Source organism: Henriciella algicola (assembly GCF_003576245.1).
Taxonomy (GTDB): domain Bacteria; phylum Pseudomonadota; class Alphaproteobacteria; order Caulobacterales; family Hyphomonadaceae; genus Henriciella; species Henriciella algicola.
Map to the genome: position 1 here is coordinate 225043 of NZ_QWGA01000006.1, position 52038 is coordinate 277080.

The window sequence follows — 52038 nt, forward strand, 5'->3', positions numbered from 1 at the left end:
CCCGCCGGGATGGCAAGGTCGTTCACTATTCGCTGGTCGATGCACGCGTTCATGCGCTGGTCGACGCAATCTGCACGGTGATGCTCGGCTCTAAAGCGGACCCGGACGTCCGCTTCGAGGCTGAGCCCGAAGGAGAAAAATGATGAGGAAACCCGACGTAAAAGGCTTCTTTGACGAGGCCACGAACACGATCAGCTATGTGGTCTGGGACAAGGCAACAAAGCAGGCAGCCATCGTCGACTCGCTGCTCGACTTCGACCAGGCATCCGGCCGCACAAAGACGGATTCGGCGGACGTCATGATCGCATTCGTGAAGGAAGCCGGCCTCACCGTCGACTGGATCATCGACACCCATGTCCACGCCGACCACCTGACCGCCGCGCCTTACATCAAGAGCCAGCTAGGCGGGCGCACCGGCATCGGTGAGCACATCGCCACGGTTCAGAAAGTCTTCGGTGAGATCTTCAATGAAGGCCAAGAATTCCACACCGATGGCAGCCAGTTCGACCATCTGTTCAAGGATGGTGAGACCTACAAGATCGGCAATATCGACGCCCGCGCCATCCACACGCCGGGCCACACCCCCGCCTGCATGAGCCACCTGATCGGTGACGCGCTCTTCGTCGGCGATACGATTTTCATGCCTGACTTCGGCACCGCGCGCTGTGACTTCCCGGGCGGAGACGCCGGCACGCTCTACGACTCGATTCAGAAGCTCTTTGCCCTGCCCGGCGATACGCGCGTCTTCCTCTGCCACGACTACAAGGCTCCCGGCCGCGATGAGTATGTGTGGGAGACGACGATCGCCGAGGAGAAGGCGCACAACAAACACGTCCATACGGGCATCTCGAAAGAAGAGTTTGTAAAGATGCGCATCGAGCGCGATGCCACACTCGCCATGCCAAAACTCATCCTGCCATCGGTGCAAATCAATATGCGCGCTGGCGAAATGCCGCCCGCCGAGGAGAATGGCAAACGCTACATGAAGATCCCGATCAACGCGCTCTAACCCCTTAAGGACGCCGAACATGGCATTCCGAGCCGCCAGATATTTCCCCATACTCGAATGGGGCCGCGACTACCGCCGCGACACGCTGATCAACGATCTGATTGCGGCGGTGATCGTGACGATCATGCTGATCCCGCAATCGCTGGCCTATGCGATGCTGGCGGGCCTTCCGCCTCAGGTCGGGCTCTACGCGTCCATCCTGCCGCTGGTCGCCTATGCCATCTTCGGCACCAGCCGGACGCTGGCCGTCGGCCCCGTGGCGATCCTCTCCCTGATGACGGCGGCCGCCGCCAGCAAGATCGCACCACAAGGCAGCGAGGCCTATATACAGGCCGCGCTGATCCTCGCTTTCCTGTCAGGGGCGATCCTTCTGGTGCTCGGCCTGTTGCGCGCCGGGTTTCTGGCCAACTTCCTCAGCCACCCTGTCGTCTCCGGCTTCATCACGGCCTCGGGCATCATTATCGCGGCGTCCCAGCTGAAACACATTCTCGGCATCAATGCAGGCGGCGGAAACCTGCTGGAGATCGTCACATCCCTCATTGCCAATGTGGGCGAAACGAACGCGCCGACCTTCATCATCGGCGCCGCCTCGCTCATCTTCCTGTTTGGCTCGCGCAAATTCCTGAAGCCTGCCCTGATCAAACTTGGCCTGCCGGAAAAAGCCGCAGCCATCATTACGCGCACCGGACCGGTCTTCGCCGTAGTCGCGAGCATCCTCGCCGTCGCATTCTTTCAGCTTGATGAGGACGGTGTCCGCATCCTCGGAGAGGTGCCGCGCAATCTGCCTGAAATCGGCCTTCCGGCTTTTGACCGCGAAATCTGGATGCAGCTTTTAGGTTCTGCAGCTCTGATCAGCCTGATCGGTTTCGTGGAGTCGGTCTCGGTGGCCCAGACGCTCGCCGCCAAGCGCCGTCAGCGCGTGGACCCGGATCAGGAACTGGTCGGCCTCGGCGTTTCCAGCCTCGCAGCAGGCATCTCGAGTGGCTACCCGGTCACGGGTGGTCTCGCCCGCTCTGCCGTGAACTTTGACGCAGGCGCTGAAACCCCGGCCGCAGGCGCTTTCACCGCTGTCGGCATCGGCCTCGCGACCCTCTTTTTGACGCCTTATCTCTTCTTCCTGCCGCAAGCAGTACTGGCCGCGACCATCATCGTCGCCGTCCTGTCGCTCGTCGACTTCAAGGCGCTCCGCCAGGTCTGGTCCTATTCAAAGTCTGATTTCAGCGCGATGGCCGCGACCATCCTCGTCACGCTATTCGCTGGTGTGGAGCTTGGCGTGACCACAGGCGTCGGCCTCTCGCTCTTCCTTCATCTCTACAATACCAGCCGCCCGCACTTTGCCCTCGTCGGACAGGTCCCGGGCACCCACCACTTCCGCAATGTGAACCGCCACCGCGTGGTCATCTCCGACACGGTCCTCACCATCCGGATCGATGAGAGCCTCTATTTCGCGAATGCCCGCTTTCTTGAGGACACCGCCTATTGCGTGGTCAGCAACAGGCCGGACCTCAAACACCTCGTTCTCATGTGCTCAGCCGTGAACCGGATCGACGCGAGCGGTCTGGAAAGCCTCGAAGCCATCAATCTCCGGCTTCGGGATGCAGGCATCAAACTCCACCTCTCAGAGGTCAAAGGCCCCGTCATGGACCGGCTGCAACGCTCGCATTTCCTCGATGAGCTGAGCGGCAATGTCTATCTCAACACCTATGACGCCATGGAGGATTTAGACCTCGACTGCGTACAGGCCGCCTTTAGCAAGGACGCCAAGACCACCAGCCCCGAAGCCATCCCCTGCCCCTCCCTCACACTTGCAGGACTGGAGCGGGTCTAGAAATCAACTCGCTCGAAAGCTGTCCGTTTCGACCTTGTAAACGCTTGTGTGGAGCTGCGGATCGTCGCAAGCTTTCAGCGAGTCCAATGCGAATGCCGAGATAACGTCGCCGGACTAGGTGTGGGGGACATGCAGACACCAGAGCAGACAGACGCGCTACGGATTGAGCTTGAGCAGGCGCGCCTTCTACGTGCGAATGTCGTTCGCTCGTGCCTGTTTGTTGAAGCGGTAATCATCTATCTGACGATTATGATCGTCGCCTTCGGCAAGACCGAGTTTGCGGCGCTTTGGTTCTGTGTTGCCTCGGCAATGGTGGCCGTCACCTATGGGCATGCCAGGCTAAATCCGCGCGGCGCGCTCACGGCAAACAACTACAGACGATACTTGCGCGGTCATATTGTGGTCTGCTCACTGACCGGTTTGATCTGGGCGGCCTTTGCCTGTCTGCAGGTCGATGGGAACGACCTCTTATCGCTCTTTGTCGCCAGCAATATGGTCTTTGCGATAACCGTTGGCGGCATGCTCCCGGGCTCGGAATACAGGCCAGGCTTCATCGCGCTCGCAAGCTGTACGATCCTGCCCTTCGCCGCCTACTGGATTTACGCCCTGGATGGCGGCACGCAAATGGCCGCGATTGGCATCATTCTATACTATCTCTTCGGTATCATGGTCAGCGGCCAGACCGACCGTGACACGCGTGACGGCATTATCGCCCGCCGCAATCAGGCGCTGACCGACCAGCTTGTCGAGCGTAACAAGCAGATTGAGAAAGCCAGCGAGGAGCGCACCCGCTTCCTGGCGGCAACCAGTCATGACCTGTCGCAACCGCTACACGCACAGGGCTTCTTCATCGAAACCCTCCGCAACGAACTGACAAACGGGCGCCAGAAGGAGCTTCTCGATCAGATTGACGCAACCCGGCAAGGGTTGAGCGACCTGTTGCGCGGCATCGTCGATATCACGCGGATCGATAGCGGCGCGGTCGTGCCAGACGTGCAGCCGGTGGATGTCTCGGCCATACTCTCACCGCTGCTGCAGCAGTTTGCGACGCAAGCCGAAATCGAAGGCCTGAGCTTTGAAACTGAAACGCCTCAGGTTTTCGCGAAAACTGACCCTGTGCTGCTCAGCCGGATCATCGCCAATCTGCTGTCGAATGCACTCCGTTACACACCGGTGCCCGGCAAGGTTATCCTGAGGCTCGAAACTGCCGAGAATAGACCGGTCATCGAGATTGCGGATACGGGGCCAGGGATACCGAAGGATCTGCAAGACAGTGTCTTCGAAGAATATGTGCGGCTCACCCCCACTGGCCAGTCGGCGAAGCCCGGCCTCGGCCTCGGGCTTTCCATCGTCAAGCGCTTGGCCTCCCTCCTCGATATTGAGTTGAGGCTCGACTCTGCGTCCGGACAGGGGACACGCTGGTTGCTCGCCCTGCCCGAAGCGCATGCAGCGGCCGTTATCCCTCATGAGCGACCGCAAAAGCCCGCATCTTTTGACGCTGCCCCGTTTTGCGTCGTCATCGACGATATGAAACCCGTAAGAGACGGAATGAACGCGCTCCTGACCAGTTGGGGCTGCCGGACTTACACCGCCGCGAATGGGCTGCAAGCGGCCAAGCTACTCAGCGCGAGCGCGCAATCACCCGACATCCTGCTCGTCGACCGGCGTCTCGGCGCCGGGCTTGACGACGGCGTTGAGGTGATCAGGCAATTGCGGGATCTGGCAGGACAGCAAACACCTGCCATTCTCATGACCGGTGACATCGCGAACATAGAAGATGAGGTTTCAGGGCTTGGCATACAGGTCATGCTGAAACCCGTGGCACCCGACGATCTGCGCAACATGCTGCGCAAACTGCTCATCAGCTCAGACAAACAGTTCGCCTGAGCTGCAGACTGCGGAATGGGTTAGATGAGGCCCAGTTGTTGAGCGCGCTGCACACATTCGGTGCGCCGGCTGACGCCCAACTCAACGAAGATGTATTTCAGATGCGTCTTGACGGTGTTTTCGCTGATCGACAGCGCACGCGCGATCTCGCTGTTCTGCCCGCCTCCACATAGCAGTTTCAGCACTTCTATCTGGCGGTCACCGAGCTTGGGAAGATCTGGGAACCTGTCGATATCGGTATCCGCCATACCGGCACCCGAAGAGGCCTCGCTGAAATCCTTAAAACCGAACGAGTGGGCGCGCACATAATCGACAGCATTGCTCAAGGCGCGGCTGCCCTGAGATTTGTGAATGAAACCATTCGCGCCAACAGCCTGCATCTCGGCGATGGGCGGTGCGGAATTGATGCCCGACAACATAAGCACCGGGATGCGCGAGCCCTGCCTGCGGATCGTATCGACGAAGGCGAGGCCGTTCATCTCGCTCATGATGAGGTCGCAGATGATTAAATCGAACTTGGCCCCACGCGACAGACTATCCAGAATGGATGAGGCTTCCGTAACAGTATCGACCGTGAAGCTCGGAAAATCGCGCTGCACGATGAGCGCGAGCCCCTGCAAGAACAGGTCGTGATCGTCGATGATCGCGATGGTGCCTGCGCGCTCTGCCAAACCGGTAAACCCTCGCCTCTGAAGCGACTGCGCTACGTCGAACTGTAATCAGTATTACAGTTTCTAGTATATCTGCATTTAAAGGTCAGCAAGAATTGAGCCAGATGCGTCAAAACGCTCTGTTATTGAACTTTACGCTGAATTCGACCCTCTGACATTTCGAAGTATAGCGCTCGGCTGCTTGGCACCGGCGGTAGCGAAGAAGCTTTAGTGCCTCACGTCTTGCAGGTGATCGGCGTCAGAAACTCGGTCCGGTCACGAAGGACCGATTGATCTTCGCAACGGCATCCTGAAGCTTTGGAGCAAGTTGTCCGCGCATCTCCTCGACAGAGAAACGTACCGATGGACAGCATGCATTGAGCGCTGCGATGACGCGATTGTTCACGTCACGTATCGGCACCGAAATCGAGCGCACGCCAGGCTCAAGCTCTTCATCAACGAGTGAGTAGCCAAGCTGCCGGGTCTCCATGAGTATTTCGCGGAGGCGCACCTTGGAAACGACGGTATTGGACTGAAACTGCTTGAGGTTCACCCGCGCCAGATACTGCTCCTGCACCTCTTCGCTCTCATAGGCGAGCAGGACGCGTCCCGTAGACACCGCATAGGCAGGCAATCTTTTGCCCACATTGTAGCTGACGGCCATGACCTGATCAGGCGTGGACCGCGCCAGATACGTAACATCGTCACCTGTCAGAACGGCAGTGAAGATCGACTCCTGCGTCGACTGGCTGAGCTCGTTCATGATCGGCTGGACGACTTCCAGCATGCCAACTGAGGACAGGGCTGAATAACCGAGCTGCAGGACTTTCGGGCGGAGCGAAAAAACACGGTCTGTTTTCTCTGCGTAACCCTCACGAACCAGCGTCAGCAGAATGCGGCGCGCAGAAGCACTCGTCATGCCTGTCGCTTTCGCCACCTCGCTCAAAGTCATTCTCGGCGTGTAGCGTGTAAATGCGCAGATGACGTCGAGGCCTCGCGCCAATGTCGCAACATAGTCGCGATCATTATCATCAATTTGATCGTTTATATTATCTGTCACGAGTCCCTCTCTCGCAAATATAGCTAGCTGGTTTCGCGCTTCGTTCAATTCCCTCGATTGATCGGTCGAAAGGCAACAGCAGCTTATCCTGACATTTTTTCTACCATAATTTCAGGATAATTCATGTCAGCGCTTCCAGTCGGAGCCGCTGGCCGGCAAAGGATCGGGGGCGCAGAGCTGCGCCCCCAACCAGATTGGTTAATCCAACTCGCCCTAGAACTCGACGTTCACACCGGCAAACAGGAACCGGCCAAGTGCGTCATAGGCTTGCGGGAAGGTGTTCCCGTTACCGAATGAACCACCAGCCGAACCGACATTGGTGCTGACCGGCGGGTTCTTGTCGAACACATTGTTCACGCCGACACGGAAGCCGATATTCTCGCGAATGGTCGTGCGCAGGAAGAGGTCGAGATAGTTCCGCTCATCCAGCGTCGTGTTGACGTTGGTCTGCGTTGCTCCAACCAGATCAACCGCACCGATATGACGCCACGTTGCCGTCAGCGATGCATCGCCCCAAGGCATATTCCAGGTCACCGGAATATTGTGACGGTATTCTGGCTTGGACGTACCGCAGGAGGCGTTGGTCGAGGCGAAGTAACCCGCGCACTCGATGACGCCGAGACCTGGCAGTGGCTCCTTGTCCAGCTTGTCGAGGAAGGTAGCCAGATAGCTGACGTCGACAGAGCCATACTCGCCAATGTCAAAGCCATAGCTGGCCGCAACGTCGATACCGGAGGTTTCAAGCGAACCGGTGTTCACATTGGTTGCGATAACGAACGCATCCTGGCTTGCCCACAGCTCGCCATTGCTGCCGCGATTGATTAGACCGCAGAAGAAGGCATCGCCCGTGGTGAGACACTGATTGATCGACTGCTCTTCCGGCACACTGCCGATAAAGTCTTCGACCGTGATGTCGAAATAGTCGATCGAAACCGTCAGCCCCGGCACGAAAGCTGGCGTTGCAACCACACCGATCGTGAACGTGTCGGACTTCTCCACCTCGAGGTCCGGGTTACCGCCACTGATGTTGCGGAACTGACCTGCCGGATTATCGGCGATATTGCCATACTGGGCAGCGGTGACGCCGGTACGTGCACACTGCTCGAGTGTTGCGGCAGGGTTTGCACCCGCACATGGATCATAGAGGCCGTTGGCGCCTGTCGGCAGGGTGAACTCAAACGGCGACTGCGGTGCGAACAGCTCCAGAGGGTTTGGCGAGCGGGTCGCGCGCTGGAACTGGGCCCGGAAGCGGTAATCAGAAACCGGCGCATAGGTCAGGCCTGCTGCGTAGGTACTCTGTTCGCCCGTCGTCTCGTAATAGTCAGAGAAGCGATAAGCGCCCGTGACCGATAGCTCATCGATACCAGGACGGTTCTCGACAATCGGTACCTGAACTTCGGTGAAGAACTCATACACGCTGACACCGCCGGCAACATCTGCGCGTGCCGTGCCGAGCTTGCCGTCGCGGGTAAGCGCATCATTGGTCTGCGTCAGATACTCATCGCGATATTCTGCACCGAACACCGTCTGCACACCGGTCTCGGCCCATGGCATGACGATGCCGTAATCGGTGAGGTCGCCAGTAATGACGGCGCTGAAGACTTCCTGGGTAACTTCACCTTCGCGGAAGCCCGGCGCCTGGATGTAATCAAGCGCTTCTTGCGTCACGCCGCCAAGCGAGAAGATGTCATAGGGCACACAATTGGTGTCGGTGCCGTCGATCGCGACCTGACAGGCAGGGGCGCCCGTCGCTGGGTCGATCCGAACCTCAAGCGCGTCGGCAACGCGGTCGAGATTGAAGAAGTTGGCCGCCTTGTCGCTGTACTGAACCTGCGAGTACTGCGCGTAGACGTCATAGGACCAGACATTGTCGAGGTCGCCGCGGAAACCGCCGAGGACGCGGAAAGACGTGTGCTCGGTTTCGTTCTGGCGACCGCCACCTTCCACATTGCGACGTCCAATCTGGAGCGGCGCGTTGCGGTCGGCGATATTGGCCGCCGTCGGGCTGTAACCATTGTTCAGACAGATGACCTGAACCTGCTCAGCCGAGAGGAGCGGGTTGTCACAGTTGATTGTGCTCGTCTGGAAGAAGTTGCCCGCTGGGGCAATCTGAGCGGTCGTCACGTCATTGGTGAACGCGAAAGACCCGTACGCCTCAATCTTGTCGCTGATATCGTAGCGAGCCAGCGCGCCGAAGGAATAGCGCTCGTTCGGGCGGATGAAGTGATTGAGGGGAGCGAAGTTGTAGGTATCGGTCGCCGGATTGTAGTCACGGATGCCGCCATTCTCATCAAGCGTGAAGGAGAATGGAACCGCGCCGCCACCAAAGCTGGTGAACTGGCCCGGGAAGGTCGTGCCCGAACCGCTACACGTGAAATTTCCATTGCTGAAACCGAGCGCACAGGCGCTGCTGATGCGATCCCCCTGCAGCACTTCATTCTGCTTCTTGTAATTGAAGTAGCTGGTGATGTTGCCGCGGCCATTGTCGCCGTTCAGACCGAAGATGAGGTTCACATCGATCGATTCGCCGTCCGACGTGGAATCTGGAACGGGCTGGTTGAACTGACGGAGCGTGCTTTCCAGGCGGCCGCTGCTATTGGCCGTCTGATAGGTACCGACCTGAACGTCAGCCATAAGGCCTTCATAGTCGTCCTTCATGATGAAGTTGACGACACCGGCCACAGCGTCAGCGCCATAAACTGCCGATGCACCGCCGGTCAGAACTTCGACACGCTCTACGAGCATGGACGGGATCTGGTTGAGGTCTGCGGGTGCAGACACTGGCGAGCCATATGGCAGACGGCGGCCATCGACGAGGACGAGCGTGCGCTCCGCGCCGAGGCCGCGCAGGTCGACATTTGCCGTACCAGCCGCTTCGTTGGCGCGACCGGCACCCTCTGAAGGGTTGATCTGTGGCAGCGTGTTCAGCATGTCTTCGACGCGAACGGTACCGCGCGCCTGGATCTGGTCTGCGCCGACCGTGGTGACCGGACTAGGCGATGTCAGGTTCGGATTGCTGATCCGCGAGCCAGTGACAACGATGGTTTCTTCAACCCGGCTGTCCTCTTCCACGGCCTCAACGCGCTCGACGTCATCGGCGCCCTGCGCGACGGCCGCGAGCGGCGCGGCAGCAATCAAGGCCACCAGAGGCGCCTTCGCAGCCCCCCGAAGCAGCGCACGCGTCACTCCGCCGCCCTGCTTACTATTCCATACATACACTTTAGACATGAAAACCCCCTTCTGGCTCACGTTATTGTACGTATTCCGAACTTTTTTCGAATAACGCACTTTGATGGTGCCCCCTTTTGAGGTTCGTGCAGCCCCGGAAGTCAACAACTAAATTTTGAAATTGTAGGCAAACACGGAGTAATTTGCGCTCACTGAGGCGCGATGATCACAGTTTTGTCAGCCGCGCACACACAATGGGCATGTCACAGGAAATGCGCGCTCAGCGAATATTTTTGAATTTATTTTCGGATATCGTATTTTCTGGTTGACATATTCCGTACTCGAACCTGTACAGTTCGCAGAGCTGAAGGGGCATGGGAGTCGCTTCGCCATTGACCGCGAACCGGGAGGATACGAAGATGATCAACAGGAAACTGGCAAGGGCCGTGAGCGCTGGTGCCATAATGAGCGCACTAACGGGCGCTGCGTTCGCAGACACGTTCAGCGTCCAGCTGTCCGATCAGGCCGTCACAGAAGCTCATGATGGCCGGGTCATCCTGATCATCACGCCGGATGGGGAAACCGAGCCTCGCTTTCAGGTGAAGCAGTCATACGACGCGCCCCAGATCTTTGGCGTCAATGTTGACGGTCTCGCCCCGGGAGAAAGCGTCGAGATCGCGCCCGGCATTCTCGGCTTTCCAGCGAGAGACATGAAAGACGTCCCTGCGGGCGACTATTATGTACAGGCTGTTCTGCACAAGTATGACACGTTCAATCTCTCAAATGGCAAGACGGTGAAGCTGCCAGCCGCCAGGGGGGCGGGACAGAACTGGCGCCTCGAGCCGGGCAATGTCATCAGCGCGCCGCAAAAGGTTACCTTCGACCCGCAGGGCGCAAACGAAATCAGCATCACACTGGACAATGTCCTGCCAGAAATCGCTGAGCCCGAAGACACCAAGTACATCCGTTACATCAAGGTTCGCAGCGAGAAGCTGTCTGAGTTCTGGGGCACCGACGTCTACATCAATGGCCACGTGCTCGTGCCTGAAGGCTTCGACGAGAACCCTGACGCGAAGTACCCGCTCGCCATCTTCCACGGGCATTTCCCGGCTGAATTTGGTGGCTTCAGAACCACCCCGCCAGACACGGATCTCGAATGCGAATATAGCGAGCGCTTTGATGAGCCTTGTTACAACCGGATCGAGCAGCAGGAAGCCTACGACTTCTACAAGCAGTGGACGTCGGATGACTTCCCGCGCATGCTGATCGTCGAGATCGACCACTCAAACCCATACTATGATGACAGCTATGCGGTGAATTCGGCCAATATCGGCCCGTATGGCGATGCGATCACCTATGAATTCGTCCCTGCACTGGAAGAGCAGTTCCGCGGCATCGGCGAAGGCTGGTCACGCTTTGTCTATGGCGGCTCCACTGGCGGCTGGGAAGCACTGGCCGTTCAGGTCAAATACCCCGACGAATACAATGGCGCATTCGCGGCCTGCCCCGACCCGATCGATTTCCGTCAGTTCATGCTGACCGACATCTACGAGGAAGATAACGCCTACTATTACACCGGGCCATTTACCCGCGTAGAGAAACCGGGCAAGCGCAATTACCTCGGACAGGTGCCATACACGGTCGAGATGGAAAACCGCTGGGAACTGGTTCTCGGCGACAAGACCCGTTCCGGCGCCCAGTGGGATGTCTGGGAAGCTGTATTCTCGCCGAACGGCGAAGACGGCTACCCGCAGCGCATATGGAACAAGCTGACCGGCGAGATCAATCACACGGTGGCTGAGTACTGGCGTGAGAACTACGACCTTCGCTACATTCTGGAACGCGACTGGGCCGAACTCGGGCCGAAGCTTCAGGGCAAGATCCATATCTACACAGGCGATATGGATAACTTCTACCTGAACAATGCGACCTACCTGATGGAAGACTTCCTCGTGAAGGCCGACCCGCCCTACCAAGGCGAAGTCACCTATGGCGACCGCGATGAGCATTGCTGGAACGGTGATCCAGACCTGCCAAACGCTGTCTCACGCCTGCGCTACAATACGATGTACGTACCCAAGATCCTGGAACGGATCGAAGCAGCTGCGCCGGAAGGCGCCGACCTCACAAGCTGGCGGTACTAGGCATCGTCAGGCCCCGGGCATTCCTCCAGATGCCCGGGGCCTTTCTTTTTTTCTGCAATAAAGACCAGAAGGAGCGCCGCATGCGCCGCACGAACCTATTTCTCGCAGCCTGCACCTCAGCCCTCATGACCGGCCTGAGTGTTCCGACCGCCGCCATGGCATCACCGGCAACAGAGGTTGAACAGGACGACCGTCAATCGGCGCGGGCTTTGCTGGAAGACATTCTCAAACTGCGCACCGCAAAGGGCTATGGCCAGACAAAGGCTCAGGCCGAACTGCTGGCTGACAGACTTCGGGCGGCAGGCTTCACTGACGATCAGATCGACATTCCGACGATGACCATCGATGGCGAAGAGGTCGCCAGCTTTCTCGTGCGATATCCCGGCAAGACTGGCAGCGAGCTCTCGCCGATTGCACTCATCGCACACATGGATGTCGTCGACGCGTCGACCGAGAACTGGGCAACGGATCCTTATCAGCCGGTTGAGAAGGATGGGTATCTCTATGCAAGGGGCGCCGTCGATAACAAGGCTGGTATTGCGCTTCTGGTCAGCACATTCATCCGCCTCAAACAGGAAGGCTTCGAGCCTGAGCGCGACCTTGTCATTGCCTTCTCCGGAGACGAGGAGACAGGTATGCAAACGACGCGGAAACTCACCCAGCACCCTTGGGTGAATGGCGCGGAATATGCGCTGAACTCCGATGCTGGCGTCGGTTCTGTTGACAGCGAGGGCCTTAACCCGAGCTATTCGATCCAGTCTGCCGAAAAGACCTATGCGACTTTCCACCTGACGGCCCGCAATGAAGGCGGCCACAGTTCGGCGCCCCGCGCCGACAACGCGCTGTTTGATATCGCGGACGTTATCGACGCTGTGCGATCATTGAGCTTCCCCATCGGCTTCAACGACATCACACGTCAAATGGCGCGTGATCTCGCCGAGAGCGAAGGCGGTAGATTCGCAGCCGCAATTGAAACGCTGATCGAGAACCCAGGTGACAAAGCCGCGCGCGAGACGATTGAGGCTCACGAGGCGGGAACACACTTTCTTTACACAACCTGCGTCCCGACAATGCTATCTGCAGGCACCGCAGAAAACGCGCTACCTCAAAAGGCGGAGCTGACGGTCAATTGCCGCATCCTTCCCGGCACGTCGGTGCAGAGCGTGCAGGACGCAATTTCAGACGCCGTAGCCAATCCAGACATCTCCATCGACCTTGTGGGCGAGCCGCTGGAAAGCCCGGTTTCACCAATCAACGAGGAGCTGTTCGCTTCGATACGATCCGCTGTACACGCCATCTATCCAGATGCACCGGTCAAACCGTCCATGTCCTCAGGCGGAACTGACGGCAAAGAGTTTCGTGCCGCCGGCATCCCGACCTATGGCGCCGGAGCGATCACTCTGGTGCGTCCTGACGACTACCGCGCACACGGTATTGATGAGCGTCTCCCGCTAGAGAGTTATTACGATCAGCTCACTTTCTGGGACGTACTGCTCAAGGATCTCGCAGGGGAGGACGACCAGTGAGCCACCGCAATTCATCCGCACTGAACAGACGCGGCTTCATCATGGCAGCAACCGGCACGGCATTGTCCGCGCCCCTGCTCGCGCGGCCAGGCTTTGCTCAAATCAAGACCAACCCGCAGATCAAGCGCGCAGCTCCCATTACACCCGAAGAACGTCAGGCGCGGCTTGCCAAGATCCAGGAGCTGATGCGCCAGCAAGGCATTGGCGCCACGATTGTCGAAGCTGGCTCGTCCCTATTTTACTTCACTGGCATCAACTGGTGGCGCAGTGAACGACTGACTGCGGCCCTCATCCCTGCAGAGGGTCAGGTCTGCATCGTGACACCAGAATTCGAAGAGCCCTCCATTGAGGAAATGCTTGTCGTCCCCGGCGAAGTCCGCATCTGGAACGAGCACGAGAATCCACACGCCCTCGTAGCCAGATGGATCAAGGAACAAGCACTTGGCAATCGCCCCGTCGCCATTGAGGACACGGTCCGTTTCTTCGCGGTCAACGGCCTGAAGAAGGAAAGTCCCGGTATCGAACTTGTCTCAGCCGAACCGATTGTGACAGCCTGCCGGATGATCAAATCGGATACTGAGCTCGCCCTTCTTCAGGAAGCTGCAGACATCGTCGACACTGCATACCGTAGCATTGATGGAAAAATCGAGCTCGGCATGGATGGCAAGGATGTCTTCGCGCTGATGAGCGCTGCGATCACCGAATTGGGCGGAACGTCTCCGTCGGGCGGCGTACAGATCAATGAGGGATCGGCGCTGCCCCACGGATCCAAGATCCGCGAAACCGTCCGGCCCGGCTCCGTCATCCTCATGGATTGCGGCTGCACCGTAGATGGCTATTTCGCCGACATCTCTCGAACGGCAGTCTATGGAGACCCGACCAAGCGCCAGAGGGAAGTCTACCGTCAGGTCCGCCTCGGACAGGAAGCAGCCATGGAGGCCGCCCGACCCGGCGCGACGGCGGGCGCCGTCGATGATGCTGTGCGCGCACTTTACGAAAGCATGGGCTATGGCCCGGGCTATGGCGTGCCCGGCCTGCCTCACCGGACCGGCCATGGCATCGGCCTCGACATTCATGAGCCCGTAAACCTCGTTCACGGCGAGCAGACTGTCCTGTCGCCGGGCATGTGCTTTTCGAACGAACCTGGCCTCTACATCCCCGGCTCTTTCGGCGTCCGCATCGAGGATTGTTTCTACACCTCTGAAAGCGGCCCGGTCTATTTCACTCAGCCTCCAAATTCTCTGGACGCCCCATTTGGCTAAACAACTTCAGGAGCCTTTCATGCGCAAACTTATCTACGGCCTCTCTGCTGCAGCGATCCTCGCTGGCAGCCCCGCCACAGCTCAGGAACCTGCACAGGGCGAAGTCAGCATGTCGCCCGAAATGCCTGAAATTCTGACCCTGCGCGAGCGCGCCGCCATTGAAGACGCATGGCTTGGCGAGCGTCTCGACACCGTCGTACCGGCACTTATGCGCGAGAACGAGATCGATATGTGGGTGCTCGTCGCCCGCGAGTACCTCGAAGATCCCGTCGTCGACACGATGCTCAATTCAACCAGCCTGCACGCACGCCGCCGCACCATCCTCGTTTTCCACGATCCGGGTGAAGGCCAAGACGTAGAACGCCTGACGGTCAGCCGCTATGGTCTGGGCGGATTCTTCGAGTCGGCCTGGAATCCAGAAGAGCAAGGTCACGACCAATGGGCTCGCTTCGCTGAGATCGTCGCAGAGCGTGACCCACAGAAGATCGCGCTCAATATCTCGTCGGTAAACGCTTTCGCAGATGGCCTCACAAGCAGCCAATATACGGATCTCGCCGAGGCCCTCGACCCGAAGTATCGCGAGCGCATCGTTTCAGGGTTCGATCTTTCGATTGGCTGGCTTGAAACCCGTATTCCGGCAGAGATGGAGTATTATGGCCATATCGTCCGCGTTGCACACAGCATCATCGGCGAAGCCTTCTCCACCAAGGTCATTACGCCGGGCGTGACCACGACGGACGATGTCGTCTGGTTCACTCGCCAGAAAACCGCTGACCTCGGCATTGATTCCTGGTTTCATAATTCCGTGCACATCTTCCGCGAAGGCGAAGAAGAAGAGCTCATGGGCGACGCCGTCATCGAGGAAGGTGACCTCCTCTGGATCGACCTTGGCATCGTTTATATGGGCCTCAGCACTGATACACAGCACCTCGCCTACGTCCTGAAAGATGGCGAAACTGATGCGCCAGAGGGCATCAAGGCCGGCCTGCGTGCCAGCAACGATGTCCAGGACGCGCTGACCTCGTCGTTCGAGACAGGGCTGACTGGCAACGAAATCCTCGAGATCGCACGCAAGAAAGCCATTGATGCCGGCCTTGAGCCGAGCATCTACAGCCACCCGATTGGCTATCACGGTCATGGCGCAGGCACCTCGATCGGTTTCTGGGACAATCAGGGCCCGACCGAGAAGGGCGAGTACCGTCTTCGTGCCAATACCGCCTGGTCGATCGAGCTCTACGCCAAGGAAGCGGTTCCTGAATGGGGCGGCCAGGAAATCACCTTCCGTACCGAAGAAGACGCGTTCTTCGATGGCGAGACCGTCACCTATATCGACGGTCGTCAGATCAAGCTTCACCTGATTGGCGACACTGAAGAGTAGCGCTTACAGGTTCATCCTGCACCTGGATGAAACCCGCTGGCCGGAGGCGTGCCTGCCCTGAGAAGGCACGCCTCCGGTCGGCAATTTTGACTCCCTACGGACCTGTAGGGACGCGACCGAGCCTGCGCGTGGGCGGTGACAAATTGTCATCCGCTGCACCTCATCGCTTGGACCCGCGCCCATGGCCATGCAATGCAATGCTTCGATCGCCAGCGATTGAAGGGATTGCAGACCACGGCCGACCTTCGTTCCCTACCCAGACCTGAGACAAGGTCCCCCCTGCCTGGCGCGGAGCGTTGATGATGCGCCCCGGGTCCTCGCATGCCAGTGAACCAGACATAATCGGCGCCAAAAAACCTGAGCGCCAGTCGGGGCAGTCGGCCCCGTCGGACCGTTTCAGGACCGGCGCCTGGTGGACCGTTCTCCTGCTCAGCATCTTCTACGTCATCTCCTATATCGACCGCGTCATTCCCAGCCTGCTGGTGACTCCGCTCAAACAAGGCTTCGACATCAGCGACCTCGAGTTCGGCTTGCTGTTCGGAGGGGCGTTCGCCGTCTTCTACGGACTGCTCGGTCTGCCCATTGCCCGCGCTGTCGATCGGGGCAATCGCAAACACCTGATCTTTGCAGGCGTGTTGATCTGGAGTGCCTGTACCTTCGCATCGGGACTGGCGACAGGCTTCTGGATGTTGGTATTGATGCGAATTGGCCTCGCTGTCGGCGAGGCTGTGCTTTCGCCCGCTGCTTACTCCATGATTGGCGACCTCTTTCCGCCCGAGCGCCGCTCGTTGCCGTCAGCCATTTATGCCGCGGCAGGGAATATGGGGACTTATGGCGCGTACATAGCCGGCGCCGGGATCTTTGCTGCCGTTTCCACGCCGCCCGTCGCCTCATTCTTCAGCCTGAATGGCATCGATACATGGCAGATCGTATTCTTCATTGTCGGCCTGCCGGGCATTCTCGTCGCCCTCATCTTTTTCGCAACGACGTCTGAACCCAGCCGAAGCAATAATGCCGGAACATCTGATCAAAACCTCAAGGCTGCCCTGCACTTCTTCGCCCGACGAGCGCGGCTCTTCGGCGGCCTGTTTATTGGGGCGAGCTTCATTACCGTAATCATTTTCGCCTACGGGGCCTGGGCGCCTGAATTCTTGCACCGGACCTTTGGTTGGTCGGTCGAGAAGGCTGCCGTCAGCTATGGAACGACGGGCGTTATCTCAAGCGCGCTCGGCACGCTGTTCTTCAACCGGCTATCGGAGGCCCTCACCCGAAAGGGACGACGCGATGGTATCGTTCTCGCGGCTATTAGCGCTTCAACACTCGGTTGCATCGCAGCCAGCCTTGCCGCCCTGATGCCGAGCGCGACGTTGTCAGTCGCCGCGATGGGTGTGATGATCTTCTGTCTTTCGGGATGCAGCAATGTGATCGTGATCTCAAACCAGTTCACCGTCCCATCACACTTTCGCGCGACCGCCATCGCCATCATGTTCATGTGCACGATACTGATCGGTCTCGGCGTCGGGCCGCCGCTGGTTGCCTGGCTTGCTGGCGTCTTCTTCACCGGGCCCACAGGAATTGGACCCGCACTGGCCCTTGTTTCCATCGGCATGCTGATACCGTCCGTCGCCTGCTTGTTATGGGCAAGAGGCGTCTACACGACAGAAGCTCAGTCTTCTTAGGGCGCGGCGCGTTAGACGGCCCGAAATCTAGACCGACTCCCAGCTCGCTTTCTTGCGGTAGATCGTGGACGGGTTGATCTCCAGCCGCTTTGCGGCAGCCACGATGTTACCCCGCGAGAGCGCGATGGCACGCTCGATCGCCTTCTTCTCCGTCAGCCAGAGCGGTTCGCATCCATAATCCTCGGGCGGAGGCGCGGCTGGCTGATTGCGGGAGGCATTCTCTGGAAGCGCGGCACCGGTGTGCGAAGCGGTAATTGGCGTGCGCGCGGGCAACATATCGACCGTCACCTCACCGCCAGTCTGCATCACTGCAATCTGGCGGATCAGATTCTCCAGCTCGCGCACATTGCCAGGCCAGGTATGGGATACCAGCCACTCCTGCGCCTCGCGCGAAAACCCGGTAAACGTCTTGGCCTCTTCGCGCCCGAAACGCTCCAGCAGGCTTTCAGCAAGAAGCAGAACGTCGCCGCCACGTTCGGCAAGCGGTGGCAGCGCGACCGGGATGACGTGCAGGCGATAGTAGAGATCCTCGCGGAGCTGTCCGTCCTGAATAGCCTGAAGCGGATCCCTGTTCGTCGCCGCAATGATGCGAATATCGGCCTTGCAGAGCGTGCTTTCGCCGACCCGGGAGAACTCTCCCAATTGCAGGAAGCGCAACAGTTTTGGTTGGAGGTCAATCGGCATCTCCCCCAGCTCATCGAGGAACAGGGTTCCGCCGTCGGCAAGTTGCGCGGCGCCGGTCCGGTCAGCTGTTGCGCCCGTGAAGGCTCCTTTTACATGACCAAATATCTCACTTTCGATGAGGTCTTTCGGGATCGCACCGCAATTCAGCGCAACGAACCGCGCCTTTCTGCGAGGGCTCATCTCGTGCACGGCCCGCGCCACAAGTTCCTTCCCCGTGCCGGTTTCGCCCGTCACGAACACACTCGCGCGCGATGGCGCGGCCGCTTCTATGGTCTTGAACACTCCCTGCATGACGAGAGAGCGGCCTATGATCCCGCAGAAATCTGATCGGTCGACTTCGGCTTCATAGGTCGCAACAGTTTTCTTGAGCTGGAAGTTATCGCGCGCATTGCGCACCGTTACTTTCAGGCGTTCAGACGAAGTCGGCTTCACTACGAAATCGTGCGCGCCGCGCCGCATGGCGTCGACCGCAACGGTCATTGAACCCGTTGCCGTGATCACGATGACCGGGGCCGCCAGCTGGTCACGGGTCCAGCGGTCCAGCAGGTCAAGTCCGTCCGCGTCCGGCAGTTTAAGGTCGAGAAGAATGCAGGATGGCGCCTCATTCTGAACGCTCGCCAATGCCTTCGCACCGGTGTCTGCTATCTCGATACGATCGAACTCACGCTTCAGATGCGCCTCATAGGTGCGCGCGAGCGACGGCGTATCCTCAACGATCAGCAGCTTGGACTTAGTCGTCATCGCGCGGCACCTTTATGTAGGCGTGTCGGAGCTCGCGGACGACCGCGTCTGCTTCCGTCTTCATGCGGTTGATCAGCTCGTCCCGGCCAGCTGCTGTATCTTGAGCCGCATGCTGCTCCAGCTCGAAGGCCAGCGCGCTCAGACGGGTCGCCCCGACATTCGCTGCGGCCCCCTTTATCGCGTGAGCGAGGTGTTCAAGCTCGCGTCCATCGACCTCTGACAGTTTAGGCAGCCGCCAATCGAGCTCATCAACGAACATTTCCGCAATGCCGCTGAACGCTTCAAGATCACCCGACCAGAGCGCCTCAACCTCTTCCCGCATGATCGCTGTTGCGCCGGCGGCCTCCGCCGAAGCGTCCGCCTCCGTAAGCCAGTTGGCCAATTCGTGCCGCAAGGCATCTGGGCGTACTGGTTTTGTGAGGTAGCTATTTACCCCGATAGCCAGAGCGGAGTCGCGGTCTTCCTTGAGCGCGTGAGCGGTCATCGCAACAATCGGTCCTTTATAGCCTCTCTCGCGCAGAATCCGTGTCGCTTCGAGGCCGTCGAGGATTGGCATCGAGACGTCCATCAGAATTACATCGAATTCGCTATGGAGGGCTGTGTCCACGGCAGCAGCGCCGTCTGTGACATGCTGATATTCAAGACCAAGCCGCTCCAGCATGGTCTTGGCGACCATTGCATTCGTTTCGCTGTCTTCTGCGATCAGCACGCGGCCCTTCAGCTTGGCATTGGTCTCGGCGGGGGACGCTTCAATTGTCGGCACATCGACGGCGCGCTCGACTGGCAGCGTCACAGCAAATGTCGACCCGACGCCGGGGGCGCTCGTCAGCCGGATGCGCCCGCCCATTATGTCTATAAGCTCCTTACAGATCGCCAGACCAAGACCCGCTCCACCATGGGACCGGGACTTCGAGGAATCGGCCTGTTTAAAGCGATCAAAGAGGACCGCCTGATCCTTCTTCGAAATACCAATGCCCGTATCGCGCACCTCAAACTGCATCGTGCCGGACTGTTCGCCGCCGAGATAGCTGATCGATACGTCCACACTGCCGCGCGACGTGAATTTGAGGGCATTCCCAACGAGATTGATGAGGACCTGACGGATCTTGCCAGCATCAGCCCTGAACTGGCCTTCGGGCACATCGACGGACGTGTTGAGCTCAATGTTTTTCTTCGCCGCCATTGCGGAGAACAGCTCACTTATCATCTCGGCCTTGCGGTGAGGGCTGAAGACGGTTGGCTCCAGATCCACCTCGCCAGCTTCAATGCGTGAAAGATCCAGCAGATCATCGATCAATATCAGGAGTGTCTCGGCCGAATGCTCGGCGGCCTGAATCAGGTTGCGCGCTTCTGGGTCGATACGGTCAGGGTCGATAAGCGACAATGAACCGATGACCCCGTTCAACGGCGTCCGCATCTCATGGGACATATTCGCGAGGAAGTCTGATTTGGAGGCGCTGGCTTGTTCGGCGGCTTCCTTCGCATCGCGAAGCTGCCGTTCGAAAGCTATCCGACTGGAAATGTCGCGTATCACGCCATGATAAAGCGTGCCTGCTTCGGTCTCTGTCCTGCGACCCACTACCTCGGTAGGGATGCGGACGCCTTCGCTGTCCTTGAATGCAATTTGCACCTGTACCGTGTTTTTATCACCGGTCAGTTTAACGCCTTGATGAGCCGCAGCCACCTGATCTTCGGGGATGAAGTCAAACGCACTTCGGCCGAGCATTGTCTCCTTCGTCATTTTCGCGAGTTCGCAGGCGCGCGAATTAACGTCGACGATCACCGCACTCTCATTGATGACGACAATCGCATCCGGCGATAGCTCGAACAGGCTCTGGAAACGGATCTCGGAGCTGCGAAGTTGCTCCTGCGCCGCGCGCGCTTCGGTAATGTCTCGCAGATAAGCCGAAAAGAACTGGCGCCCGCCAAACTCGACAGGGGATATCGCCAGTTCGACCAGAAGTTCGTCGCCCGCCTTGTTAACAGCAGGCACTTCAACACGTTTGTTGAGGACGGCGTGCTCACCGGTTGAGAGATATCTCTGCAAGCCATCATGGTGTGCGCTGCGCAGGTTTTCCGGGATGATGAGGTCGGAAAGGCGCGCCCCCACTGCTTCCTCGCGCTCATATCCGAAGACGCGTTCGGCTGCCGGATTGAACTCAACGACGAGACCGTCCTGGTTCATCATGATAATGCAATCTAGGGCTGCGTCGATCACCGCGTGCCGCAAGGCCGTGTCCCGCTCAATGGCGGCCAAAGTGGTCACTTGTTCGGACATGACGCCTCCCTTATTTGCATCGCCGTCCGACGGCGTTTTGGCGTTATCCATTGTACTTCTCTCCTGAGGGGATCACATGCCTTGCAAAATTCGGCACATCCTCGCGAAGAGAAAAAAGTTATTAGAAACAGCGCAAAGTCTGGGACCGCGCAGCAAAGCACGATCCCAGACTGCAAAGTGCATCATTTTTCCTCGCAATTTGCAAATCAGATCATTGCATTTTGCGAAAAATTTTCCCTTTAATAGGCCCCGCGTGCAGTCAGTACAGCGATCGGGGTTCGCAGCAGGATCAGTAAGTCCAGCCACACAGTCCGCCGTTTCAGGTACGCGACATCCAGGACAACCTGCCGGTCGAAAGGAAGATCAGCTCTACCAGAGATTTGCCAAAGGCATGTGATACCGGGTTTTCCTCGCAGGCGTCGCCGCTCGACGACCGAGTATTTCTCGACCTCTGCAGGCAGGGCGGGCCGCGGCCCGACCAGGGACATATCGCCCTTCAACACATTCCAGAGCTGCGGCAGTTCATCGATCGAGGACTTTCGGATCAGTTGCCCTACCCGGGTGATCCTGGGGTCGCGCTTCATTTTGAAAGTTATGCTGTCCGCATGGTCATTCGCCGTCTTGTGCAGCTCCGCCCAACTCGGACCTGAAGTGCGCATTGATCGGAATTTGAACATCTCGAACGGCTTTCCATTCTCACCGATACGGGTCTGACGAAACAAGGCCGGCCCCTTGCTCTCCATCCTGATCGCCACGGCGACAGCGGCAAAGATCGGCAACAGCAGGGCTATCCCCAAGGATGCCGCCGCAACGTCGATCGCCCTTGCGGCAGCCCGGTCGACCTGATGCACCATGGCCCGCTTGCGTCGGTTGAGCGCATGGCCCACCGCATGGAGCAGAAAAGTGACATTGCCGACGAGGTAGCGTCGCCACATCCGCTTTGGTTCGCACTTCAGCCGGTAGATCCATTCGATCCCGGCTTTGCGCATCCAGACAGGCGCTCGCGGAATGCGGCCCGACACGAAGTCGAGCAGGCCACCAACGCCAAGCAGGACCGGCGCGTCGATGCGGTGACGCACACGGGCGATCCAGTTGTCCTGCTCAGGCACGCCAAACGCCACGAAAACGACCCGAGCGCCCGAAGCATTGATCTCGCGGATCACATCGTCTTCTTCCCGCGGGCTGAAATAGCCGTGGCGGGTGCCTGCGATTTTCAGACCCGGGCTCTGCGCGGCCGCATTCTCGGCGGCAGCTGCGGCAACGCCTTCGCGACCACCCAGAAAGAAAACCGGAATGCCGCGAATGGCGAGGCACCGGCACAGGGGGCCGAAAAGATCGGTCCCGTTGAGGTTTTCACCTAGCTGCTGCTGGTCGAGTTTCGCCGCAAGGAAGACCCCTGAGCCATCCGGCAGCAGGGCGTCAGCGCTCTTCAGGGAGTCGCGATACTGCCAGTCTCTGCGGGCGACGTTCGCGCAATGCGCATTGAGGAAAGAGATCTGGGTGGGGATTCGCGCCTGCGCCCGACTGGCAATCCAGTAGGCGGTTTGTGCCAGGCTTGCTTTCAGCAGGTCAAAGCCGAGAACGGTTGTGCGCGGCAGTTGCTCAAACGGGCTGAAACTAGGTCTCGCAAGAACGGGTCTGATCTCGCGAACGGCGTCGACTGTTTGTGGAAGCGGCATCTGCAATCTCCTGCGTGTGATGAACTGCTCCACCACAGCGCAGGAGACGTTCCGCTTTGGCCCGCCGTCGCTTTATTCAGTCTTTTCAAGGCGCTTGCGCTTCAGCTCAACGCGCCATCAGCAAATGCCCTCGCATTATGCGCGGGCCAGTTCTTGCACTTTGCATCACGCCGGGCATTTCGCAGCTACGTCCCTGCGCCATGCCAAAACCATATAACTCTGTAAAAACAGCGCAGTACGGCAACAGCGGCCCATAGGCCTGAAGTGCGGCGATTCTTGAAATGTCTTTTGCGTCATCAGCAGGAGGCATGTCCGTGAGCATCACGCGCTTCATTTCAGCAAAGCTTCGCTCGGTCTCAGCCGACCGGTTCTCGAGCAATATAGGCTGGCTCACCTTGGCAGAGCTTGTTAGCCGTGTTGGCCGCATTGTCGCGGCCATCATCCTTGCCCGTCAGCTTGATGCGGCCGCCTTCGGCGTCGCTGCAGTCGCGCTCACCGTATTCGAACTCGTTAGGGTCTTCACCGAGAACGGAATCGGCGCGGCGGTCATCAAGGCTAGCGATGAGGCGTTCGATCAGGTCGCCAATACCGCGCACAGGCTCATGTGGCTGATTTGCATCGGGCTCGCTTTCGTTCAGCTCGCCGTTGCGGCCTTAGTCGAAAGGCTGGTTCCGGGCCAGGGTCTGGGGCTCATGATCAGTGCACTGAGCGGCGTCTACCTCGTCATGCCCTTTGGGCTCATGCACGCCTATGTCCTGCTGCGCCAACAGCGCATGAAAAGGGTCGCCGCTGTCGCCAGTTCACAGACTGTCGCCGATCATCTCCTCACGGCGCTGCTCGCCTTCACCGGCTTCGGCGCTTGGGCGATCGTCCTGCCGAAACTCCTGACGACGCCGATCTGGCTGTTCGGCATGCGCCGGGGCAATCCGTGGAAGAAGAACCGCGCCGCCGGGTTCGAGCCCTTGACCAACATCGTGCGCTTTTCAGTGCCGGTGCTCGGGGCAGAGCTTTTGACCGCCTGCCGCGACCAACTCGACAAGGTCGCGGTATCGGCCGCCTTCGGGATCGAAGCGCTCGGCATCTATTACTTCGCATTCAATGCAGGACTTGGCGTCTCATCGGCGCTGAACCGCGCCTTCTCGACGGCTTTCTACCCCCATCTGTGCGCTGCGGCCGACAAGGCCCGACATTTCCGCAAGGCGATCTTCGGTACGATTGCTCCGCTTGGTTCTGCCTATCTCGTTCAGGCGGCTGCGGCATTGATCTACGTGCCAATCGTTTTCGGCGCTGACTGGACCGATGCTGCGCCTTTGGTTGCCGTGCTCTGTCTTGGCGGACCTGCCCGCCTGCTGTTTGACGCCTCGCGCATGTATTGCCGCGCCTGCGGGGCCACCCTCCGCGAACTTGCCAGTTCGGCTGGCTTCTGCGTCGCCGCCGTCGCGCCTTTCGCCCTGATGTCCGAGGCGAGCCTCATGGCGGCCGCCACCGCCTCTGTCGCAATGGTCAGTCTTTTTAGCGCCAGCGTTGCAATCGCTCTGGTCCAGTCCCGTTCGGCCGGTCTGCTCACCGTCCCCGCTGCCTCCCAAGGAATTTGAAAATGCCTCAGCCATCCGCCTCCGTCGTGATGCCGGCCTACAATTGCGCTGGCACGATTGCGGCATCCATCCGCAGCGTCACGGCCCAGACCCTCAAGGACTGGGAGCTGATCATCGTCGACGACGGCTCCAGCGACGACACCCTGCTGCTGGCGAAATCCATCGCTTTGCGTGATCGGAGAATTCGCATCGTAAGCCAGCAGAATGCAGGACCATCGGCCGCGCGCAATCAGGGCATCGCACTCGCGTCTGCACCGATCATCGCTTTCCTGGACGCCGACGACCTCTGGGCACCAGAGAGGTTGGCAGCAATTGTGGAACGCTTCTCTGAAGAACCCGAAACCGGGGTGCTGTTCACCCGTGTGCGGTTCGTCGACGAGCATTCAGGCGCGCCCGGCCGGCTTAGCGACCATGTCGCAAGACTCAGCGCAGAAACGCTGCTAGGCGAAAACCCCGTCTGCACGACCTCCAACATTGCATGCCGCGCCGAAGTCATGCGCGATGTCGGCCTCTTTTCTCACGGCCTGAACTTTGCCGAAGATCAGGAGTGGCTCTTGCGGGTCGCCGCCAGCGGTCGCTGGGCGATCTGCGGCATAGATGAAGAGTGGCTCTTCTATCGATCTGGCGCACAAAGCCAGTCTGCGGACCTCAACGCCATGCGTCTCGGATGGCTGACGATGATGGAGCGGGCGAAGGACTATGGCGCTGGCCTGTCACCTCGATCCGTCCGACGCGCTTACGGTCCGTTCTATCGCTATCTTGCACGCCGCGCCTTGCGGCTTCGCAGACCACTTCAATCATTCGATTTCCTAGCGCGGGGCCTGGTCGCCGACCCGGGACTGTTGCTGCGTGAACCAAGGCGCACAGTCCTGACCGCGCTCGGCATTTGTCTGTCTTTCCTTCCATCCAACACAATCAGGGGGCTCGTCGAAAAATGAACCATCAACCTACAGTCACGGTCGTGATGCCGGTCTACAACACAGCCGCATATGTCGAGGCCGCAATCGATTCAGTGCTCGATCAGACCTTTGAAGACTTCGAGCTTCTGATCATTGATGACGAAGGCGGCGACGAGTCGGTCACGCTTTGTCGGGCCTATAGCGACCCTCGGATTCGTATAATCTCACAGCAGAATCGCGGCCTCGCCGGCGCGCGCAACACTGGCATACACCATGCCGAAGGCGAGTTTATCGCCTTTCTGGATTCAGACGATATCTGGGCGCCGGAAAAGCTTCAGAACCATGTCCGGCATTTGCTAGAAAACCCCAAAGTCGGGGTGAGCTATGCTGCGTCCATCACCATTGATGATGAGGATCAGGAACTCCGCATCGTTCAACGCCCAAGACTTCGCAATATCAAGGCGCAGCATGTGTTTCTTCGCAATCCGGTGGGCAACGGGTCTGCCCCTGTCATTCGCCGCGACGTCTTCGACGATATCGCGTTCAGAGCCGCGAAAGATGACCGCCTCAGCTATTTCGATGAGAACTTTCGTCAGTCGGAAGACATCGAATGCTGGATGCGGATTGCCCTTACGACCGATTGGCAATTCGAAGGCATCGAAGGCGCCTATACACTTTACCGCATCAACGAGGGCGGGCTTTCAGCGAACATCGTCCGGCAATTCGAAACATGGGACCGGGTTCGCAATAAAGTCTCGGCAATCGACGAAGGCTTCGCGCGCCGCTGGGCGCCGGTCGCCGAAGGGTTTCAGCTTCGCTATCTCGCACGCCGGTGCATTCGCCTGAATGACGGGGCAATGGCGCTGTCCCTGATGAAGGACGCCCTGATGCGCAGTCCATCCATCCTTCTGCGTGAACCCGCCAAGACCCTCACCACACTTGGAGCGGCAATCGCGCTTCGCACCATGCCGGTCGTCGCAGGCCGCTCGTTCAACGCCGTCCTGAAGAAAGGATAAGCCAATGTCCTATCGCCGCATCGTTCACCTGATCGACGACACAGCCATGGGCGGCGTTACACGCGCGCTCGACAATTTCTCGGACCCACGCCTGAAGGCGCTGGGACATCATGAAGTGGCCGATATTCGCGCGGGGCTTCCGAAAGCGAGCGGCCCGGACGACATTGCGGTGATCCATTTTACCGCAAACTGGCGCAAGCTCCCCCTGCTCGCGAACATCCGCTTCCGCGGCCGTTTCAGCCGTGTGATCCTGATCGAACATACGTACACGGACGGCTTCGAGCGATTCTGCGTTCTCAATCAGGCGCGTTTCAGGTCTATGCTGCGCCAGGCTTACAGATTTGCTGACACAATCATCGCGGTCTCACAGGATCAGGGGCGGTGGATGCAAGAGGCGCATCTTGCGCACGCGGCGAAAGTCGAGGTGATCGGCCAGGCTCGCAATGTTGGTGAGCTGATGAATTTGCCGCTCATCCAGCGTTCGACCGGGCCGCTCAGGATTGGCGCATTCGGGCGCTTCCACGAACAGAAAGGCTTCGACCTTCTGATCAAGGCCATGTCCCGGATTTCGCCTGACACGGCACATCTGCATCTGGCTGGTGACGGGCCTCAAATGGCTGCGCTCACCGAATTGGCCTCTGGTCTTGATCACGTGCAGATCGATGAAGCTTTCGCCTCACCCAAGGCATTTCTGGACAGCGTGGATGTCGTCGCTATCCCGTCGCGTTGGGAAGCGTTCGGTCTTGTCGGTTCTGAAGCCCGCGCAGCTGGCCGGCCAATCATCGCCGCCGACGTCGATGGTTTGCGTCAACAGATCGCAGATCACAGCTACGCACACCGGGTTTCGGACATCTATGACCTGCAGCGTGCAATCGAACATGCAGCCGCAGATCCGTTCATCCAGAACCGGGGATTACGCGCCCGCGCCCATGTCGACGATGAGTATGACCAGATGATTGATGCGTGGACCGGACTGCTGTCCGAGGACGCACAGGCCTTGAGCGCCTGACGGGTTTTCCGAGCTCAGGACACATTTGAAGGGCGCTGCGGTCCCAATCGCGGCGCCCTCTATGTTTGCGCGGTGTCCAGCTTACCAAGCGCTGCCACTTCGCGGGACGCGATCCCCATGACCAACAAGCCCGGCCACATCAGATAGGACAGTATCTCCAAATTCTCGCCGATCGAATAGAACGTCATCAGCAGAACCATTGCGAGAGCAACCTGTCCTGCACGTGATCTCGCAAAAGCGAGCAGCGTAAATTCAATGAGGCTCCACGCCAGCGGAACTGCGAGCGCGAGGACGCCGACAAGGCCTTTCACGAAGAGCAGACCATACCAGGTATGGTGACTACCAATCGGCATGAACTCGACAAAGTGCGGCCCTCGCTCAACGACGCCATGTCCGAATATCGGCGCCTCCGTCCACCAGCGGTGCACCGCGATTTCACCCAATGCCTCGCGCACCCGCGTGGAATCCGCGCGCATGGACTTTACCGAATTGAGTGTTGCATCAATCGTATCAAGGATGCCTTGGGCGAAAGGCGTCAGAAGAAACAGGCCAGCTGCCGCCAGCAGCCAGAGGCCCGGACGGCGCGCCTCGCCAATCGCGACCACCAGTGGCCAGATGAACAGCGCAGCCGCGATAGCAAGCCGCGACTTCGAAAACACGATGATGCAAAGCGCTGATACGATCCCGATCCACTTCCAGAGCTTTCGCCGGTCTGCGAGGGCGAAGATCAGGTACATATTGCCAATCAGCCCGGCCGCGGGCGACCACGGCGTGAAGTAGCGCAGCCGCGTCGAGCCGTCAGTGGGCTCGATCGAATAAAGCTGGATCGCAAAGAATTCCGGTCCGGGCCCGCCCACAAGTTTCAGCGGGGATACAAAGATGACCTCGGGCAGACCGAGCTTTGGCGCAAGCAGCAACAAAGGTGTCAGGATGAGCGAGCCGAGCGCGACGATGCTTGCGGCTCTGATTACGGTTTCCAACCTGATATTGAGACACGCGCCGATTAGCGGAAAGAGCGCAAGCAGCGCCCAACCCTTCGCCCACCCGATCGTCGATTTGATCGTCTGACCCACGCTCAGATTATTGTTGGCGTGCCCGATCTCGAGGGCCAGCAGCATAACCAGCATGCCAAGGATCCAGACCCAGACGCCGGCGGGAATACTATGCGAGGGACGGACCGCTAGGCCGGAGCCGCCGACATAAAACCTCGCCAGCAGCAAGCCCGTCAGGCCAACGCCGAGCACGGGCCCAAGCACGTAGAGCCCACCAACCAGGTAGACCAGCCAAGTCGCCGCCAGGGCGGCGAAGACTACAAGGTCTTCAGGAGCGCGCGAATGATGGGCAGTCTGATCCACAGCAGGGCAAGTCCAATGGCAAACAGGAACATCACGGCGAAGGTGCCGAGAGCGAGAAACTTTTTCGAAGGCGTCGCCGGACTTTCTGGCAGTCCTGGCACTTCGATGGTCTGGGTCAGAGGATAGGATGCGAACGTATCGGTGCGGTTTGCATCAAGCTGCGCGAGCGCCGACGCGAAGACCGTTTCTGCGACCTGATGATCGCGCATCAGCGCATCAAGCTCCGTCGCAGGCCCGGCGAGCGAGGCAACGCGGGTTTGCATTTCCGTGAGCTGATCGCTGAGCACCTCATGGCGCTTGCGCGCGCCCGAAAGCTTCGCAGAAGCGCTCACCAGTGACGAGATCAGCTGGGTGCGCTCATCGTCCGACGTGTAGTATTCTTCAGCAACGGCATGGAAGCGCTCCACGCCGAGCAGACTCTGTCCGCGCACAGCCAGGCCGCGGTGCAAACCAGACTGTTGCTCGATCGCATTCAACATCTCCGGATGATTTTCACCGTACATCTGTGAGAGTTCTGCCTGCAGCGCATTGGCTTCGGCTCTCGCTGTCGCAATCGACTGGAAACTCGGGTCCGAAAGCAATGAGAGGATGTCGGCTGCTTCCTCCGGCCCAAGTTCAAGAATGGATGAGAGGCGGGTGATTTCGCTTTCTGCCACACTTGCCTCTGTCGACGCCTGACTGATCTCCAGGCGCAAGAGTTCGGTCTGCGAGACGATATCCTGAAACTGGTTCGTGGACGTTAGTCCGTATTCTGACTGGAAGGCGATGATCCTCGCACGCGCCTCTTCGACCGCCTGCTCAAAGCCAGCAATCGCTGTCTCATAAGCCTGGCGCCGCAGGTCCTGCTCTTCCTCGCGAAGAGTGGCCACTTCCTGTTCGAAAACGGCATGCCATGTCTCAGCAAGCAATTTGGCTCGCCCGGGGGAATCGGATCTCACAGAGACGAAAATGAGGTTCGTTTGATTGGCGAGACGAATGGATGGCGCCGGGGTTTCGGCAATCGTCTGGCCCATCCGTTCGGCCACCATGCCCCGCAGACGGTACGACTGGAAAATGCGCTTATAATTTTCGGTCGGGCTAAGCGTATGGTCCCCAAATGGCGACGAGGCATTGCTGCTGGCTTGCCCCAGGGAGTCGAGGTTGACCGACGTTGACTGCCCTGCCCCAGGCAAGATCAACGTGAAACCGCTCTCATAGGCACGCGGTGTGAAGACATAAATTGCGTCTGCGAGCGCGAGTATCACGCTCCAGCCGATGGCGAGCACCGCAAGATACCGCAGAAAGCGGCCAGCCGCGGGCCCGCCGCGCAGGAAGCTCCAGCTGCGGGTCAATTTGCGAGCCCGCCGATGATCGCAGCGTTGAGAGCAGGCGCTGCAACTTCAGAAACCATCGCGATCACGTCGCGAACGTTGGTGACGTGAGAGTCGTAACAGGCGATTGCATCGTTCGGCAGCAATACCGGATTATAATCGTCGCGATTGGCGCTGCGCACGAGCTTCTCGATCGATCGAGCAACCACTTCGCTTTCGCCCGTGATCGGGTTGCGAGATATGAGCACGCCCCAGCGACCGGCATTCGTCGCCTGGAGGCCGCCCACGCAATTGGCAGAGACGAGGCCCTGCAGGAAGCGTGTACCATAAGGCAGCCGCGTCGCGTCCTGTCCAATCGCCGATGCCGCGTTAGACGCCGCCGGCTGGGTGAGATTGGACATGAAGACCCGGATGCCCGGCGGCGTTATGCGCGAAGGACGCGCAAGCGCCATCTGGAAACAGCCTCGCGACGGCACGTGGATACGGTCACCGGCAATCAGAAGCGGGTCATCCATTGCTCCGCCATTCAGCGCGCCGGACATATCGAACACACGGCGTCTGCCGTTTCTGACAAGCACAATATTTCGAACGTCCGCATCAGGACGAACTCCTGCGGCGGCGAAAAGCGCCGAGGAGAGCGAGCGTTGAAAGGCAATGTCGCCTGCGGCCGAGACACGCTCTGCCGGGGTATCATCTGCATCGCGCTGATTGAGCAGAACGTCACCAGCCTGGAATACAGCGCCCGACACAGAGACTTGAATCGGCGCCCATTCAAGAACGGACACGCTGGCGCGGGCGAAGCCGGGCTTATAGTAGCCGCCCTCCACAAGAAGCCGCGCAATGATGGTCTCCAGCTGCGAAGTCGACATGCCCGATGCGGGCAGGTCACCGATGAATGGCAGGCGCACATAGCCGTTCGGCCCGATCACATAGTCTCCCCCAAAATCATCCTCACGCGGAAGATCGACACGCAGAAGATCACCCGGCGAGAAGAGCTGCGGTTCATCGAATGAAGCGCCGAGACCTGCGTCAACCGGTTGTCCGGCCAGCGCGATATCAAGATCCGCACACCTCGCCTGGTTTGCGATGCGGGCCGTATTGGTTACCTCCAGCGCGTTCTGACGCTCAGCCTGATAGCCATGATGGTTCATGTCGACAGTGTTGGCCGGACGAACAAAGGACGAAGTGCAGCCCGCCAGGCTCGCCACGGCCAGGAGAAGCAAGGTCCTACGCATGTTTCGGCTCACCGTTCAGGCAGCGGAACATGGCGCGCTTGGCAGACCGGCACTCCGTGTTGATGGTCTTGATCAGGCCAGTTGAGTTGGCGGAGGTGCAGACGCTGACATAATCATCAGCGGCGACCAACACCGCATTCAGCACGTTCTCAAAGAAGCGCTCTTCCTGCCTGGACCTCACACTGAAAACAAAACTTGCCATGAACCGCCTCCAATCCGTTTGGAGGAGTTACTTGCAAGCTACACAACCACTTCAAAGAACGCTTTGAATTCAGAGCGCTAACGTATCTGGCGCGTTGATCTGGCGAATACGAACCGCGTAATGCCACGCAAAATGCGGGACTTTTCGCATTTTGCAGGACCGGGACAGCTCGCTCTCAAGGCGCCGAATGCTAAGGCCTCTTGTCTACAAGACTGGCCGACCACCCATCTCGTTGCGCATCAGCCGACCTGCGCGGGCGGGTCGTCTGACAGTACGACGTTGAGGATATAGCGATGGGGAAACTGGCTGGCGGTGCTGTCAGTCTAATGCAAACCGGTCTCCAGCATCGCTAGACGCGCCCCGCCCTATCCAGCCAAAAGTTGACGCCATTCGAGGAGGGCTGCGTCGCGGTTTGATTCAAACGTCTGGCGGCGGATGATGTGGCGGTCGAGATTGAAGTGGTTGTGAAATGAGGCATGCGTCGAAGCGAATTTCTGAAGGTTCGACATCCGCCTGAATCTAAGCATTGCTCGCTCCGTCGGCGGAATGGCAAGAGCGAATTCTCCGCTGAATTACTGAGGTGACGACCGACCTCCTGGCGGTCGAAATTACCGATTTCCTTCATAGCAGCGCAATAGGATCTGAGCCGATCGGTGACGACAGTCCGCGGCGCACCGTACCGCTTCATCGCTTTTCTGAAAAACCGCAAGGCCCCTGTTTTATCGCGAGTTTTCGTGATCTAGCTTTCCAACACGTCGCCCTCATGGTCGAGAGCCCGTCAAAGATAGTAGGTCTCTCCGCTGATCTTCACCAAGATCTCGTCGAGGTGCCACTGCCATTGACTGATTTTCCCCATATAGTTCGCACGGCCAACGCGGACCTTGCCGGCAAACATAGGGCCCAAGCGATCAATCCAGAGCCTCATGCTCTCGTGGCAGATATCAATTCCGCGCTCATGGAGCAGGTCTTCGACATTCCGAAGTGAGAGCGGAAATCGCACATACATCATGACTGCAAGCTGGATGATCGCCGGTTATGTCTCGAAATAGCGAAACGGATCTTTGAACATGAGGTGACGCTAGCCTCATCGCCCTACCCGCTCAATCGGCCCCTTCCGCTGACAATACTCTTTCCTGAGATCGGTATATCTGTCACCCGGGCCTCCGCCGCAGACAAGATATTTCATCTCGGTCTTCAGAGAAGCGACAGTAGTCGCGTGTAACGAAACGGAATCCTAAACCAGAAACCAGTCGGTAAAATCCATTTCAAGACAGGCAAGCCCCTCAAGCGAAGCCTGAGGAGCATAGCTGTCGAGCAAAGGGGGCAGCGCCTCTTCGTCGAACATCGACATATCGAGCGGGGTCATCAAATAGGCGTTCCTTTGCTTTTGTCCGCTAATCATCAGCTTCTGCCTTTGCGGTCCAGAACCTTGCTTCCATTTAGGCGACCAGGCTCCTCGTCCCGCACCGTCACTCTCTCGCAAACTGGAAACCGGATGCAGACTGACCGGTCGCCATGGTCTCAATCAGGTTTACATTGACCCGCTGAGGCAGGGAGATGACCCATTCAATCTGCGCAGCGATGTCGTCGGCCTGAAGCGGGTCCCAGCCATCATACACGCTGTCCGCCTTGTCCTGGTCACCATGGAAGCGGACGAGCGAAAATTCACTCCCGCTTACGCTTCCAGGTTCAATGACGCACACCCTGACCCCCGTACCGTGAATATCCGAGCGAAGATTGCGACTGAACTGGCGGATAAAAGCCTTTGTGGCTCCGTAGACGTTTCCACCCCTGTACGGATAGGAGGCTGCGACCGATCCGATATTGACGATCAGCCCTTGATGGCGGCGAACCATGCTTGACAATACGGGGTGCGTCATCTGGACCAAACCCTTGCAATTGACGTCGATCATGCGGAACCAGTCATCAGGATCGGCATCAAAGGCAGGATCGGCGCCAAGGGCGAGGCCGGCATTGTTAACGAGGACATCGACGGGGCCTGCCTTCTGTTCGAACTGGCGCACAATATGCTCCACCTGTTCACGGTCGGACACATCGGCCACCAACGGTATGATCCGGGGATATTCGTCAGCCAAGGTTTCCAGACGCTCGCCTCGTCTTGCAACTGCGCCAATCGTGTGGGTCTTGCCGAGCCGCCGAAGCGTTGCCTGTCCAATGCCGCTGCTCGCGCCTGTAATGATGATGTTCATCTTCGATCTCCATTTGTTTGTCGGTGATTGCTGTCAAACCGCGTAAAGACGGCGAAGCCATCGTGACTGGTCGCGATCTTCAAGAGGATTGAACGCCCGGCGCATGTGCAGGACCTGCCGGTTCTTGAACATGAGGAAGTGGCCGGGCTGAAGTGTGATCTGGGAAGACGGGACAGTTTTGGCCAGAACCGCCTGCAGATTGGCGAGCGTTTTCTGATATCGCGGATCGGGATCGTGCAACGACACGCTCGTCGGGTCATAGCGAAGGACGAGATTGCCTTCATCATCTTCCTCAAGGAGCGGGGTCGGCCGCCGCGAGGGTGCATAGATCGACACTTCATTCGACTGAGGCGGCTCGATCGCAAAGGCGCGGTGGGCAAGATATTTGAACGCGCCATGCTTGATTTCATTGAGCACGCTAATGGTCCGTTCCAGCTCAGTTGGAATATTCTCGAAATTGCGAATGCAGTCGAACGCTAGAATGCGAGGCACCTGCATGCATGCCGGGGCCTCCGAAGACAGTTCCGCAGACGGGTTGTCCATATGCAGGCCGAATTCGGCAGAGCCGTGCGAAGACTGGCTCTCCTCCTTGCCAGCGGCCGCCAACACATTGCGGAAGGCATAGCCCTGATTCTCGCTCGGACTGGCAAACGGGGTAAAGCCTGCCAAGCCGATCAGGCCCAGCACTTTTGCGTCTGACCGGAGCATGGCGCGTTCCGTTGCGGCGTCGGGGCGGCGATAGGGGGTCGGTGGGATATCCTCTTCTGCAAGTCGCGGCGTGTTGCTGATGTGAAGCGCCAGCGCGTCCTTGTTGCGGCGGAAATCCTGAATGGCCGCCCTGTGCCCGCTGGACAGACAATCGCGAAACGCCTCTGACATTTCAGTGCAGACGAGATCGAGGATTGCATCGATCTTCCTATCAGTACCGATACGGGCGAGCCCGTCGAGGATCGCCTGCTCGAGCGAAAGCTTTTCCTCGTCGCTCAGTATGAGCTGAACCGTTCGTGTGGGAATGTTGCTGTAGAATCCGTCCGCCATGGAAGCCTCCTCTTATTGGGACGCTTCGAGCGGTAAGAGTGCCCTTAGGGTTTAAAACAGAAATTTTAGTAAAAATAGAATCCCAGAAAAACCGCCATAATCCGTCACAATCCCAATTGTGGCCAGGATTTAGGATTTTGGCAGTAAAATCAGTCGCCGCAACGGATTGATCTGTCGGCGTTGACCGCGCATAAGCGGTCAAAAGGGTCGATGCAAGAGGAAATCTTCGGTTGAGGGAAGCTGGGAAGGACAATAGGGGCCGGAAGATCCGCGATGGGCGTTCACTTGATCAGGCCTTCTTCGGCGAGGACATTTGCTCGCGCTTCCGAAAATGCCATCTGCGATGGAAGATGGCGCCAGCCACCATGGCCGACGCCAACGCTACGCTTCCATGCAGATATATCGGACTCCGCGCCAAGGCGGTTGCTCTCGCGGTTTTCTTCGAACTCAGCACTCCTACCGAGCCGGACAGCAAAGTGGGAAGGCGCAGCGGCAGTGTGAAAGACCTAGTAGACCGCACGCGGGCCCGGTTTCCGGAGGAGACTAATCTGCGGTGGCCCGACACAAGAACGGAGGACCAGGTTGTCCAGTTTTTCAGGCGCTCGCGCCAAGTCAGCGCGATCCCTGAACCGCGTGCCAGAAGCATTCTCGACCATGTAGCCCGAACCGTTGCGGAGGTGCTCGATATCAGTGCCTCGGACATTCGCGATGTGCTCAATAAGGACTATATTCGTCCAAGCGAAATTCTGAATGCGCTTGAAAGCCTGCGCTCCAGCGGCGAGATCGAACGGACACTGGGTATCTCGCTGGCATCGAAGTTCAGCCCGGAGTTCCAGGGTCCGGCACATTCTGGAAGCGGCGCGGCGGCGCAAGTGCTTCAGGATCTCACCCATGATCTGAGAACAGCCGGACCCGGCAAACGTATCATCGGACTTGTCGCCCCCCGCTTTGGTGGAAAGACATCCCTGCTCATCTCTCTTATGCAGGCTGCCGATATCAATCCACGCTATAGCGGTTCGCAGGACCCGCGCCAGTTTTTCATCCGGGCGGAGCATAGCCGGAACCTGCCCGTCTTCGCGAAAGACTGCAACCATGCGGACTTTCACGAGCTTCTCACCAGCATGCTCGGATTTTTGAGCGGTGATCGATTGCCGGGCGGTGAGGTGCGCTTATCTGTTAATGACCAGCTGGCTCGGATCCGGTCCCTGTCAGAGGGCCACCCAGCGCTATATGTCTTTGGCAATCTCGACGATTTTGGTGACGGCAGCATTCGTCTGAGCGTCCGTAATGCCGGCTTGCTGCGTCTGATCGATCTTCTCGTGAAGGCAAACGAAGACAATATCGTTATTTACTCCTGTCAACAGACGCTTGTTCAGCATCTGCAAGACGAGTCGCTACTGCCTGGCGCGACGCGCATCATCGAACGTCAACTGCCTGAACAGACGCTTGAGGATGTGCTCGCAATCGGCAGTGAAGCAGCCCGCGCAATACTGACCGAAGAGCTGATCGGGTCCGATCGTAAGATCTCCGTGTCCGGTCAGACACTCTGCCTTCTTGCCGTCGCTGCCGATTTCGGTCTCGAAGGTGTGAAACTCCGCGAAGGTCTTGACGCGTTCCGCACCTCGGTTCGTGTCGGCAGGCGTAGCGAAGCAGAACAGGCTCTTGAATGGCTATGCTGGGAGGAAATGCGCCAGTCGGTTTCCCCGAACACGGTGCTGCTCTGGATTCTCGCTCTGACGGCAGCAAGTGATGACGGTCTGTCGGAAACCTCCATTCTGGGATTTGCGCAGGTTCTGAAAAGCCGGGGCCACATTTCCGAAATCGAGGACCCGCTGGGCGCGCTCGACAGCTTTATCAAGGACACACATGGCCGTGTCATCTATTCCGTCCGCGATCAGTCGCTTGAAGACTGCGAAAAGGACACGGTAGAAAAGGAAGCATTCGCGCTCGCCGGCACCAGATTTGCCCGCCGATATGTCATGGACATTGCCCTGTCCGACAGCCTTGTCACCTTCTTGCAGGACCGTTTTCCATCACTGTTCAGGACGGTAAGCGCTCTCATTTCAATCAGGGCGCGAGAGCGCGCACAGCTGTCAAAGCTTCAGATCAAATCGATTTACGGCACCGACAGGAGCCACTATCGGCGCGATGTTCAGGCTTACTGCCATCTTCTTTCCAGCATCGATGCCACCAAGGTGACGATCCACGCAGCCAGCGATGACGAAACCTCGAGCATTGTCGAAGAGGAAGTGTTTTCGATAGATCGTTCATGCGCACCGGCCGAAGTTCTGAGGTACGCGTATTTTCGCATCCTCAGGAAGGATATCGACAGGTCCAACCGAATGACAATGGTTCTGGACGATGACACTACCCGTCTGCAGCTCTATCTGCAGCTCTTCTTCGTTGGCGAACCGTTCAGTTCGCGCATCGTGGCTGCATCCCAACTTCCCGCCAGAATTCCCGACTATCTGCGGAAGGCATTTTCGGCCCAGGACATTGCCTCCGTCCTGGTCAGTATTGCCCTTTCCGCCTTTTTCTCCAATCGGTTCGATATTGTCCTACGCGCCGCCCGGCTGGCGGATGGATTGGTCGAGGCCCAGGCTGACAAGTCAGGGCTGGACCAGCTGAGGTCTCAATTCATGCGGGTTTGGTGCGCAGAACTCGATGCCCTCTTTCTCTTGTGCAGAACGCTGGAAACGGCGAAGATCAGCTGGACGCCGGTGGAGGAAAGGCTCGAGGCGCTGAAAGCTGAGTGTGAGCAAATTTCCGACCCAAAACTCAAGCGACTGGCGCTGCAGCGGCTTCGCTTTCATGAAGTTCGCCTCAGTCATTATTGCAGGGACAGGGACTCGACGCTGCGGCTGGTCGAGGACAGCCTGACAAGGGCGGCAGAGATCAACCGCAGCACATCCACCAGCTCGGGAGCCTTGAGCGGCCGAAATGTCAGAATCCTGATAAAGGCCCTGCTCGGTGATCCCCTGTTCGACTGGGCAGACGGCATTTCCGATCCCGACATCAGGCGAAAAGCCGTGCGCCAGGCAAAATCGCTGCTCGCCCACAATATCGCCAGGCTCAGCCGTTTCAGCGGAGGAGACAGAGTTGCGGTCCTGATTGACGCGGCGCTCATCGAGCTTGCCGATGCTAATCCCATGGCGGCCTATGACTTCATCACGCAGGCCGATGACTCAATTCATTATCCGGACCTCAGCCACAGCCTGCGCCTCGACCTGCTGTGGCACAAGGCTCAAATCTTCACCGCCCTCGGCGAGGGGCTGTGTGAGGTACCGTACGGCAGACTGGGCATCGACAGTGCGGGCCTTCTCGACGAAGCGCTTCTGGCGGCCGATCAGCTCCACGAACTGAGCGGTGAGAATTATCCTTTTCACTCTGCTCTGGCGTCATGCGCCAAGGACAAGATCCGCCGCGCGCTTTATCCCGGCCAATCCGCCCCGGACACGCTTGCAGCAGCATCGTCGCTATTCCAGAAGCTGGGCGTGAAAACCAAGGTCGGGAGGGCGCATGCTGATCAGGGTTCCAAGTGAAGCGACAATCGCCTCATGTGAATCGGCACTTCGAAAAATCGAAGACCGGGCATCAGGGGCACATCAGATCCTCTTGCCGACCCATTTCAAGAGGATGGAAATGGGAGCGGAGATCGCGTGGGTACAGATGCTTCTCACCTGGGCTCAGGGGGAGCCGTCAGGCGCCTTGCAGACCTTCGCCGATTCTCCTGACGACCAGCAGGTTGACCGGCTCACCGACAGGATGATTGGCACAGTTGCGTCGCTGTGCGCAGGGCGCGTTGTCAGCAAATCTTCGGGCAAAGATCTGACAGATGCCTATCGCGCAAAGGCGCTGGACCGGCTGAATGCCCTTCAGGACAGACGGCCCAACCAGGCGACGAAAGGCCCCTCCATCGAAGTCATCACTGGCGACGATTATGGCCGCGACAAGCCAGCAAGCTTCTATCCGCGAACCCGTGACGGCTCTCGCCTGCTTGGAAGCCGGGATTATTTCATGCGGGCTGCGCCGCGAATGCTGGGCGCCATATCCCGGCAGGTCAGCTGGTTGGAGCAAGACGAGTTGTCGCAGAGGACATTCGGCACTCTGCTCTATGAAGCCTTCCGCAATACCGAAGACCATGCGCGCCGTGACCTGGATGGCAATATCGTCAATCACAGTTACAGGCTCGTCCAGGCCTCCTTTGCCGGGCAGCTGCCGGAAGCACTCGACAGGGCAACGGCCGGATATGCTCCACTGAGGAAGTATATCAGGCGGTTCAGTCCGAAGGCGGGCCATAAGCAGCTGTCATTTGTCACGCTCTCCATCCTCGATTCAGGTCCCGGATTTGCGCAGACTTGGACGCAGAAGCCGCTGCAGCAGCTCAGCGATGAGGAGGAGTATGCGGCCACGCTCGACTGCTTTACGGCGGGTACGCGAAAGGCGCATGACGTGTATGGCCGCGGCCTCGTTCTCGTGCGTGAGTTCCTGCGAAAGTCGAATGGCTTCTTGCGGCTGAGAACGGGCCGCATGTCCCTCTTCTATGACGCGCACGCCGACGTGTCGCCAGACGGTCCGATCCCAGTCGAGCGCTGGCGTCCAGAGTCCGGTACACAATTGGCGCCTGTGTCCGGCGCCCTATTGACGATGATGTTTCCGGTGAGAGGCACGCATTGAAACCCCTGTTTGATATACGCTGTGACCTTGAAGACGGTCCGAGCCTGCACGAAGTGCTGCTAGTCTTTTCTCACCGGGGCCAAGTCAATTGCGACTATCTTGCCGACCGGCTCGACCGAAATATCAAGGCCAATCTTCCGCCCGACGAAATCCTGATTGCCGTGCCCGCGCCCCTGGCAAACGACACCGCGCAGCTGCTGCAGGAGGACATCACGCTGAAGGCTCATATAAAGCGGTTTGCCAAACGCTCGACGATCACCGTGGTCGGGTTCGGGCTGCAGGGTGAGGACGTGAAACACATCCACGTTGATGGACCTCAAGCCCCCTTTCAGACCCAACTCAGCGACTTGCCGCGGCGTGTGATGACAGCCATTTTCCAGAAACATGGCGGGTTCGTCCAGTCGCGGGAGACCTACCATTTCGTGAATCCGTCGCAACGGCACACGCGCCAGTTCATACGTGTTTCGAACATTCTGGTGAGCGCGGGCGAAATCGGTTTCATGGCCTATGCCTGTCTTCCTTTCATCCCTCAATTGATCGACCGTATATTTCTGGATACACCGACGCTGCATTCGGTCGCGGCCTCCATCAATGAAATCCGGGCAGCGTTCAACGCACCGCTCCTCGACGTTGAAAATTTCAGGTCCTATGACGGCCTGTCCGGCGGCGGCTTCGAATTCGATGACCAGAGCCTGGTCCTGATTTCAGCCTCGTCGAGCGGCGGCCTCGCGCGCAAACTGACAGGAGAATACGACGTACTGCCTGAAAATATCGTGCACCTCATTTATCTCGGCAACGGCGCAGACAGGATCAGGGCGGTGTGCGACCTCGCCCTGGACCAGAAGCTCAACCCGTACGGTGTTCGCAAACTTCCAGAAGTCTATTCAAGCGAGGATTGCAAATACTGCCGTGAAGGTTCGTTCCAGGTTCACCTGCATGGTGACCAGTTCGACATCAAGGGCCCGCAGCCCGAACCGGTTCTTCTGCGCAAACAGGATGCCCCTCGCAGCCTCGCTGAGACCATGTCCAGAATGGTCGGACTACGCGCCTTGTCGATCATGCTCGGAGAGGATGAAACAAGCCGCAAGCGCGATTTTTTCGTGGAGTTTGAAAACCTGCTGGGCGACGCGTCCTATCAGAGGCGGGTAGAGTTCGTTCTGCGCAGGACCATCCCGGCAAGTGCCACACATATCATCCAGATCGATGAGTATTCGGCCAGTCTCGCCAAACTTGTGAAGGAATTCATAAGCGACAATAATGGCAATGCGGACATCCTTGGACCAGATGACATTGACAGGATCAAGCCCGACGAAAAGACGACTATCCTTGTCGTGGCAGCCGCCATCGAAAGCGGCCGGTGTCTGACCGATATCAACCGGGATCTTCGATCGGTGGCACAGGGCTCGCCAATCATCTTCTTGGTGGGCGTCGAGAAGACGACGGCAATGGGCCGGCGCGAGGCGCTGAAGAACACGCTGGTGCAGACCCGGAACGCCATCAAGCATGACTTTTTCGCGATCGACCAGCTGACCCTGCCTAGAGCCAGCGCACACACCGCCTGGAATGATGAACTAGAATTCCTGACCCGCTTTCAGCCCACGCTGTCGAAATTCGACGAGGACCGCGTATCGGCACGTCTTGGCAGGCTCAGGAAGACATCGGAACCGCTCATCGATGACCTTTTCCTGGCTGCGCCCAACAACAAGGTTCTCAAGATTCAGGAGGGGTTCGTGTTCTGGTCTGCAAGCACCAAATTCGCTGAAGCTACCCAAGCCGATGTCTACTTCACCATTGCCTCGGTGCTCCAGCGGCTTCGGGCCAATACGGACGAGGACCAGGCCAAGTCAGCGATCCGCAGTGTGTGGTACCATCAGACTGTAATCGATCCGGCCAATTTTGCGCGGTTCAATGACGATATCATACAGGCCTGCCTGCTTCGGGCGGCCACGCCATCGGAGCTGAACTATACCGATTCAGCCGAGGAAAGCCGTGAGCTAGCCCGGATCATAACCGGCATCGTGCGCGCGGCCGACCGGGTGCGTGGCCAGGCGGCGCCGGAATTCATGCTTGCGCTCGCAACACGGCGCCTGAAGCTTCGCGATGAAGACCTTCTCGGCGTGCTCGAGGCGGCAGACAGCCGCCGCGATCTGCTACGGGGCCTGTCTGAATGCATCCGGACTGACCGCCCTGACCTTAACGCCGCCAAAGCCTACGGACCGTCCGCGGACCCAGTTGCAGACAATCCGGTCTCAAAGCCAACATGAATTCCGCCGCAATCCATGGAAAGAGCACTGTCAGGCAGCTTTCCCGGTGAAAAAGTAGTCGAATCCGCAGTCACCTTCGCATACCGCATGTTATGCGACGCCAGGCCCAATCGTCCCCCAGGGTCGGTGGCCTCATATTTTCAAGTACCTGTCCTGACTTCACCGGATCACCACCGTCATCACCTACCTGCAAGTGAGACCCGAAGAGGTCCCCTCCGCAGGAAGTTTGGCGCTTCCTACGAATAGTACTGCGCGATGACGCGGCGGTGGCTGCAGGCCGCGTTATGAAGGCGGCGTCTGCTTTCGAGAATTAGCTGACCCGCCGGTCGCATAATTGCCACTTATGAGTTGCCGCCCGTCTGTCGCTCATCTACCGCGGCAAGAAACCCGCGCAAATAGGACTGAGGCATCTCAACAATCATATCATTACGCTGGCCCACAATCTTAAACGTAAGCACTGGGCGCTCGGCGAGTTCACGAAGCTGGGGCATAGTCATATCGATCCCGACAAGTTCCGTCTTTAGGCAATTCAGACCGATGCAGTCCACGTCGCTATCGATCCGGGTGACCTCGAACGCTTCACCTTGGCTGTAGGCCGCGCGGTAGCCCGGCCAGTCGCCTTGTGTCGATTGCCGCACCCTGATTTGGACGTCGCTGAAGTCGATCACGTCTGCGCCCGAGCGGCCGATATCGAAGGCGCGCAGGTGATAGATATTATACCCGTCGGTCCATTTGTTTCGCTCAGGGTCGAGGTAACGGATCTCCGGGCCTATCGCCGTTCGTGTGCCCATGTGCGGATCATCTTCAAATGTCACCGCAGCTCGTACCGCTTCGAAACTCGTCACGCTCTCAGACGCCGCTGCTGCGCTACCGCTTGCCCGCACACTTTCTGGTGTCGAGACATTCGTGGCGCAGGCGCCGAGTGAGGCTGCCAGTGCACCCGCCGCGATAGTGGTCAAAGGTCTGTATTTCATGAAACTCTCCTTAGATGCTTATGAGTCTCACTACCGCTCGTTTCGACACAGAGTTCAAGGAGAAAATGATACTTATAGGCTGTAGTCTCATCGTCTACGCCGGTCTCCTGTCCAGGGTATGGATGTACGGGTTCTCGTCGGCGCAAATACAAAGCGACTCCGCAGGCTGAAAGGCTGGTCGCAGGAAGAGCTTGCCCACCAGTCGGGTTTGCACCGCACCTATGTTTCAGGCGTGGAGAGAGGCGTGCGCAATCCAACCGTCACGGTGCTGGCGGAGCTGGCGAAGGCGCTAGACGCCTCACCAGGCGAGTTCTTTAAAGAGCCATCATAGCGCACCAGCGAGCCGGTAGTGGAAGAACAGTCCACCATCCCCAAAAAAGGAGGCGGACTGACACGCAGCCCGCCTCGCCTTCGCAATAGGACTCATCACGCCGCTTTGTCCCAGCTCATATAGGCCTTGAAGAATTCAGGGTCCTTCAATGCTTCTTTTTCCTCGTCTGAGAACTCGTAATCGTCTGGATCGAACTCGCCGATCTCATTCTTGTACCGGATGAAGTCGTGTTCGACATCGCGGGGTTCGTGAACCTCGCTATCCAGCCGCGTGTCCCATTTCTTGCCCATCTGTTTTCTGAGCTTCTTGCGCATGAAAGCCCGGAATTTCTTGTTCTCCGTCTTTAGATGGCTGAGCTCCCGGAGCGACTCCCGTGTGGGTTTAGGGCGGTTCTCGAAAATGGCCTTGAGTTGCTCCTCCGGCAGATCAACAAGCGCCGTCGGCAGATCACTACTCTCCGCGTAGTAAAAACGCTCATCATTTATGATCCGGCGGTACTTCGGCGCAAACTCCCGCCACATCGGATCAGTCGTCGGTATGTACTGTCTGAGCTTGGCGAGGAACCACTTTTGATCGGCGATGTCGCTGTCCTCGTCATCAAGGCCATCGAACTCAGCCTCTTTGATATCGATCTCAGATCTCACCATTTGCGCGATCATTCCGAGCCGTGTTTGAAACTGCTCCGCATTTAGAGGGCCGTTGATCTCGACGGTGCCAGCCTCGTAATCGATCTCTATCTGCTCGGCAGAGAGGATCGGGAAGACATAATCGTCGCCATATTTCGAGCGATCGTTTTCGTATTTCGTGATCGCCGCTTTGATTTTTACGGCGGTCTCAAAAAGGTCCTCAGCTGCTGCGCGACGGCTTTCCATTTCCTTAGCCGCCCAATCGAAGACCCGTTTCTGGGCGTGAGGCTTGCTATCCAGAGCGTCTTTCACGAGTTTGCGTGGCAATGCCTCCTCGAGCGTAATTTCTTTCGGCTTGCCGTTCTCGGAGATGGTGATTTTGCTCTTGAGCACCTCTTCGAGTGATCCCATCAAGGCGGTCCCATGTGATTTAGGTGATGACGACTTCGACTTTTTACGCGGGCGTCCGTTTGGGTTGCCCGATTTGCCGGGCTGAAACCGTGTGTGCTTTGGCGTTTTGCCGCGCCCAACATCGTAATCTGCCTTCTTCGGATCGAACGGCTTTTTGCCCTTATCCTTGCTCATGCCACACCCTCCTCGAGAATAGCGCCCGAGCGAACCCGCTCGGCTTCGCCTTTGGCAAAAGTCTCCCAGCGGTGAAGGATAACATCGCAGTAGAGCGGATCGATCTCGGCAAGATAAGCGCACCGTCCCGTTTTCTCGGCAGCCAGCAATGTGCTGCCGGATCCCCCAAAGAGGTCGAGGACGATGCCGTTCCGGGTCGAGACATCGCGAATGGCGTCTGCGATCATCTCGACCGGTTTGACGGTCGGATGCATGGCCAGCTCCTCGGCGCGGTTAGCACCAGCTGAATTCATGCCCCGATAATGCCAGACATTGGTGCGGTAGCGTCCATGCTGACCGAGCTCAAAGTTGTTGATGTGGGGGCCACTCCCGTTCTTGAAGGCGAAGATCAGCTCATGGCGGGAGCGATAGAATGTCCCCATGCCGCCATTATCCTTCACCCAGGCAATGACATTCTTGAGTTCAGAATAAACCGCCTCTCCCGCGGCGAGAATCTCGCCCATATGGCGCCAGTCCATGCAGACAAAGTGGATGGAGCCATCCGTGGTGTAGCGCCTTTGGACCTCGAACGTATCGCGCAGGAAGCCGGTGAACTCCGCCTTGCTCATCTCGCCGGAGGCCATCGCAAACTCGCGATGCTTGACTGAGCCTGAGCCGCAGACATTGCCGTCGATCGCGACATTGTAAGGCGGGTCGGTGAAAACCATCTCGGCCTTCTTGCCCGCCATTAGAAGACGGATCGTCATCGGATTGCGGGCATCAGCGCACATGAGGCGATGCCGACCGAGCTGCCAGATGTCCCCAGGCTCGCAGCGTCGAGGGACGCTGTTTAATGCAGGAACCGTTTCTTCTTTTGGGTCGCTCGCCGGTGTCTGGTCGGCGCCTTCAATGATGAAGTCCAGCTCGTGGGTGTCGAAGCCGGTGATCTCCAGGTCGAAATCTAGGTCTAGCTCGCTCAGAGCGCCGAGCTCCAGGCGAAGCAGGTCTTCATCCCACCCCGCGTTCAGCGCGAGTTTATTGTCAGCAAGGACATAAGCGCGCTTTTCAGCCTCGCTCAGATGCTCGATGCGAAGACACGGCACAGTGTCCATGCCGAGTGACTTGGCAGCTTCGACACGGCCGTGCCCGGCCATGATCCGGTTATCTTCATCGATAAGGACGGGATTGGTGAACTTGAACCGCCGGATGCTCGCCTTGATCTGCCGGAGCTGTTTGCGAGAATGCGTCCTCGCATTGTTTTTCCAGGGCGTGAGACTTCGCGGATCGAGATATTCGATATGGCTTTCTGTCATGAGATTTCTCCTTTCCTTGGAAACTCATGACTATCTCGTGTCTGCGAAGATGGTGAATTCTGTCAAGCCCTTGAAAGAAATCGTATAATTCTGCGATTTCGTGAAATTTTGCGATTGCAAAGCGCTTAGGGCGTTGAAGAATCACAATATTTTGTTCTTCTTATGATCTTATTATACCCCACCCATGTTCTGTCCTCTATCGGCTCAGGAAAGATATTTTTTATCAAATTTCTGCAATTTATCGGATTTGTGTGACTTTTTTCTTCCAAAGCCGCACGCCGTTTTTCTCGCTCTATCGAAGATCTGTGGCCTGGTCGGCTTTGAATGAGGGAAAAACTATCTGGTAAATTTGTTAGTGAAAGCGATCGCATGCGTCCTGGATCACATAATGCGGTGTATGAGAAGGAGACTGGCAGCTTTGTATATGGCCACATCCGCTGAGGCCCCTTCATGCGCTGGTAGACGCGCAAGCTCTGCTTACTGGGCTTCAGTCACGCGCATCTGAAGAATATGGAAGGCCAGATAGCTCAAACCGCCGAGGAAGATGGACCACTTCTGCAGCACAAACGGACCACTGCCGTTGGGGTTTTCCTTCAGCCTCTGTTTAGCGACTGATAATAAAGCGCTAGGATATGGTGTCTGGACTTCGCCTCCTTCCAATGCATCTTGAAGGGCAAAGTACGCCGCATTCTTTCCCGTTAGAATAAGACGCTGCTCCGTAGCCCGAATGCCAAAGAAAAAGGAAAAGCCCCAGAAACTAACTGCGGCCAGCCACACCCAATGGAGGTTGCTCCATCCGTTGCTTGTCGTGTGTGAGATAGCCGCTGCGATACAGGCGCCAGCAACCGCCATCAGGAAGTACCCAAATTGCTGCGCTCCCGAAAACAGACGCCGGTTCAACTCAAATTGCGGAGTATCACTCATAGATCAGCAATAGTCGGATTCGCTTGACCTGAGTGGGTAACATAGTCAGGCCCGACCACCTTACTGCTTGTTGCTGGCGGACACATAGCTTGCATCGAGAGCGCCATTGATCACGTGCGCCAGACGAACACCCGCCTTCAATAATTGCACTTCGGCGAGCTGCGTATGTTGATCGATATAGGCTTGTGTCATCTGGATTGTACGGGGGTCTTCATCACGTCCTAACACCCGACGTGTTGCCTCATACCAGCAGCCATCGCTCTTCATAGTGCAATAGCCGATATTTGGCCTGCGAACGATATCGTACGACTCCGCAGCCCACTCCCAAGGTTCGCTTTGAGACCAAGCCTCAGCATCTTCCAGCGTCAGTTCCTCCAGAAGGCGATCAGCAGCGCGGTAGGCTTTTGTAAAGCGCGCCCAGCCCAGCATTCGCTCAAGGGCACCCATGCGGAACACGCCATGTTCGATCAGACAGTTGTCCCAAACCGCATGTAGATTGCGCGCATCGCCGCATCGGCCCCTTTTGTTGATGAGATTGTCGCCTCGATCATCAGCGAACGAGACATGCATGGGTTGATGAACATCTCCAACCCAGTGTCCGAGGAGAATAAGAGCTTTACTGCGCTCTTCATCAGCGCGGGTCTCATCAGCAAGCACTTGAGCGTCGCCGGATATCGCCGAAATCACGCAGCTGTTAGCGTCGCCGCAGCTAGGACCGCTAACTTTCTCAAGCGCCCGGTCGTAATTGACGTAATGATCGGCAGGCCTGGTGCGCGGGAAGTCGTCAGCCTCCAAGCAGGCCCGATTGAATGACGTGTATTCCGAATCGGCTTCAATCAGCGAATTGACGCGCTCGCGAGCCGTGTCGGTCAATAGCCTGTAAGAAATCTCGCAAATGGTGACATGGCCGTATTTACCCCAGGCATCTGCCTTCCCAGTAGTGAAAACCGCAAACGCCAATACCAGCCCGATGATCAGTCTCATATCGCCCCCCCCACTTTGGCAAAGCGATAGAAGCCTCATTCAATCTGAGCGTCAATGTTGAGCGGCCTTTTCAGATGGTTGCATGATCAAACACGGCTGCCTTCTGGCAGCCGCGCTCTAAACTTGGCTCAGTCTTTTCCAGTGAGGAAGAACTCAGCCAGCGCTTCGACGCGGGCAAAAGCTCTGATCGCGGATTCGGAGATATCTTTCTCAGGTCCGTCCTGGCATTTCTTGAGCCGACGTTCCGAGAGCCGCCTACCGGCCTTTATGAGCCGCCTGGCTTCATCCAGAATATCCGGAGAACGGATAGCCTCGGTGGTTATCAGCACCACAATCAGGCTCTCAAGTGCTGCAATGCGCGCAGCCAGTGCATGGTTTGAATTCATGAGTATTCGATCCCTTTGGTTGATGGGATCGGCACTAGAGGCCGCCTTCGCTAGAATAGAAAATAGAGTGAGAACGCAACCAGACCGCGTAAAATCATTTACGCCCTTACAAAAAAAAATGGAAAGCTAAGAGCCTGACTTCGAGCACGACCTGCTTGCCTCTACGAGCGAGCAACAGCCTCCCGCATGAGCTCGTCTAACCGCCAGCGGACCTGGAAGTACGGCTGCAAGTCGATAACGTTCTTGCCGCTTCGAGAGCGCACATAAAGCTTCCATTCTGTATCCAGGCAGCGGAGCTCTTTTTCGATTTCGAACATGTAGGCCGTAGCATCATACAGAAGGCCAACGGCGACAGGTACAGCAGCCAGTGAGACATGCTTGCAGCGGTATGAGAATGCAGAATGCTCTTGGGCTTCGATCATCTTCGCTGGAAAATCTGTTGCTCCGTTAGACGCTAGTTCAGCTTAGGAAATCAGCCAAGCTGTGCACGCAAAGTTCTCCTAAGAACGCTTAAGTATGCCGATGAACGCGAGAAGCCGCAAAGATCTTCCGCTTCATTGACTAATGGCGTGGGTCATTCCTGTGCTTGCGCAAGCGAATCTGTCGCTACCGATTGAGGTTTTCGCGTTGTAGCCAAACCAGGTCCCGGCCATGCATACTGAGTCGAGTTCCCTACACCTAGCCAACTTTTTTCGCCTTGAGTGACAGGGGCCCGCACTCCTTCAAGCCAAAAGTTCCTAAAACACAGGTTGACAGCCTGGTGGGTGATCGGGACTGTTGCTGAAGGTTAATGGGTTTCGGGGGTTTGAAAATGAAGTCGGCTTGGTTGGTGACGCTTGGCGTCAGCTTTGCGTTTTTGGTTCCGGCTTCTTATGCGCAACTGCCGCCCTTTGATACGATCAATGACGAGCCTGCCGCTCTTCCAGAGAACAATACCGCGCTTAATAGCGGCGGGGTTGATCAGTTCTCTGGCAGCTATGGCATGTCATTCGAGCTGGCGCGGATTGGCGATCCTGGTGGGCAAGGTGGCCTTAGCTATTCGCGATCTTTCTCCAATCTGAGCTGGCGCAATAACCTCGGCGGCGGTGTGTACGAAAGCAGCACGACAGGCCGGTTCACCGTTCGCTACGGTAATTTCACTGAAGAATTCACGCTCACAAATCCGTCTTTAGGCACCTACGCTCCGTGGCGCCCGACTGTATCGACGCTCGAAGAAGATGTAAGCGGCGGAAGCTGGGGTGATTTCACCTACAAAGCTTCGGACGGTAGTGTCATCGAGTTTTCTGGAGACCTTCGCGATACGTCGATCGGATTGCATGCCGCCATCACGAGTGTGACCAGACCGAATGGTGAGGTCATCACCTATGACGGTCCAAATGTCTCAAGCAGCCTCGGCTATCAGCTACGAACCGAGGACGGCAATTCACTCATCAACTCCGCGTATAAGTATTGTGACGTTACGCTCGACAATTGTAGCGGCCTTCCGTCGGGCAATTGGCCGAGCGCCTCAGGCCTCACAAACTCTGCAGGCGAAACCTACAGCGTGACCGACACAGCCGTCGGGAATAACACGCAAATCCAGGTGACCTCTCCAGAAGGCGTGTCCACGACAGTCACCCTCGACAGTAATGGCCGGGTCAGCAGCCGCGCCTATGCGGGCAATACCTGGACCTATTCGAGCTCGAGCACATCAAGCCAAACGCAATCGACGGTGACCGGCCCAAGCGGCATTTCTCAAGTCTCGACTTATAATAGCGACGGTCAAATCCTCTCTGCCGAGACCATACCGTCTGGGCAGACAAGCGGGCTTGGTGTCACCTACACTTACAAAGATGGGCTCCCTGAGACCGTAACATATCCTGAGGGCAATTCGGTCGTATACAAATTCGATCCCCTTGGACGGTTGGAAGAGATCCGCGAAAAAGCAAAACCCTCTTCAGGTGTGCCGGACAGGGTCGTTAGTTTCACCTATGCAGCCTGCGGCCCCACGACCTACAAATATTGTAGCAAGCCGATTACGGTGACGAACGAACGCGGTCTGATCACTAAATATAGCTACTCCTCAGCGCATGGCGAAGTTATCCGGATTGAGCATCCGCGGCCAAATTCGAGCGCGGATTATCCTATCCAGACATTCGGCTACGTTCAGAAATATGCCTGGGTCAAGGCAAGCTCGGGTACCTCGCAAGTTCAAGCGTCGGCGCCTGTCTGGCGCCTCGTTCAGAGCCTTCGGTGCAGTGTCCCAAGCCAGACTGACAATTGCGTCGGCAACTCCTCTGCGATCGAGGTAACCGATTATGCCTATGAGGCTGGCAACTCATCGACCCCGAGCAATGTCCTGCTCAAGTCGGTCACGCGCCGTTCTGTCGACTATTCGATTATAGCGACGACCGCCTACACCTACGACACGTGGGGACGTGTCACCAAAGTCGATGGTCCTCTTGCTGGCGATGATGACAGCTCTTGGTACGAATATGACCATATGGGCCGCGTGACGTTGACGACGGGGCCGGACCCCGATGCGAGCGGCGGCATGCAGCATTCATATGCCGCGATCAGCTACAATGATGATGGCCAGACAATCGAGCAAGAATCCGGGTCCGTGAACGCACCGAGCGGAAGCCGGAGCTTCTCCCCAATATCTGTCGCGACGCAGTTCTACGACACTTATGGCCGTCAGCAGAAGACGCAGCTGGTTGATAGCTCGAGCGCTGTCATATCAGTGAGCCAGGTCAGCTATGATAGCGTGGGACGGCCGGAATGCGCCGCGCTACGGATGAGCCCGACCAGCTATAGCTCGCTACCAGCATCAGCCTGTACTCAGTCTGGCGCCGGCATCGACCGGATCACCAAGACTTTCTACGACAGCTATGGTCGGCCCTGGAAAGCCACCAGCGCATTTGGCACGTCCGCTGCGCGTGACCAGTCGGTGAGCTATACAGATAACGGTCAGGTCGAAACCATTACCGATGGCAGAGGGGCCCGGACCACTTATGAGTATGACGGTCTCGATCGGCTCGTAAAAACGCGCTATCCTGATCCGTCTTCGTCAGGCGCAAGCTCTACGACCGACTTTGAGCTTGTAACCTACTGGGTCGATAATGGCTTATCGACCTCCGACGTGCACACCGCAAAGAACCGGAACGGTGAGACGTTCGGCTTCGCTTACGACAATCTGGGCAGGATCGCTGATATCTCCCGTCCATCTGGGCTGTCAGCGCTGAGCTACACCTATGATGGCCTTGGGCATCAAACGTCAGTCACGTCGGGCGGCACAACGCTCAGCTATGGTTGGGACGTTCTCGGCCGGATGACGTCAGAGCAAAGCGCGATCGGCACTGTCTCTTACCAGTATGATAGCGGCGGACGGCGCACGCGGATGACATGGCCGGACAGTGTCTACATCACTTATGAATACCTTGCAGGTAGCTCGGCGCTGACGACCATTCGTGAAAACGGCTCCACGCCGTTGGCGTCGTTCACCTACGACAGCCAAGGTCGCCGCAGCGCGCTTGGCTATGGCAATGGGGTGACGACAACTTATGGCTATGATGACGCGTCCCGCCTCTCTGATCTCAACATCAGCGTGCCGAACGATACCGACTACAGCGTCGAATATGACTACACCTACAATGCGAGCGGTCAGATCGTTCAGAGACAGGTCTCTAACTTCTCCTATGCCGATCAGCTGCCTGCATCGGGCCACAGCTACGCCTATGACATGCAGAGCAAGCTCACCTCAACCGACTCGCAGTCTGTCACGCATGATGCACGCGGCAACCTCACCAATGATGGCAACCAAAGCTATGCCTATGATGCTGAGAACCGCCTCACCAGTGTGAACTCGGGAACCTCGCTCAGCTACGACCCGGCCGGCAGGCTGACAACGGTGTCGGATACGGCCAATACCAAGATGCTCTATGACGGTGTTCAGCTCATTGGCGAATACGATAATGGCGGCAATCTGCTACGGCGCTACGTGCACGGGCCTAGCCTGGACGAACCGCTGGTTTGGTATGAAGGCTCAGGCGTCAGCTCTTCCACCCGCCGGTACATGAGTGCAGACGAGCGCGGGTCGGTGACCCTGCTGAGCGCTGCGTCAGGCACGTCCATCGGGCTCAATCAGTTTAGCGTGTTCGGTGAACCGAGCGCT

38 protein-coding genes and 1 pseudogene (1 of these 39 only partly in view) are annotated in these 52038 nt (G+C 57.9%); 18 read left to right on the forward strand and 21 right to left on the reverse strand.

Annotation, left to right across the window (positions count from 1 at the left end):
* The 4 genes from D1222_RS09465 to D1222_RS09480 form a co-directional block, all read left to right on the forward strand.
* Positions 1-143, forward strand: the 3' end of a protein-coding gene (locus D1222_RS09465; RefSeq protein ID WP_119454012.1) for an ArsR/SmtB family transcription factor. The gene continues 208 nt to the left of window position 1, outside the view; only the last 143 of its 351 coding nucleotides appear in the window; its start codon lies off the left edge, out of view; it ends in the stop codon at positions 141-143.
* Positions 143-1009, forward strand: a complete 867-nt coding sequence (locus tag D1222_RS09470) for an MBL fold metallo-hydrolase (protein WP_119454013.1) — start codon at positions 143-145, stop codon at positions 1007-1009. The genes D1222_RS09465 and D1222_RS09470 overlap by 1 nt, the downstream gene beginning before the upstream one ends.
* Positions 1010-1028: 19 nt before the next feature.
* Positions 1029-2837, forward strand: a complete 1809-nt coding sequence (locus tag D1222_RS09475; RefSeq protein ID WP_119454014.1) for a SulP family inorganic anion transporter — start codon at positions 1029-1031, stop codon at positions 2835-2837.
* Positions 2838-2966: 129 nt separating this feature from the next.
* Complete coding sequence (locus D1222_RS09480; protein ID WP_119454015.1) at positions 2967-4724, forward strand: hybrid sensor histidine kinase/response regulator; 1758 nt, start codon at positions 2967-2969, stop codon at positions 4722-4724.
* Between the two features lie 20 nt (positions 4725-4744).
* Here D1222_RS09480 and D1222_RS09485 read toward each other — a convergent pair whose 3' ends face one another.
* The 3 genes from D1222_RS09485 to D1222_RS09495 form a co-directional block, all read right to left on the reverse strand.
* Positions 4745-5395 (reverse strand): response regulator transcription factor, encoded by a 651-nt coding sequence (locus D1222_RS09485; RefSeq protein ID WP_119454016.1) that lies wholly within the window; start codon positions 5393-5395, stop codon positions 4745-4747.
* Between the two features lie 238 nt (positions 5396-5633).
* The gene (locus D1222_RS09490; protein WP_119454017.1) at positions 5634-6434 is read right to left on the reverse strand and encodes an IclR family transcriptional regulator domain-containing protein; all 801 of its coding nucleotides are present in this window, start codon (positions 6432-6434) and stop codon (positions 5634-5636) included.
* 213 nt (positions 6435-6647) lie between these two features.
* A complete protein-coding gene (locus tag D1222_RS09495) occupies positions 6648-9578 on the reverse strand; it encodes a TonB-dependent receptor domain-containing protein (protein ID WP_182481936.1) in 2931 nt (976 codons plus the stop codon).
* Between the two features lie 488 nt (positions 9579-10066).
* On the opposite strand from D1222_RS09495, the gene D1222_RS09500 reads away from it, so the two are divergent.
* The 5 genes from D1222_RS09500 to D1222_RS09520 all read left to right on the forward strand — a co-directional run bounded on the left by D1222_RS09500 (position 10067) and on the right by D1222_RS09520 (position 17591).
* A complete protein-coding gene (locus tag D1222_RS09500) occupies positions 10067-11746 on the forward strand; it encodes a hypothetical protein (RefSeq protein ID WP_233348644.1) in 1680 nt (559 codons plus the stop codon).
* Positions 11747-11826: 80 nt separating this feature from the next.
* Positions 11827-13272, forward strand: coding sequence for a M20/M25/M40 family metallo-hydrolase (locus D1222_RS09505; protein WP_182481937.1), 1446 nt, complete (start codon positions 11827-11829; stop codon positions 13270-13272).
* On the forward strand, positions 13269-14534 hold the full coding sequence (locus tag D1222_RS09510) for a M24 family metallopeptidase (protein WP_233348645.1): 1266 nt from the start codon (positions 13269-13271) through the stop codon (positions 14532-14534). The genes D1222_RS09505 and D1222_RS09510 overlap by 4 nt, the downstream gene beginning before the upstream one ends.
* Before the next feature lie 19 nt (positions 14535-14553).
* On the forward strand, positions 14554-15912 hold the full coding sequence (locus D1222_RS09515; protein ID WP_119454020.1) for a M24 family metallopeptidase: 1359 nt from the start codon (positions 14554-14556) through the stop codon (positions 15910-15912).
* 299 nt (positions 15913-16211) lie between these two features.
* Positions 16212-17591 (forward strand): MFS transporter, encoded by a 1380-nt coding sequence (locus D1222_RS09520; protein ID WP_119454021.1) that lies wholly within the window; start codon positions 16212-16214, stop codon positions 17589-17591.
* 27 nt (positions 17592-17618) lie between these two features.
* On the opposite strand, the gene D1222_RS09525 is transcribed toward D1222_RS09520, so the two are convergent.
* From D1222_RS09525 to D1222_RS09535, 3 genes are all read right to left on the reverse strand, one after another.
* Positions 17619-19016: a sigma-54-dependent transcriptional regulator gene (locus tag D1222_RS09525; RefSeq protein WP_119454022.1), complete on the reverse strand. Its 1398-nt coding sequence runs from the start codon at positions 19014-19016 to the stop codon at positions 17619-17621.
* On the reverse strand, positions 19006-21345 hold the full coding sequence (locus D1222_RS09530) for a PAS domain S-box protein (protein ID WP_119454023.1): 2340 nt from the start codon (positions 21343-21345) through the stop codon (positions 19006-19008). Before D1222_RS09530 ends, D1222_RS09525 begins: the two co-directional genes overlap by 11 nt.
* Before the next feature lie 188 nt (positions 21346-21533).
* The gene (locus D1222_RS09535) at positions 21534-22973 is read right to left on the reverse strand and encodes a WecB/TagA/CpsF family glycosyltransferase (protein WP_119454024.1); all 1440 of its coding nucleotides are present in this window, start codon (positions 22971-22973) and stop codon (positions 21534-21536) included.
* Positions 22974-23287: 314 nt separating this feature from the next.
* Here D1222_RS09535 and D1222_RS09540 point away from each other — a divergent pair, with 314 nt between their 5' ends.
* From D1222_RS09540 to D1222_RS09555, 4 genes are read left to right on the forward strand one after another with little or no spacing between them, the layout of a single operon-like run.
* The gene (locus D1222_RS09540; RefSeq protein ID WP_182481938.1) at positions 23288-24568 is read left to right on the forward strand and encodes an oligosaccharide flippase family protein; all 1281 of its coding nucleotides are present in this window, start codon (positions 23288-23290) and stop codon (positions 24566-24568) included.
* A gap of 2 nt (positions 24569-24570) precedes the next feature.
* Positions 24571-25506, forward strand: a complete 936-nt coding sequence (locus D1222_RS09545; RefSeq protein WP_119454026.1) for a glycosyltransferase family 2 protein — start codon at positions 24571-24573, stop codon at positions 25504-25506.
* Positions 25503-26483 carry a glycosyltransferase family 2 protein gene (locus D1222_RS09550; protein ID WP_119454027.1) on the forward strand — a complete coding sequence of 327 codons (981 nt, stop codon included), beginning with the start codon at positions 25503-25505 and terminating at the stop codon, positions 26481-26483. Before D1222_RS09545 ends, D1222_RS09550 begins: the two co-directional genes overlap by 4 nt.
* A 4-nt stretch (positions 26484-26487) precedes the next feature.
* A complete protein-coding gene (locus D1222_RS09555; protein ID WP_119454028.1) occupies positions 26488-27492 on the forward strand; it encodes a glycosyltransferase family 4 protein in 1005 nt (334 codons plus the stop codon).
* A gap of 59 nt (positions 27493-27551) precedes the next feature.
* Here the strand turns inward: D1222_RS09555 and D1222_RS09560 are convergent, their stop codons facing one another.
* From D1222_RS09560 to D1222_RS09590, 8 genes and pseudogenes are all read right to left on the reverse strand, one after another.
* Positions 27552-28847 carry an O-antigen ligase domain-containing protein gene (locus tag D1222_RS09560; protein WP_119454029.1) on the reverse strand — a complete coding sequence of 432 codons (1296 nt, stop codon included), beginning with the start codon at positions 28845-28847 and terminating at the stop codon, positions 27552-27554.
* Positions 28802-30178, reverse strand: a complete 1377-nt coding sequence (locus tag D1222_RS09565; RefSeq protein ID WP_119454030.1) for a GumC family protein — start codon at positions 30176-30178, stop codon at positions 28802-28804. Before D1222_RS09565 ends, D1222_RS09560 begins: the two co-directional genes overlap by 46 nt.
* Positions 30175-31392: a polysaccharide biosynthesis/export family protein gene (locus D1222_RS09570; RefSeq protein WP_119454031.1), complete on the reverse strand. Its 1218-nt coding sequence runs from the start codon at positions 31390-31392 to the stop codon at positions 30175-30177. The genes D1222_RS09565 and D1222_RS09570 overlap by 4 nt, the downstream gene beginning before the upstream one ends.
* Positions 31385-31594 carry a hypothetical protein gene (locus tag D1222_RS09575; protein ID WP_119454032.1) on the reverse strand — a complete coding sequence of 70 codons (210 nt, stop codon included), beginning with the start codon at positions 31592-31594 and terminating at the stop codon, positions 31385-31387. The genes D1222_RS09570 and D1222_RS09575 overlap by 8 nt, the downstream gene beginning before the upstream one ends.
* A gap of 365 nt (positions 31595-31959) precedes the next feature.
* A pseudogene (locus D1222_RS15970) lies at positions 31960-32603 on the reverse strand (IS6 family transposase).
* Positions 32604-32828: 225 nt separating this feature from the next.
* A complete protein-coding gene (locus D1222_RS15900; RefSeq protein ID WP_267896087.1) occupies positions 32829-32960 on the reverse strand; it encodes a hypothetical protein in 132 nt (43 codons plus the stop codon).
* Positions 32961-33063: 103 nt separating this feature from the next.
* Positions 33064-33804, reverse strand: a complete 741-nt coding sequence (locus D1222_RS09585) for an SDR family NAD(P)-dependent oxidoreductase (RefSeq protein WP_119454033.1) — start codon at positions 33802-33804, stop codon at positions 33064-33066.
* 33 nt (positions 33805-33837) lie between these two features.
* The gene (locus D1222_RS09590) at positions 33838-34842 is read right to left on the reverse strand and encodes a TauD/TfdA family dioxygenase (RefSeq protein ID WP_119454034.1); all 1005 of its coding nucleotides are present in this window, start codon (positions 34840-34842) and stop codon (positions 33838-33840) included.
* Between the two features lie 365 nt (positions 34843-35207).
* Here D1222_RS09590 and D1222_RS09595 point away from each other — a divergent pair, with 365 nt between their 5' ends.
* The 3 genes from D1222_RS09595 to D1222_RS09605 all read left to right on the forward strand — a co-directional run bounded on the left by D1222_RS09595 (position 35208) and on the right by D1222_RS09605 (position 41783).
* Positions 35208-38384 (forward strand): hypothetical protein, encoded by a 3177-nt coding sequence (locus D1222_RS09595; protein WP_147371851.1) that lies wholly within the window; start codon positions 35208-35210, stop codon positions 38382-38384.
* A gap of 100 nt (positions 38385-38484) precedes the next feature.
* Positions 38485-39519, forward strand: coding sequence for a hypothetical protein (locus D1222_RS09600; protein WP_119454036.1), 1035 nt, complete (start codon positions 38485-38487; stop codon positions 39517-39519).
* On the forward strand, positions 39516-41783 hold the full coding sequence (locus tag D1222_RS09605; RefSeq protein WP_119454037.1) for a hypothetical protein: 2268 nt from the start codon (positions 39516-39518) through the stop codon (positions 41781-41783). Before D1222_RS09600 ends, D1222_RS09605 begins: the two co-directional genes overlap by 4 nt.
* A gap of 341 nt (positions 41784-42124) precedes the next feature.
* On the opposite strand, the gene D1222_RS09610 is transcribed toward D1222_RS09605, so the two are convergent.
* Entirely contained in the window at positions 42125-42757 is a 633-nt protein-coding gene (locus tag D1222_RS09610) for a hypothetical protein (protein ID WP_147371852.1), read from the reverse strand.
* Between the two features lie 118 nt (positions 42758-42875).
* Between D1222_RS09610 and D1222_RS09615 the strand changes: the two genes are divergently transcribed.
* A complete protein-coding gene (locus tag D1222_RS09615; protein WP_119454039.1) occupies positions 42876-43088 on the forward strand; it encodes a helix-turn-helix domain-containing protein in 213 nt (70 codons plus the stop codon).
* 95 nt (positions 43089-43183) lie between these two features.
* Here D1222_RS09615 and D1222_RS09620 read toward each other — a convergent pair whose 3' ends face one another.
* From D1222_RS09620 to D1222_RS15770, 6 genes are all read right to left on the reverse strand, one after another.
* The gene (locus D1222_RS09620; RefSeq protein WP_119454040.1) at positions 43184-44299 is read right to left on the reverse strand and encodes a DUF5681 domain-containing protein; all 1116 of its coding nucleotides are present in this window, start codon (positions 44297-44299) and stop codon (positions 43184-43186) included.
* A complete protein-coding gene (locus D1222_RS09625) occupies positions 44296-45591 on the reverse strand; it encodes a site-specific DNA-methyltransferase (protein ID WP_119454041.1) in 1296 nt (431 codons plus the stop codon). Before D1222_RS09625 ends, D1222_RS09620 begins: the two co-directional genes overlap by 4 nt.
* Before the next feature lie 477 nt (positions 45592-46068).
* Positions 46069-46515 carry a hypothetical protein gene (locus tag D1222_RS09630; protein ID WP_119454042.1) on the reverse strand — a complete coding sequence of 149 codons (447 nt, stop codon included), beginning with the start codon at positions 46513-46515 and terminating at the stop codon, positions 46069-46071.
* 60 nt (positions 46516-46575) lie between these two features.
* Entirely contained in the window at positions 46576-47499 is a 924-nt protein-coding gene (locus tag D1222_RS09635) for a S1/P1 nuclease (RefSeq protein WP_182481939.1), read from the reverse strand.
* 128 nt (positions 47500-47627) lie between these two features.
* On the reverse strand, positions 47628-47885 hold the full coding sequence (locus D1222_RS09640) for a hypothetical protein (protein ID WP_119454044.1): 258 nt from the start codon (positions 47883-47885) through the stop codon (positions 47628-47630).
* 161 nt (positions 47886-48046) lie between these two features.
* Positions 48047-48307: a hypothetical protein gene (locus D1222_RS15770; RefSeq protein ID WP_119454045.1), complete on the reverse strand. Its 261-nt coding sequence runs from the start codon at positions 48305-48307 to the stop codon at positions 48047-48049.
* A gap of 389 nt (positions 48308-48696) precedes the next feature.
* Here D1222_RS15770 and D1222_RS09650 point away from each other — a divergent pair.
* A partial coding sequence (locus D1222_RS09650; RefSeq protein ID WP_182481940.1) for an RHS repeat protein occupies positions 48697-52038 on the forward strand: 3342 nt, incomplete at its 3' end.

Coding starts and splice junctions, on each gene's coding strand:
- D1222_RS09595 (WP_147371851.1), top strand. CDS start 35,208: ATGGCCGACGCCAACGCTACGCTTCCATGCAGATATATCGGACTCCGC.
- D1222_RS09610 (WP_147371852.1), bottom strand. CDS start 42,757: ATGAAATACAGACCTTTGACCACTATCGCGGCGGGTGCACTGGCAGCC.
- D1222_RS09640 (WP_119454044.1), bottom strand. CDS start 47,885: ATGAATTCAAACCATGCACTGGCTGCGCGCATTGCAGCACTTGAGAGC.
- D1222_RS09530 (WP_119454023.1), bottom strand. CDS start 21,345: ATGGATAACGCCAAAACGCCGTCGGACGGCGATGCAAATAAGGGAGGC.
- D1222_RS09500 (WP_233348644.1), top strand. CDS start 10,067: ATGAGCGCACTAACGGGCGCTGCGTTCGCAGACACGTTCAGCGTCCAG.
- D1222_RS09470 (WP_119454013.1), top strand. CDS start 143: ATGAGGAAACCCGACGTAAAAGGCTTCTTTGACGAGGCCACGAACACG.
- D1222_RS09475 (WP_119454014.1), top strand. CDS start 1,029: ATGGCATTCCGAGCCGCCAGATATTTCCCCATACTCGAATGGGGCCGC.
- D1222_RS15900 (WP_267896087.1), bottom strand. CDS start 32,960: ATGACCCCGCTCGATATGTCGATGTTCGACGAAGAGGCGCTGCCCCCT.
- D1222_RS09615 (WP_119454039.1), top strand. CDS start 42,876: ATGGATGTACGGGTTCTCGTCGGCGCAAATACAAAGCGACTCCGCAGG.
- D1222_RS09550 (WP_119454027.1), top strand. CDS start 25,503: ATGAACCATCAACCTACAGTCACGGTCGTGATGCCGGTCTACAACACA.
- D1222_RS09635 (WP_182481939.1), bottom strand. CDS start 47,499: ATGAGACTGATCATCGGGCTGGTATTGGCGTTTGCGGTTTTCACTACT.
- D1222_RS09545 (WP_119454026.1), top strand. CDS start 24,571: ATGCCTCAGCCATCCGCCTCCGTCGTGATGCCGGCCTACAATTGCGCT.
- D1222_RS09505 (WP_182481937.1), top strand. CDS start 11,827: ATGCGCCGCACGAACCTATTTCTCGCAGCCTGCACCTCAGCCCTCATG.
- D1222_RS09575 (WP_119454032.1), bottom strand. CDS start 31,594: ATGGCAAGTTTTGTTTTCAGTGTGAGGTCCAGGCAGGAAGAGCGCTTC.
- D1222_RS09480 (WP_119454015.1), top strand. CDS start 2,967: ATGCAGACACCAGAGCAGACAGACGCGCTACGGATTGAGCTTGAGCAG.
- D1222_RS09590 (WP_119454034.1), bottom strand. CDS start 34,842: ATGGCGGACGGATTCTACAGCAACATTCCCACACGAACGGTTCAGCTC.
- D1222_RS09525 (WP_119454022.1), bottom strand. CDS start 19,016: ATGACGACTAAGTCCAAGCTGCTGATCGTTGAGGATACGCCGTCGCTC.
- D1222_RS15770 (WP_119454045.1), bottom strand. CDS start 48,307: ATGATCGAAGCCCAAGAGCATTCTGCATTCTCATACCGCTGCAAGCAT.
- D1222_RS09585 (WP_119454033.1), bottom strand. CDS start 33,804: ATGAACATCATCATTACAGGCGCGAGCAGCGGCATTGGACAGGCAACG.
- D1222_RS09630 (WP_119454042.1), bottom strand. CDS start 46,515: ATGAGTGATACTCCGCAATTTGAGTTGAACCGGCGTCTGTTTTCGGGA.
- D1222_RS09620 (WP_119454040.1), bottom strand. CDS start 44,299: ATGAGCAAGGATAAGGGCAAAAAGCCGTTCGATCCGAAGAAGGCAGAT.
- D1222_RS09625 (WP_119454041.1), bottom strand. CDS start 45,591: ATGACAGAAAGCCATATCGAATATCTCGATCCGCGAAGTCTCACGCCC.
- D1222_RS09570 (WP_119454031.1), bottom strand. CDS start 31,392: ATGCGTAGGACCTTGCTTCTCCTGGCCGTGGCGAGCCTGGCGGGCTGC.
- D1222_RS09555 (WP_119454028.1), top strand. CDS start 26,488: ATGTCCTATCGCCGCATCGTTCACCTGATCGACGACACAGCCATGGGC.
- D1222_RS09535 (WP_119454024.1), bottom strand. CDS start 22,973: ATGCCGCTTCCACAAACAGTCGACGCCGTTCGCGAGATCAGACCCGTT.
- D1222_RS09515 (WP_119454020.1), top strand. CDS start 14,554: ATGCGCAAACTTATCTACGGCCTCTCTGCTGCAGCGATCCTCGCTGGC.
- D1222_RS09600 (WP_119454036.1), top strand. CDS start 38,485: ATGGGAGCGGAGATCGCGTGGGTACAGATGCTTCTCACCTGGGCTCAG.
- D1222_RS09520 (WP_119454021.1), top strand. CDS start 16,212: ATGATGCGCCCCGGGTCCTCGCATGCCAGTGAACCAGACATAATCGGC.